Source organism: Marinilactibacillus piezotolerans (assembly GCF_900114235.1).
GTDB classification, from domain to species: domain Bacteria; phylum Bacillota; class Bacilli; order Lactobacillales; family Carnobacteriaceae_A; genus Marinilactibacillus; species Marinilactibacillus piezotolerans.
Genome location: NZ_FOSJ01000017.1, coordinates 1 through 49,068 on the forward strand (window position 1 = coordinate 1; position 49,068 = coordinate 49,068).

The following is a 49,068-nucleotide window of genomic DNA, read 5'->3' on the forward strand; positions in this document are numbered from 1 at the left end:
CGATTCTTCACAGCGATCGTGGTTCTCAATATACCTCTAAACAGTACCGTCAAATCACGACAGAAGCTGGAATTACACGTAGTATGTCTAGAGTGGGGAAATGTATTGATAACGCACCAATGGAAAGCTTTTTTGGGCACTACAAATGCGAATCGTATCATTTGAAGGAGTACACTCTATATCAAGAACTCATTAAAGATATTGATGAATACATGGAATTTTATAATTTCGAACGTTTACAAGAAACAAAAAACAACCTAACACCGATGGAATTTCGGTATCAGGTTGCCATATAGATTTTTTATTATTTTATTGTCTACTTGACAAGGGTCAGTTCAAACTATCTTTTGATCAGGCTCTTTCTTATTTTAAAATACTTTTGTAATTTCAACTTCCATTGAACCACCAGGAGTTTCAATAGATACTTTTTCTCCAACTTTTTTTCCTAAAAGTGCTTGAGCTATTGGAGATTCATTTGAAATCTTACCAGAAAAAGGATCTGCTTCAGCTTTTCCTACGATTGTATATTCTTCATCAATACCATCTGGTAATTCTTTAAATGTTACTGAACGACCAAGTGAGACTTCATCTGCTTTTGCTTTAGAATTATCAATAATTTCAGCATTTTGCAGCATGTTTTCTACAGTGCTGATACGCCCTTCAATAAATGCTTGTTCATCTTTTGCAGATTCATATTCAGAATTCTCAGATAAATCCCCGAATCCTCGAGCAATTTTAATTCGTTCTACAACTTCTTTTCTTTTTACTGATTTCAATTCGTTTAATTCGTTCTCCAATTTTTCTTTACCTTCTAAAGTCATTGGATATACTTTTTCTGTCATCAAATGCTTCACCTCATATATTAAAATAATATTCAAACAAAAAATCTTGTATCTGAGCGTAACCTTTTATTGTAGCTTTCGATTCAAACTCTGAGTTTGTAATCTCAATGGAAACAAGATACCACGAACTTAACATCTTGTAAAGCGTTTTGTTAGTATATTTTAAACATAGATTGTTTATTATAGAGATCGTTTTTTAAAGATTGTATCAATTTTTGTGGTCATCAAGTCTATCGCTACCTGATTCCTGCCACCTTCTGGAATAATAATGTCCGCGTACTTTTTGGTAGGTTCAATAAATTGTGTATGCATCGGTTTAACAACTCCCAAGTATTGCTCAATAACATGATCTAATGTACGAGCACGCTCTTCAATATCTCTTTTAATCCGACGAATTATTCTAATGTCATCATCTGTATCGACATATACTTTAATATCCATCATTTCACGGAGCCTCGGATCTTCTAAAATAAGTATTCCCTCTAAAATAATGACTTCTTTAGGTTCTTGAACAATAACTTCATTGCTTCGAGTATGTTTTGTATAATCATATACAGGCTTTTCGATCGTTTCATAATTGAGCAGCTTAAACAAATGCTTAATCAGTAAATCTGTATCGAAAGCAAACGGGTGATCATAATTCGTATTTAATCGTTCTTCAAAGTCTAAATGGTCCTGGTTTTTATAATAAGAGTCTTGTTCCAACATCATAATAGATCTCCCAGGGAAATGATTATAAATCGCCTGACTAACACTTGTTTTCCCGCTACCTGACCCTCCCGTAACGCCTATTACAATTGGTTTTGTCTTCTTTTCCATGTCAATTTTCCTTTCAGTTGAACGCCCATTGATCACTAAAGGGGCGTTTTGTTCTTAATAAAAGCACTGAGCCGAATAGACTCAATGCTTTTAATTTAATTCAGCTTTTAATTCTAAATGCTGTTCGTATGTTTCCGAAAAATAGACTTTTTGTGTAGATAATTCAGCTATAAAGTACATATAATCTGTTTCAGCAGGATAGACACTCGCATAAATAGAATCTTCAGACGAACTATTTACCGGTCCTGGTCCAAGTCCTGTATGCTTATAAAGATTATATGGAGAATCAACTTCTAAATCATCATAAGTAATCTGCTCTTTGTGTTCCCCCAAAGCATATATTACACTGATGTCTGTTTGAAGCGGCATACCGACTGCTAGTCTATTATAGAAAACTCCAGAAATGAGCTTTCTATCTTCAGCTGTAACGCCTTCTTTTTCAATATAAGCAGCCATCGTTAAAATGTCATGGACTGATGACTCTTGCGTTTCAATCTCAGCATAATACGCTTGCATCGTTTGGTCCATTCTCGAAAGCATTTGTGTGACAAGATCTTCTAAGGTAGTATCTTCGTAAATTTCATACGTAGCCGGATATAAATATCCTTCTAGAGTATATAAAGTTTCTTCTCGTACTTGATAAGCATTATCCAGCAGCTTTGGAAATTCATCACGTTTCTCTTGAAGAAATTCTTCACTTTGTACAAGCTCAAAAAATTCATCTTGCGAATAATCAGTTTCATCCTCAATCACATTAGCAATTTGGTCTAACGTATATCCTTCGGGGATTGTTAAACTCCCGGTGGATTCTTCTGTGATCGGTGAGCCACCTTCCTTTAGACTCTGAACAATTTCATCTGCTGATAATGAAGGAGAAAAAATATAATGTCCAGCTTGAAAGCCTTCTTCGCCATTGAATCTTAGATGATAGTTGAACACAAATGCACTATTAATGACGCCTTTTTCTTCTAGAATACGTGCAATATCTGTACGGGAAGAGCCTATTGGGATTTCAACTGGTATTTCTTCTGTACTATTAGGGTCTAAAGGTTCTAAAGATGAGGTGTAGTAGTGATAGCCAGAAAAACCTAGAATGATAATCAAGGTGATCAAAATAGCTACAATACTCAGCACTATTTTACGTACAGTATGCTTTGATTCCTGGTCAGGCATATTTGATCCATTCCTTTTTTAAAGTGTTTATATCCTTTTCATTATACACAATCCACTCTAAATATTAAAGAAAAAATTTGTTATACCGCTGTAAAATCATTTTCATTGCAAAAGGTTCAATGAATTTGGTTTCTTTATAACTTAAGTATCTATCTCAATACAAAATAAAATAGTCATTAGAAATCTGAATTAGCATTTCGGATGACTATTTTATATACAAATCAGTTTATTGTTCTTCTTCCTCTTCAATAAATGTATTTAAAACTTCTTCAATCATTTCCCATTCTTCGTCTGAATCAATTGCACTTAATGTGCCTTCTAATCCACCATCATTTTCAGTATATGAAAAAGCAGAAAGTTCTACTTCTTCTCCTTCGCTTGTTCCAGCAGGATATACAAGAACATATGATTTTTCAAAGTCGTCTGAATCAAAGGTAAAAAGAATTTCATATAGTTCTTCGTTACCTTCTTCATCGATTATTGTAATATGTTCATGATCATGATTATGTTCGTGTTCGTGTTCGTGTTCGTGTGACATTTTATCATCTCCTAATTATTATTCGATTGGCGATCTAAGTAACCTTGTAAAATCATTACAGCAGCTAACTTGTCAATGACCATTTTCCTTTTTTTTCTTGATGTATTACCTTCTTCAATTAACATACGATTGGCTTGCATTGTAGTCAACCGCTCATCTTGATACTCTACTGGAAGATGAAAGGTCTCTTCTAAAAGTTTACCATAACGATACGATGCTTCTGCCCTTGGACCTATCGTACTATCCATATTCTTAGGTAATCCCACAATGAATTTTTCTATTTCGTAAGTTTTTACAAGATCCGACATTCTTTCAATTCCAAACTCTTCTTTTTCTTCATTTATTTTAATGATTTCTATTCCTTGTGCAGTCCATCCAAAGGGATCGCTGACAGCGACTCCCACAGTCCTAGATCCTACATCTAATCCCATTATACGCATTTAATTAGTTGTCACTTTCTAGATACTTCGTCATCAATTCTTCCAAAATCTCATCTCTTTCATGCCTTTTGATTAGATTTCTAGCATCGTTATGTCTAGGGATATAAGCTGGATCTCCAGACAACAGATAACCTACGATTTGATTGATAGGGTTGTATCCTTTTTCTTCAAGTGCTTTATAAACAATTCGTAATGTATCTTTCACATTATGTTCGTCGTTATTATTCACGCTAAATCGTACTGTATGATCATTTGAAGTCATAAATTCCCCTCCGTACTTCATAAGCATAATTTGACTGATGATTGTTTTTAGAGATAAAGCTTATGTGTTGTTATTTTACAAGAAAATAACCCAAAGTACAATGACCAATAACCCGATTTATCCAAACAATCAACAATTATTTACTAGATTCTTGCTTTCTAAACTTCTGTTCTGTTTTAGAAAGCAAGAATTCTTATAATAAGCAATAACTAATTTTTAATTTCAGCTGTTTGCTTTGATCCAGTTACTTACTGAATCCAATGCCTGAGACAATCCTTCAGGATTTTTTCCTCCTGCTTGTGCCATATCCGGACGGCCACCACCACCACCACCTACTAATGGTGCGATTGACTTGATTAAATCTCCGGCTTTAAGACCTTTATTGACTGCATTATTGCTCATTGAAACAATTAAATTTACTTTGTTCTGATTTTTCAAACCTAATACTAAGATATCAGAATAGTTTTCTTGCTTCCATTTATCAGCTAATTGTCGTAACTGGTTCATATCTTTCACTTGAACTTCTTGAGCGATATAAGAGATATCTTCTACGTTATCTATCTGAGAGAATACGTCATCAGCTTGAACATTTGCCAGTTTAGAGCTAAGAGACTCATTTTCTTGTTTCAGGTCTTTAAATTCTTGTTGCAGTTGTCCTAATTTATTCGGTAATTCTTCTACGGACTGAGCTTTTAATTGATCACTGACATGCTGTAAAACAGATAGTTGATTTTCGATCCATTTGTAATAACCTTCGCTTGTTCTAGCAATAATTCTTCTAGTTCCAGCTCCAATACCAGATTCAGAAATAATCTTGAATAAGCCTATATCAGATGTGTTGGACACATGAGTACCTCCACAAAATTCTTTCGAATATTCTCCAATCATTACGACTCGAACTTCGTCTCCATATTTTTCACCAAACAAAGCCATTGCTCCTAATTTTTTGGCTTCTTCGATTGAAGTAACTACAGTGGTGACTGGAATAGAATCGAAAATTCTCTGATTTACAATTGTTTCCATTTGTTTAAGTTCATTGTCAGTTACTTGACCAAAATGCGTAAAGTCAAACCTTAACTGATCAGGTGTCACTAGTGAACCGGCTTGATTAGCATGATTCCCTAAGACATCTTTTAAAGCTTGATGAAGTAAATGGGTCGCTGTGTGATTTCTCTCAATCAAATTACGACCTCGACGATCAACCTCTAAAGTATAAACCTCACCTTTTTTCAATAAAGCAAGTACTTCTACTTCATGTAAAGGCTGTCCTGCGGGTGCTGCTTTGACATTTGTAACAGTCGCTACAACTTCGCCTAGTTTATTTTTAATAGCACCAGTATCTCCGATCTGCCCGCCTTTTTCAGCGTAGAATGGCGTTATATCAAATACTAAGCGAACTTTTTCACCTTTTTCAACTGATTCTTTAAACTCATCATCAGCTATTATTGTTACTAATGTTCCTTCAGTTTTAATATTACCATATCCAATAAATTCACTATCATCTTTCAATTTTGATAATAAATCGCTTTGCACAGACATTGAGCCTTCTTCATTACGAGCTGATCGAGCGCGTTCTCTTTGTTTTTTCATCTCACTTTCAAAGCCTTCTAGATCAACTGTAAGATTTTGTTCTTCTGCAACTTCTTCAGTCAATTCAATTGGAAATCCAAAAGTATCATATAATTGGAAAGCGGCTTCTCCACTGAGAATAGTTTCGCTTGCTTTTTTCATTTGTTCTGTTACTTCATTTAAACGACTAAGTCCTTCTGCCAGTGTTTCATGGAACCGTTCTTCTTCGTTTAAGATCACTTTAGTTATAAAGGGCGTTTTTTCAAGAATTTCAGGATAATGTTCCTTCATTATTTCTCCAACTACTGGAACAAGTTTAGTTAAAAACGGCTTCTCAATTCCTAATTTACGACCATGCATAATCGCACGACGCAGCAAACGACGCAGTACATATCCTCGACCTTCATTTGATGGCAACGCTCCATCTCCAATCGCGAACGATATTGCACGCACATGGTCTGCTATAACTTTAAAACTCGTTTGTTTTTCAGAACCTTTATCATAGGTAATTCCAGAAATTTCTTCTACTTTATTGATAATTGGCATGAACAAATCAGTTTCAAAATTCGTTGGTACATTTTGGATGACTGAAAGCATACGTTCAAGCCCCATGCCCGTATCAATATTTTTATTAGGTAATGGATCATAAGTATCATCGGGTTTATGATTGAATTGAGAAAATACTAAATTCCATATTTCAAGCCATCTTTCATTTTCTCCTCCAGGATAATTTTCAGGATCGTCTTCAGACAGGTCGTTGAACGCAGGTCCGCGATCATAAAAGATTTCTGAATTTGGACCACATGGACCTTCTCCGATATCCCAGAAGTTTCCTTCCTCTTCTACGATATGATCTTCATCTAGTCCGACTTTTTCATGCCAGATTTTATACGCTTCTTTGTCTTCCGGATAAACTGTAACATATAACTTATCTGGATCCATTGCTATCCATTTTTCATCCGTTAGAAATTCCCATGCCCATAAAATGGCTTCTTCTTTAAAATAATCTCCAATAGAAAAATTACCAAGCATTTCAAATAAGGTATGATGTCTAGCTGTCTTACCAACATTTTCAATATCATTAGTTCTGATACTTTTTTGAGAACTAGCTAACCTTGGATTGCTTGGTTTAACTGATCCATCAAAATACTTTTTCATTGTTGCCACACCTGAATTAACCCACAACAGTGAAGGATCATCTATTGGGACAAGTGAAGCACTTTTTTCAACTTTATGATTCTTTTCTGCAAAAAAATCAAGATATAATTGTCTAAGTTCAGAGCTGTTTAACTGCTTCATTATAATATTTCCTTTCTTCTTTCATTTATATATTTCAACAAAAAAACTGAATAATCCCATTGCTCACAAGGACGTCTGTACGCGGTACCACCTTGATTGCAATGACACTATTCAGTCTGTCATTACCTCTTAAATCTTGTTAACGCCAAGAGTCGGTATGATTTCTCATACAAGTAAAATTAGGGAGCGAATGACGTGCACTACTGATCCCATTTCACCTTTACAAGGATCTCTCTAAAATAGCTGAATTCGTCATATATCCTAAAGTTCGAATAAAATGAGTATAGCTTAGTTTAAAAGCATAGTCAACCCATTATTTTGTCAATAAATCAATGGATTTAACTTAAAAGTTCGAATCTTCCGTGCTGAATTGTTTGTGTAAAGAGAAACCACGTCCTAACACTTCACTAGCACTCATTGCTACTACAAAAGCATCCGGATCAACCTCAAGTACCGTTTCTTTCAGGAGAGTAAATTCTCTTTCCTGGATGACAACCATTAACATATCTTTTTCAGTATTCCCATATCCACCACGTACACCTAAGTTTGTTACGCCTCTTTCAAGAGTGTGCAAAACCTCACGCTTAATTTCTTCAGGGCTATCTGAAATGATAAATATGTTTTTGTTCCGATTAAATCCTAATTGAACCAAATCAATTGTTCGAGAAATCAAAAATAAAGAAATCAATGAGTACATTACAGTTTCGGGATCAAATACAACCAGAGCTAAGAAAATAACAAAACCATCTACTAAAACTGTACTAATTCCAAGCTGTAAATGCGCAAATTGATATAATATTTGAACAATTATACTCGTTCCGCCCGTTGATGCTTTAGCTCGAAATACAATTCCTAATCCTAATCCTGTAAAAACACCTCCAAAAACAGCTGCTAAAAATGGATCATGCGTCAAAGGAGCTAGATCACCTAAAAACATTAGATAAAAGGGTAATAACAAACTTCCTAAAATCGTTTTATAACCTGCAGCTTTTCCTAATAGGACAAAACATAAAATTAATAATGGAATATTTACAGAATATTGAAAGATTGCAGGGTCAAAGTTATATAGATTATTGGCTATAATCGACAAGCCAGATACCCCACCAGAAACAATATCGTTCGGCAGCAAAAATACTTGGAAAGCCACTGCTGTGATTAAACAGCCGATAACAATATAAACGTAATCAACTGCATCTAATGTAAAACGCTTTGCTAATTTAAACATTTATTTCCTCCTTCAATAACCTTTGTTCGAGTCATTCTATCATTACGCTAAGCCCTTTAACAACCATGATTGCGTATTCATGAGTAAATTATCATCCATAACCGATTAATAGATACTTTTTTATATATAATAATTATCGTATACTAATATTAATTTACGAATTGGAGAATCCCTATGACCTTACCAATACATCTAGTATTTATTATAAATGAGCACTCAAGAAATGGTAAATTTTTTTCAAAAAAATTACCTGATATCATGAAATCCTATTCCTTGACTTATGAAGTACTTAAGACATCAAAGGATGATTCTTTTAAAAAATCTGCTGTTGCTTTACTAAATTCCTTAAACGACTCATCAAGGTTAATTGTAGCTGGTGGAGACGGAACTTTGAATGCAGTCATAACTGTACTTGAGTCTTTGAATTTAAGTACAACATTAGGCTACGTTCCTACTGGTTCTGGAAATGACTTTGCTCGCTCACATCAACTATCATTTGATTACAGACAAGCAATAGAACAAATTGTTCATCAAGAAGAAGCCACAATATTAGATATGCTTGTTATTAGCCAAGATAATTTAACTCTGAATGCCATTAACAGTTTTGGTATCGGTTTAGATGGTATGGTTAACTATTCATTAGAAAATTCTAAAAACAAAAAAAGACTGGGTAATTTTTCTTATTTTGTTACTATCATTTCTGCATATTTTTCGCAAAAAAGTTTTGATGTAACAATCAAGCAAAACAATCAGATAATGCACTTCCCAGAGGTTCTGCTAATCGTATGCGTAAATCATAAGTATTTTGGTGGAGGAATCCCTATCCATCCTCAAGCAGTTCCAACTGACGAGCTGGTCAATTTTGTTATTGCTGAAAAAGTTTCATTTTTTGAATTGATTACTCTTTTATTAAAAGTTCTAATCAATCAAAGTCACCTTTCTCATAAAAAGCTGCATTCTTTCAATGGACCTGCTTGTACAATTACACTTGATTCGCACCAGTACGGTCAAACTGACGGAGAATGGATAAAGGTTCATGGAAACTATAAAATCCAAACAAAAAAAAGAGCATTTTGGATTTAAATCATATTAAAAGCATAAAGTGACCAATTTTATCAAAAATTGGTCATTTTATGCTTTATAACGTATAAGGTGATAAGCCTGACATTCCAACTAGAGGATCTACTACATTATTTTCAATCATAAGCGGCGTCAAAATTTTAGTTTGCACAGTTTCAGTGTCTGAATCATTTATTTTATACTCTTCTGGTTCATCAGGTATTTCTTCTTCCACTTCTTCGATGATGCCTGTTAACTTATTATCTGTTTTTTGTTCAGTGAGTAATCTTTGTTTAAGAGTCGTTTTTCTCAACATACTTGTTGACTGTAGACTTTGTCTGTATGCATCTTCTTCACCACAGAGTATCAGAAACTGACTAGCTCTAGTAACAGCAGTATATAATAAATCTTTCTTTAACATTCTTCTATAGCCGTTAACCATAGGTAAGATTACCATATCATACTCACTTCCTTGAGCCTTATGGATCGAACAACAATAGGCTAAAGTCAATTTGTTCCATTCATTGCGCAAGTATGTTACTTCATTACCTTCAAAATCAATAACCAGATTGTCGGTCTTTGTTTCAGATTCCTTAGATGGAATAATTCCGGTAATAATACCCATATCCCCGTTAAAAACATTTCTTTCTGGATCATTGACTAGTTGAAGTACTTTGTCTCCAATTCTATAAACATTGTCTATAAATTTAACTTCTTTTTTTTCATTATGTTCATTGGGATTAAACAAGTTCTGCAAATGCTTATTTAATACATTGATTCCTGCCGGCCCTTTATACATGGGGGCTAACACTTGGACTTCTTGTGCTGTATATCCTTTAGAAATCGCTTTGGTCACGACTTGAGTAATTACATCTAAAACTTTAGATGTTGTACACGGAAAAAAGCTACGATCTTTTTTCTTATCTTTAAAATCATCTGGTAACTGATTCTCTTTTATTTTATGAGCTAATGGTATAATCGAAGAATCATTTCCTTGGCGATAAATATCTTTTAGTTCACTTTTTGGAATAACTTCACTTTCCAGAAAATCTCTCAAGACTTGTCCGGGTCCAACAGAAGGAAGCTGATCTTTGTCTCCAACCAAAATGACTTGCATATCATTAGGAATAGACTTGAAGAGCTGATACGCAAGCCAGGTATCTACCATTGACATCTCATCAACCACCAAAAGCTTCCCTTTTAAGTTTCGATCTGAATCATCAAGGCTTTCTTCATCATCCATCGCAGTTAATCCTAATAGGCGATGGATCGTAGAAGCAGGTAGTCCTGTTGTTTCTTTCATTCTTTTAGCTGCTCTTCCTGTTGGGGCTGCTAAAAGAATAGGAAATGCCTCATCTTTGTAATCAGAAGGATCTAATGAAAGATCATTTAATTCAGCAAATAGATTAACAATCCCATTCAATACTGTCGTTTTCCCTGTGCCCGGTCCACCTGTCAGTAAGAACACTGGAGAATGTAATGCTCTGTCAATCGCCGATTTTTGAGAATCTCCATATTCGATTCCCATCGCTTTTTCTAAATGACTCAGTTTCTTTTCGATTTTTTTTGAAGAAATTTCAATTTTATCTGAATAACTAAGTAATCGTTCGACTGCTGTAGAAATTCCCCACTCAGAAGCAAACAGTGAGGGGATATAAAAACGGTCTTCATCTTGGATAATCTCTTGCTGTCGAACTAATTCAATTACATTATCCGCTACTGATTCCGGTTCAATAATAAAGGGTCTACTTTCTTCCAGCACCTTTATACTTCTGGTGAGTAGCGGCTTACTTAAAGTAAACGTATCTCCCTCGCTAATGGTCAGTTCCTGAATTGAATAAAGAATGCTTGCTTGTATTCTTTTTGGGGAATCAGGTTTTATACCAATTTCATCAGCTATAATATCCGCACGGTTAAACCCTATCCCTTCAATTTCTTTAATTAATTGATAAGGATTCTCTTGAATGATCGATAATGTCTTGCCTTCAAATTTCTGATAAACTTTATAGGCTAACTGATTGCCTAATCCGAACTTGTTCAAGGCTAGAATTACTCGCTGCATCCCCTGTTCTTTTTCGAGAACATCCATTATCATCTGTTTCTTTGTCTGATTTAACCCAGCTACTTTATCTAAATGATTCGGATCATCTAGTATCAAATCCAATACCCCTTCGCCCAGAGTACTGACAATGCTTTCAGCAGTTTTCTTACCGATACCTTTGAATCGGCTGCTGGATAAGTAAGAAACTACCGCCTGAGCGCTGGAAGGCTGTTTTTTTGCATAACGATCTGCTAGAAACTGTAAACCGTATTTGGGATGATCAGTCAATTTACCATAAAATTGATAAGTTTCTCCTTCGGTTATCTGCCCGAAATTTCCTGTGATCACAATTTGTGTTCCATCGTAAGTAGTATTAGTTTCTGACAAATCAACTAGCATGACTTTATAGAAATTAGAAGGATTAGAAAAATAGATCGCTGACACTTCTCCAACTATATACTTCTCTTGGTTTTCTTCTAATTGAAGTGTTTCGTTTTCCATATTTTTCCGCCATCCTTTCGCTCTGTCTATTTTAACGAAGTCTACGTGGTTTTTCTAGTCTTTATATTTAAAATAAATTTAGAGTACCTATGTAAAAAAGAGACAAATGAACGATCATTCGTCTCTTTCTCTTGTTAGAGTTTATTAAACGTATTGTAGTTCTTTTTCTTTGCTGTAAGCAGCATCGATTGTTCCGCCGCCAATACATTCATCTCCATCATACAATACAATTGCTTGCCCTGGAGTGATTGCACGAGCCGGTTCATCGAATTCGATTTGTGCTGTATTACTTTCTTTATCTAAATGAACTGTAACACCCACATCGGTTTGTCTATATCTGAATTTGGCTGTACAGTGGAAAGTAGCTGGTTTTTCTGAATGATTTGTAAATGAAAAATCACTTGCATTTAAATGAGTTGCATATAATACAGGATTTTCATATCCTTGTCCTACATATAATTCATTTTTAGCAAGATCTTTCCCGATCACGAACCATGGTTCATTAGATGTACCATTACCACCGATTCCCAAGCCTTTTCTTTGACCGATCGTATAATACATAAGACCGTCATGCTGCCCCATTACTTCACCATCTAAAGTCAACATTTTACCTGGTTGAGCAGGCAGATAATTCATCAAGAATGTTTTAAAGTCTTTTTCGCCGATAAAACAAATTCCTGTCGAATCTTTTTTCTTAGCTGTCGCAAGATCTGCTTCTTCAGCGATTCTCCGCACTTCTTTTTTATCCATTTCTCCAAGCGGAAACAATACTTTTGATAATTGTTCTTGAGATAATTGATTTAAAAAGTAAGTTTGATCTTTATTATTATCAATCCCTCTAAGCATATGAGTAACTCCTTTTTCATCTCGAGTTACGCGAGCATAATGACCTGTTGCAACATATTCTGCCCCTAGTTCCATTGCATAATCAAGGAAAGCTTTAAATTTGATTTCTTTATTACACATTACATCAGGATTTGGTGTTCTTCCTTTTTTGTATTCATCCAAGAAATAGGTAAATACTTTATCCCAATATTCTTTTTCAAAATTGATAGAATAATATGGAATACCAATTTTATTTGCCACTAACGCAACATCTTTATAATCTTCCGTTGCTGTACAAACGCCAAATTCATCCGTATCATCCCAGTTTTTCATGAAAACTCCAATTACATCATAACCTTGTTCTTTTAAAAGCAAGGCTGTTACTGAAGAATCCACTCCTCCGCTCATTCCGACAACGACTCTAGTTTTCGAGTTGTCAGTCATAAAATCACCATCATTTCAGTTTAGATTCTGAACTATACACGAATTGAAGGTTCGTAAGTTTCAGTCTGTTCCATTATACTTACTTAAAGAAAGAAATCAAGTTGTATTAAGGTCTTTTAATACAACTTGATCCCATTATAGTCTTTTTATGCTCTTTCTAAAACATTTTCTTCTAAAAATGTATTGAATATTCCTTCTACCATTATCCTTGCTTGTTCCTGATTCTCATCTTTATAAATATCAATCTTTTTCAGTCCATTGTTGGAAACCGTTACGATTTTCAATTCACTTAAATCTTTGGAAATTGTAATTTTCAGCTTTGGCGCTGCTTTATCAGTGACAAGCCTACTTAGTGTTCTTTCATAAGCAAAGGATCCATTTTTATTTTCTAAAAACCCATGATCCTTTAATGTATATCGTTTTGCTTCTGAGCTAACTTTATATTTATCTTTACTCCCTAACAATCCATCCATCGGCTTTGTAGCCATAATAAAATTCCTCCTTTTTTGGTTTCATTTCAATTTAAGCTAATTACTTTAAACGTTTAATAATGTTTGAAAGTTCAATAACAACATTTTCGATGTCTTCTTCAGTTGTACCCAGTCCTAAACTGATCCGAACTGTTTCGCTTATAGCTGGATGATCTACTCCAAACATTGCACTCAAGACATGACTAGGATCCACGTTACCAGCTGTACAAGCTGAACCTGTGGAAACTGCAATTCCTGCCAAGTCTAAATGAATCAACAATCTTTCTGCATCGATTCCCTTCAAATGTAAACTAACTATATGCGGCAGTGATGAGTCATAGGATCCATTAATTTCTAAGTCTACTCCTGCTTGCTTAAGGTTGTTAACAAGTTTTTCTTTAAGCTTACGATAATAGGCATTACGCTGTTTTTTATCTTTCATCATCAATTCAACAGCTTTTTGAAAGCCAATAATTGCGGGGATATTTTCTGTTCCAGCTCTTCTTTTTGTTTCTTGTTCTCCGCCTAGTATTAGGCTGGGTAACTTAATATTTTCTCTGCAATATAAAAAACCGATCCCTTTTGGTCCACCTATTTTATGAGCTGATACTGATAAAAGATCAATATTCATTTCGTCAACATCAATATCTTGAGATCCATAAGATTGTACAGCATCAGTATGAAAAACAACTGCGGGATTGCTGTTTTTTAATATAGAACCAATTTCTGCTATGGGCATAATAGATCCTACTTCATTATTTCCAGACATAATGGATACTAAGATCGTATCATTTCTTAAAGCTGCTTTTACTTGTTCTGCGCTAACAAATCCATCTTTATCTGCTGGCAAGTAAGTCACATCAAAACCCTTTGATTCAAGGTATTTCATAGGTTTTAATACCGCTTCATGCTCGATATTCGTTGTAATAATATGTTTTCCTAAAGATTCATATTTTTCTGCCGTTTTTAAAATGGCTGTATTATCACTTTCAGAACCACCACTGGTAATGATGATTTCATTTGATTTTGCGTGAATACTCCTTGCAAAAATAGCTCTTGCTTCATCCAAGTATCCTCTGCTTTTTCTTCCAAATTGATGGATACTAGAAGCATTTCCAAAAGTAGTCTGCATTGCTTCGCTCATAACTTCTATTACTTCTGGGTACATGGGACTTGTAGCTGCATAATCTAAATATATTGTACTTTCCATCTCTCCACATTCTTTCTATATTCTTCCTGGTTTCGATTTAATACAATTCTGGAAATAGCATTTCTAAAATGTCTCTGGTCAATCTTCTACCTTTTCCTTCGGTGACAAAAGCATGCATATGCATAGCAGGATTGAAATTTGCTTCAATTACAGTATAACCTGGATCCTCTGGAGTACTTGGTTTAGTGTAATCAGGAATAATCAGATCGATTCCTGTAACTTTCACTCCCAGTGGTACTGCCATTCTTGATGCAAGTTCTTTATAACTTGAATGCATTTTATCTGTATAATCTATTGAGTCTCCACCAGTTGAAATGTTTGAATTCTCTCTAAGGTAAACGATTTCTCCTGATTCAGGTACACTGTCGAATGTATATCCTTGTTCTTTTAAAGTCAATGCTTCAACATTACCAAATTTTATCTTTTCAAGAGGCGCTCTATGGTTTGTTCCTCTAAGCGGATCCATATTTTTTTGTTCAATCAGCTCTCTAACCGTCTGTCTGCCGTCTCCTTTTACGTTTGCCGGAACTCTATGCAGCACAGCTTTCACTTTTCCATCTAATATGAAAAAGCGATATTCCGTTCCAGTTGCAAATTTTTCAACTAGTATGGCTGTATCTTCTTTGAAAGCAATTTCCAGTGCTTCTTTAAAATCTTCTTCTTGAGGAGAGTTCTTAAATATCGAAATACCTAATCCATAGTTTGTTGATTTTGGTTTTACCACGACTGAACGATTCTTAAACTTATAATACGCTGCTGTTGCTTCTTCTAAAGATTGGAACTCTTCACCATCTGGAACATTAAAACCTTTACTCTTTAATATTTTTTTCGTTACCGTCTTATTTTCCATGATCCAGTGAGAAATATAGGTATCTTTGGCGGTCATGTTAGCATTTTTTACATATTCTTCATGACTTTTATACTGCAATTTCAAGAATTGATCATTTTCATCCAATACTTCTACTGTTATTCCTTTTTGAAGAGCATCAAACAGGAGTAACTGTGAAGACATCTCCATTCCTTCAAATCCATTTAGTAAATACGGTTTTCCCTTTGCTTCTTGCTTATACTGAGTACCAAGTTTTCGTCCTACTTTTAAATACTGATCGACTGAATCAATCTGTTGGGTCAATCGGGCTGCTAGTGTTTGAGATGGATCTTCTAAGGCCGCAATAGCCTGGTCAATGACTTCAAAGTATTCAGATTCGACTTTTAATTCACTAGCTATTGCCTGCATCTCTTGTAAAAGTTCCATTCCTTCTTGATAATAAGCTGATTTAGCAAATGGATCTTCTGAAGCTGTCTGTTCGTTTTTTTCTGTACCTTCTTTGATAGCTTCTTTTGCTTTTGAATCTTCTATCCAAATCATTAAAATAGAAAACAGATGAATGAAGCGAGCTTGTTCATTTGTAATTCCAAGCTTACTATAAGGATTTAAATCGAACAGACGAAATTCAACGTATTCAATTCCCGTATGATTTAACTGATCGATTTTTTTAGCGTTTCCTCTCAAACGTGCAGCACCATAAAACTCTCGCTCTTCACTTAATGTACCTTCAGCTACTAATTGTTCAATATCATTGACGTAGTGTGCAACCTCATCATATCTTACAATCACATCAGTTGAATTATGATATCCCATCGAGCTATTTCGCACGCTTCTAACTGGTTTTGTTAATGGTATCTCTTCTTTTGCTTGTTCAAAAAAAGAGTGATGTGCAAATGGCGCAGCACCATATAAATAAGTCAATATCCATTGATATCTCAAAAAATTTCTTGTTAATTTTAAATGCAGTTCATTTTTCACTTCTTTAATTGAGTCATGTTCTCTCTGATGCTCAAATATGCTTTTAACAAATTGTTCTGAAAAAGAAAAATTATAATGTATCCCACTGATCAGCTGCTTTTTCTTTCCATATTTTTCGGCAAGTTTTTCTCTATACTCAACTTCCTTCTGATCACGAACTCTTATGATTGGAATCTGTTCTGTTTCCGGAAGACAAGCTGGCATACTGAATGGCCAGATATATTCATCTGATTCAACGGACCGCTGTACAACATCATTCAATGCATTTAGCCATTTAAATGTTTCTTTTAAAGATTGCTCGGGGGGAGTAACCAATTCTAATTGAGCTTCACTAAAATCTGTTTGAATATACGGATGATAAGAACGATCCCCTAACAATTCTGGATGGTCCGTTAGAGCAAGCTTTTGATTGTCGTCTACACGTATACCTTCTTTTTCAATTCCGAAGGTACCTTCTAAAACTAATTTTTCAAGTTTATTTGTCTTGATTATATCTTTAATATTCATCATTATTCAAACCTCATCTTTGCTTTCTTGGAGCTGATTCAACTTACATATTATCACAAAGTCTCTCATTGAGACAGTATAAGATTACAGATATCTCTATAACGACATACAAACTTATGTTCAAATAAATAGAGATTCATTTAATACCGTGTTATACTAAAGATAAGATTAACAGAAAGGAGTCCTTGATTTGAGTCAACCCCTTGCATATCGAATGCGGCCAACTTCTATTGATACGCTTGTTGGTCAGGAGCATCTTGTTGGTGAAGGAAAAATTATCTGGCGAATGGTTGAAGCTAAAAGATTATCTTCAATGATTCTTTATGGCCCCCCTGGAATCGGGAAAACTAGTATAGCTAGTGCAATCGCCGGGTCAACTAAGTACGCTTTTCGTATGCTTAATGCTGCGACAGATACAAAAAAGGACTTACAAATTGTAGCTGAAGAAGCTAAAATGAGCGGAACAGTTATCTTACTTTTAGATGAAGTTCATCGTTTAGATAAACCAAAGCAAGATTTTCTTTTACCGCATCTTGAAAATGGTCGAATCATCATGATTGGAGCAACTACTGAAAATCCTTATATATCGATTCATCCAGCAATCAGAAGCCGCTCCCAAATATTCGAATTGTATCCTTTAACAGAATCTCAAATACAATCGGCACTACTTCGTGCAATCGATGATACAGAAAAAGGATTAGGACACTTAAAACTAAAAGTTGAAGAGCAAGCTTTGAAACATTTATCCAGAGGTACAAACGGTGACTTGAGAAGTGCTTTAAATGCACTGGAATTAGCAGCTGAATCAACCAAGCCTATTGCAGATAAAATGATTCATATTACACTTCCAGTCATTGAAGAATGTTTACAGCGAAAAGTTCTAACGCATGATAAAGATGGTGATGCGCATTACGATGTAATCTCTGCTTTCCAGAAATCTATTCGAGGTAGTGACGTGCATGGAGCTCTTCATTACCTAGCTCGATTACTTGAAGCAGGCGAGTTACAGATTGTCTGTAGGCGTTTAATGGTGACCGCATATGAAGATATAGGTCTAGCGAATCCTGCCGGGTCAGCTCGAGCTGTAACAGCTGTACAAGCCGCTGAGAAGCTCGGTTTGCCCGAAGCTCGTATTCCGTTAGCAAACGCAGTAATTGAATTATCACTCTCGCAAAAGTCAAACTCAGCCATAATTGCCGTAGATAAAGCTTTAAGTGATGTGCGTAATGGTAAAAGTGGTCAAGTACCTAATCACCTTAAAGATTCTCACTATAAAGGTGCAAAAGATCTTGATCGTGGAGTTTCTTATAAGTATCCTCATAATTTTCCCGGGTCATGGGTCAGTCAACAGTATCTACCAGACACACTAAAATCTGAAACTTATTATTTACCGAATCCTTCTAGTAAATTCGAAGAAGCATTAGCAAAACAGTATGAGAAATTTAATCTTTAAATAAAAAAACGTTTGCTACTAGTAAATATTGTTTAAATAGTCTCATAAAGCTAAGTCTCCTAATTGACAAATTCTATTTACCATGCTATTATAAGGATAAGATTTCTGAGGTGTACGCGGTGTCGACTAACTGTGTTGACCGAACATTTTTATTTTTGAATCGGGATTCTAAAAGGAAAATTTATGACATGCCTTATCACTTGGACGTCAGATGTTTTTCTGGTGAAGCCCACCTGCTATTGTGCGGGTTCAACCAAATACGACAATCAACCGGCACCATCGGATTTCTTGTACTTAGATGTTCAAACCACCCTGCTTTCGTAGGGTGGTTTTCTATTTTTTTATTTATATTTATTCCTTATTAGTGTATATTACTAAAGAATTTCTAGTATAATAACAGTAAGAAAACTATTTAAAGGAGTGGAAATTATGTTACAAGAATACAAAAGAATTTTAGTCGCAGTAGATGGCTCCCAAGAAGCGGAGAAGGCTTTTCGAAAAGCTGTTGAAGTAGCTAAACGTAATAATGCATCACTTGTACTTGCTCATGTTATTGACACTCGTGCTTATCAGTCATTTTCTACATTTGATGGCTCGCTCGCTGACAACGCCCGGGAAGAAGCAAAAAATATTTTAGAAGAATATAAGGAATACGCTAAAAAAGAAGGATTATCTGAAGTTGAAGTAGTCTTAGAGTTTGGGTCTCCGAAAGTTATCATAGCTAAACAGATACCTGAATCAGAAAATATTGATTTAATTATGTTGGGAGCTACCGGTTTAAATGCAGTCGAAAGAATATTTGTAGGTTCTGTTTCTGAATACGTCATCCGCCATGCAAGATGTGATGTCATGGTTGTTAGAACAGATTTAAAAAATGAAACAATTAAATAAATAAAAAAAACATTCTCCAAGATTCTGGAGAATGTTTTTTTACGTTCAAATAGCTTATTTAAGTTTTTCTACATCACGAGCAATCATTACTTCTTCATCAGTTGGAACTAATAATACTTTGACTTTAGAATCTTCTTTAGAGATAAAGCGTTCTTTTCCACGTACATTATTCTTCTCAGGATCAAGTTCCGCTCCCAAGAACGTTAGACCGTTTATAATATTTTCACGTGTTTCTACACCATTTTCGCCGATTCCAGCTGTGAAAACTATTGCATCCACACCATTCATAGTAGCTGCATATGAACCAATATATTTTCTTACGCGATCTTCAAAGATACGTAATGCTAAAGCTGCATCTTCATTGGTAGCTTCAGCGTCTTCTAAATCACGCATATCACTAGAAATTCCAGAAAGACCTTTCAGACCTGACTCATTGTTTAGAATATAAACCATATCATTTATATTTTCTATTCCTTCTTTTTCCATCAAGAATGGAAGTAAAGAAGCATCAATATCTCCAGATCGAGTCCCCATTGTTACACCTGCTAATGGTGTGAATCCCATTGAAGTGTCAATTGATTTTCCACCTTCAACAGCTGTAACAGATGCACCATTTCCTAAGTGACACGTAATGATTTTTAAATCTTCAATTGGTTTTCCCAACATATCAGCAGCTCTTTCAGCTACATATTTATGACTAGTCCCATGAGCACCATATTTACGTGCATTATGTTTTGTATAATACTCTTTAGGGATGCTGTACATATAATTTACTTTAGGCATTGTCTGATGGAATGAAGTATCAAAGACAGCTACACTTGTAATGTCTGGCAAAATTTTACGGAATGCTTTTATTCCTGTTGCATTGGCAGGGTTGTGTAATGGTGCAAACTCAGATAAGTCTTCAATTTGCTTAATAACTTCATCATTGACTAGTGCTGAATCATCAAATATCTCTCCACCTGCAACTACGCGATGTCCTACTCCGGTAATCTCATCAAAACTTTCAATGATATTTAGTTCAGTAAGTTGTTTTAATAACATTTCAACTGCTAATTCATGATCATTAATATCCAGTACATCTTCATATTTTTTACCTTCACCATATTTGATTGTGAAAATCGAATCGTTTAATCCAATACGTTCTACGATACCAGAAGCTAGTACTTTTTCTTCAGGCATTTCAAATAATTTCCATTTCAAGCTAGAGCTTCCAGCATTTATTGCGATTGTTTTAGTCATCCAAGTCTCTCCTCTTTGTTTTTAAAATAATTCTTTAAACTGGGTTTGTTTCCATTGATTAATTTCTTTTAGAAATTCCTGCATTGCTGCAATATTTTTGAAATCCGGTGTGGTAGCTAGTAAAACTTCTTTGGCTTGGGTTGTATTTTCACCTTTTTTTTGTACAATCAAGATTGATTTTCTTGATTGTTCTGTTTTGAATATTTCTTTTGGAAGAGTGATCATTCCTTGGAAATGACCAGCTTTTTGAATATAGGTTAATAATGACTTAGCCTCTTCAGTTTCAAAAATATTCGCTGGAACAAGATAAAATCCAAAACCGCCATCTTTAAGATACCTCATTCCTTGTTCAATCATTAAATGATGAGTGTAAGAATGTCCAGAATCAAATGATGTTTCATAGCCGCTGGCTTGTTCGTCAAGGGGATAATAGCCTACAGGCAAATCAGATACGATGCTATCTGCTGGATCAATCAGTAAATTGCTCAAGGCATCTTGATGAGTTAAGTTAACGGTCAAATTTTGTAAAGCAGCACTTACAGCTGCCAGCGATAATAATAAATCATCATTATCAATACCTGATAATTGAATTAATCTATTATCTTTTTTTAAAAAATAATAGATTGTATAAAGCAGGTTCCCTGTTCCTGCAGATAAATCTAATAAATGGTACGTTGTTGTTTTAGGGGGCGCAATGGTCTCAACTATGTATGCCATAAGTGAACCGATTGAATCAGGTGTCATTTGATGGTTTGGTTGTACATAGTCTTCCCGCATTCCTTTTAAAATAGAAAGTTGAATCCCTTGTCTTACTTCGCTAGGAGATATTTCAGAAAGGTCAAGCTGTTCATATATACTTTTCAGTTGAATTTGGGTTTCTCTTGAAGGTTTTCCTTCCATTACCCGAACAGTCTTATTATCTAACAAATTTTCTCCTGTTTCAATCAGTGCTTCCAGGTAGGAAGTTTGTAATTCCTCTTTTAAAACCTGAGAAGATTGATCAAGTGTTTGGTAGACAGTTTCAATTTGATCTGTCGACACCTTTTGCCCACCTTTCTATATCACTCTGCGTCTATATTCAAAAATAACTGATTGTGTATTGGAATCGAGAAAATAGTTTCTACACAATCTGCCTATTTTAAAAAAACACATCGTTTATAAGCTGAAATATTAATCTCTTTAACATACTTATTCTAACTGATTATCATGGTTTTCTCAAGGAATTTAGAAATTCAGAAATATGAAAAAAAGAATCAAGACGGCTTTTATAAAAAATCCGCTTGATTCTTAAAATAATTTCTAATTGTTTTATATCAAATTTGCTAATGAAGATAAAATAATCCTTTATCTTACCATCTTAGTTAGCAACTGGATAAACAGAAACTTGTTTTTTATTTTTACCTTTACGTTCGAAGCGAACAACACCATCCACTTTTGCAAATAAAGTGTCATCTCCGCCTTTTCCAACGTTTTCTCCAGGATAGATTTTAGTACCGCGTTGACGATATAAAATTGAACCACCTGAAACAACTTGGCCATCACCACGTTTAGCGCCTAAACGCTTAGATTGTGAATCACGTCCGTTAGTAGTAGATCCGCCACCTTTTTTATGAGCGAATAACTGTAGATTCATTTTCAACATTAGAATGCACCTCCATTATTATAATTTTTTTGTTTGATTTTTATATAATCAGGGGACTCTTCCTGTACACTTTTGAGTGATAACAATAAACTTTCCAATAAAATCTGTGCAGTATGTGACTGCTTTTCTGACTGACCATCTGGAAGTTTCATAGAGAGATACCCTCCCTCTTCTTCATCGATGATAATAGAAGGCGACAGTCCTGCTATTTCTATTATACTATTTATTGTACCAATACTAAGCGCTGAAACTGCAGCACATACAACATCCTGTCCATAAGGTCCAGACTCTGCATGTCCCGAAATCTCAATAGAAATGATTTCATTATTCTTCAAACGGTCAAACTGCGCTTGAATCATGTAAATCCTTCTTCCACTTATTTAGTTTTGATCGAATTGATCATAACTTTAGTGTATGGTTGACGATGTCCTTGTTTAGAATGAGAGTCTTTTCTACGACGATACTTATACGTAACTACTTTTTTAGCACGTCCTTGTTTTTCAATCGTAGCTTCTACTGAAGCTCCCTCAACTGTTGGAGTTCCAACTACTGCGTTGTCTCCTCCAACAAACAATACTTCTTCAAAAGTAATAGAATCTCCAGCTTCTCCGATTAATTTCTCAACGTAGACGGCTTTCCCTTCTTCTACTTTAATTTGTTTACCACCAGTTTTGATGATTGCATACATGTTTGTTGCACCTCCTTATTTAGTAAAGCATTTCTATATGCTTTCTATTGCACTTAGACTCGCCGTTATGAGTGACTTATTCAGTGCTTCAAAACTCAAAAACGAGCGGTTGTAGCTGTGGTGCCTCACAAATACAACATTAGTATTCTACCAGAACGAATGTGCAACGTCAATCATTATTTGTTGAATAACTTTTGCCAGAAAGATTTTTTTTCTTCTTTCAGAGTCATTAACGGTACTGTTTCTCCAAGAATTCTTCTTGCTATGTTTCTATAACCTTGTGATGAAATATTATCTGGATCTAATGCGACTGGATTACCTTTATTAGATGAGCGAACTACTTCATCATCTTCAAAAACAATACCTAGTAGTTCTACGGATAAATGTCTAGTGATTTCATCGATATCCATGACTTCACCTTTTTGCATCATGCGTTTTCTAATTCTATTGATAACCAGTTTCGGCGAGCCGATCTTAGTCTGTTCAACTAAACCTATAATTCTATCAGCATCTCTGATGGCGGATATTTCAGGTGTTGTGATCAGAATTGCATCATCTGCTGCTGCAATCGAATTTTTAAATCCTTGTTCTATACCAGCTGGGCAATCAATCAGAACATAATCATAGTCTTTGCTTAATTCATCAACCAATTCAATCATCTGCTCTTCGTTTATTACATTCTTATCAGCGTTTTGAGCAGCTGGCAGTAAGAATAATTGATCATTAAATCTTTTATCTTTAATAATTGCCTGATGTAATTTTGCACGACCTTCTATCACGTCTACGATGTCATAAATGATTCTATTTTCTAGTCCTAAGATAACATCCAAGTTCCTTAAACCAATATCCATATCTACTAAACAGATTTTTTTCCCTTGCAGAGCCAATGCTGTTCCAATATTAGCGGTTGAGGTTGTTTTTCCTACTCCGCCTTTCCCTGAAGTTATGACGATGGCTTTACCCATTAATTAATCCTCCTGTAACATTTCCTAATTCCGGTCTCAAATTTTTAATATCACTTAATGGTGATATCCTCAAAATATGTAAATCATCTAGATAAACAACCTCAACTGCAGAAGAACCCTCGCTCACTTTTGCATCTGGCTGTTCAATCACATGAACATGATCTACTATTCGTACTTGGGCATCATAAGAGAAATTCGCTACGACTACTGACTCTTTTTTTCCTTTTGCTCCAGCATGTGCAGTTCCTCTTAGATCACCTAAAATAAAGATGCTTCCTGTTGCTTTAACAATACCACCAGGATGTACGCTGCCTACAAGCAGCAAGTCTCCTTCAGCTTCAATAATCTGCCCACTACGGACTGTGCTGATCTGTAACTTGGGGCTGACTTCGTTATGCCACTTCAATGCACTGTCTATAGTCACTACTTCAGCTTCGATATTTTTTACTTTAAGATGAGATTTTTCTTCAATCAATGTGATTGTTGCATTTTTTTCTTTATCTGTAAATAATTTGTTTCCAGTTTTTATAGTCAATTCGAGAGGTTTATCCGCCGTTGCTTCTTTCTTTAATGGTTCAATCAGCTTAGATATTTCATCTAAGACTGTTTGAAAAGCAGCAGCTTGATCTACCAATAATTGAAATCCATCTTTTGTCCCTTTTAATGTTACAATCTTTTGCAAGCTCTTCACCTCTTTGTTAAAGACTGGAATATGATTACTCTTATTAGTGCAGTCAATTTACAATTGAATTTTTTATTTTTTAAAACTGATCTCATCTTTTTGAACAACACTTTGTGTTATTTTATCAATAGGATAACCGATTATCAATGTAGCCAGTCCATTAAATAAAAGAGTAGCTCCTAGTCTTTCAAGCAAAAATTCTTGAGTAGACATTGATGTAATATTAATTGCCCGGTATACACCAAAAACAAAGAATTCTAGTATGGTTACAACTATAATACTCAAGAGTAAATAGATAATCAAATTAGGCTGAAAAAAATTTCTGAATTGCAGAAGTACATAAACGATCACAGTAAAAATGGCCATATAAATCCCTAAGTATCCAGTGTAATAGCTGTCATAAACAAATCCCATCAATAAAGAAAGAATTATAATATGGCGAAAACTCAAATAAAAAACTAATATCAATAGTACTAACAAGGTTAAGTGCGGGATGATCATCCCGATATTAGTATCAAATGCGCCTTTTAGTTGAGCAGCAAATACACCATCTAATATTAGAGCAATTAAAAGCATGAGTAGCGGGTAGAGGATTTTTTTCCATTGACTCATCACTCTTCCCCGCTTTCAGCTGAACGATCAATTACTGTTACATATCGAATATGTTCAAAGTCAGTTGCTGGTTTTAGATATACTTGTTGCGCAAGTCCGTGATCATCCATTGTAACCTCATCAACTGTTCCGATCACAAGAGACCTAGGAATTGAACCGCCTAATCCAGAAGTAATCACTTGTTCACCTTCCGAAATTTCAGCAGTTGATGTAATTTGGGTCATGATCAATCTATTTGTATCAGTATCATATCCCGTAATTAATCCATTGATCACTTCTTCCGATAGAATTTCTGCCGAAACCTGATTAGAAGATCCCTCAAGGTTAGTTAATAAAACTACTTTAGAGCTAGTAGGATCAGTTTCGCTGATTCTACCAATCAAACCATTTCCAGACATAACAGACATTCCCTTTTCAAGACCGTCCTGTTCACCTCTGTCAATGATAACCTGATCAACCCAAGAATCTGGATTTCTTGAAATAACTGTACCAGAGATAGTTTGAAAATCGGTAAGTGAATCTTTCAACTCTAATTCTTCTTGCATTCTTTCATTTTCATCTCGTAAGACAGCTACTTCAGCTTGTGTTTCATAGATACTGTCAATTTCTTTTTTCAATCGTTGATTTTCTTCAAAAGTATCTTGTAATTTATTGATTGAACCAAATACGTCACTAACTGCATTGACAGGTTTAGAAAAAACTCTACCTGTTACAGCTGTGATATCATTTGTAAATTGCTGAATAAAAGTCACTGAACCAGACTGGCTAAGTGATAAAGACAACAAAGAAACAAAAAGAATCACACTAACTAAAAGGACAATCATTTTTTTATTTGTAAAAAACTGATTCAATAGTCACACCTCTAATATTATAGCTCTGGTTATTCTACCATAATTTAAAGCAAAATCGTAGTGTATTCTAACCGAATACTAAAGCTTTACATAGCCTCTGTAGCGTCTGTTATCAATAAATAAGCGGGAAAGATAACCTCCCCGCCTCTTTATATTATTGAATTTATTAATTATCTACTTTGTTTACGGTAAAGATCCAAATGATTTAATGCTTCTCCAGTACCAATGGCAACACAGTTTAATGGATCATTTGCTACAAAAACAGGAACTTCCGTTTGTTCAGCAATAACTTCACTTAAATGTTTCAGCATTGCTCCTCCACCTGTTAAAACAATTCCTCTATCGATAACATCGGCTGAGATTTCAGGAGATGTATCTTCCAATGTCCCTTTAACAGCTATAACAATACTATCAACAACTTCTTGAATAGCTTCAGCAATATCTACTGCTGAGATTTCTATCGTTTTTGGCAGACCCGTCAATAGATCACGGCCTCTAATATCTGTTGAGCCTAATTCGCGAGCTGCTTCTATTGAAGCACATCCTAATTCCATTTTTACGGATTCAGCTGTTCTATCACCAATTAATAAATTGTATTTATTCCGGATATAATGGATGATTGAAATATCCATTTGGTCTCCAGCCATTTTAATTGTACGGCTGCTGACAATACCACCCAAGGAAATTGTTGCTACATCAGTAGTACCTCCACCAATATCCACTACCATACTACCTGTAGGATCATTAACTGGCAGACCTGCACCAATTGCTGCTGCAAAAGGTTCTTCGATTAGAAAAGCTTCTTTAGCTCCAGCCATTTTTGTTGCATCAATAATTGCTCTTTTTTCAACTTCTGTACCTCCGCCCGGTACACATACCACAACACTTGGTTTTGAAGCTCTTTTGCCGATTCCTTTACTAATAAAATACTCCATCATAGCAATTGTTGTATCATAGTCAGCTATGACACCGTCTTTCATAGGACGAATGGCAACAATACTGCCAGGAGTACGTCCAATCATTTTCTGAGCATCTAATCCGACTGCAACTACTTCACCAGTAGTATTGTCTTTTGCAACCACAGACGGTTCACCTAGTGCTATTCCTTTTCCTTCAACATATACATTTGTGTTAGCTGTGCCTAAATCTATTCCGATTCCTTTATTGTTAAACCAACGCACTTGTTCGTTCCCCTCTCAAAATAAAACATTAAGATCTTTGTTTAACAGTCAGTTATTTTAAATTGCAAAGATTCATTGCTTCATTGTACCTTTTTATCAAAAATTTTTCACTATTAGTTTATGACTTTAATTCTTTTTTTATATATTTGACATTAAACTGATAGAAGATAATGAATTTGTTGTTTTATTCTAACATAGGATACATTGAGTAATCTATAAATATGTATAATGAATTAAAATTTCGAACCTTAATTATTTTAACATTATTAAATATATTTAATAACATTAAAAAACCGAGAGAACGAATATCGCTCTCTCGGCTGAAAATTTTTAAGTTTAATTAAGCTTTTTCTACGTTAGCAGCTTGAGGTCCGCGTGCGCCTTCTTCAATATCAAAAGTTACAGCTTGTCCTTCTTCTAATGATTTGAATCCTTCTTCGTTAATAGCTGAGAAATGTACGAATACATCGTCTGCGCCTTCACGTTCGATAAATCCAAAACCTTTTTCTGCGTTAAACCATTTTACTGTACCATTTTCCATATTACTTTTTCCTCCTCGTGCCATAAGCACATTCTATTTCACATTATTGCTATAGGTAACGAATCGGAATGTTCTTACACATTACTTTTTTCTTTCCCTAACAAAATGCTAAGTAAAGTATAGCATGGGCATTTAAATAAAGCAAGCATTTGGTTGAATCTTTTTCAAAAAAAATAAACTTTTTTTTGAAATTTATAAACTTTTCTCTAACGCTTTTTCACTATAATCAATTCTTTTTTTGCTAATTGATTTTATTATGGATGCTTGCTAAATAATACCGTATTCTTTCAAGCTTACATAACTATTTTCACCAATTATAAAATGATCCAGTAGATCTATACCGATCATTTCTCCCGCTTTTTTCATTCTTTTTGTAAAAGATAAATCTGCTTCAGAAGGTTCAGGATTACCTGAGGGATGATTATGGGCAATGATAATTCGAGCAGCTGCATATTTTACAGCACCCCTATAAATTTCTCTTGGATGTGCTACCGAACTGTTCAGACTTCCTTTAAAGACAACTTCTTTTTTTATTATCTCATTTTTAGTATTTAAATAAAGTGCCATAACATGTTCTTGTTGTAAGCCTCCAAGCTCTTCTTGAAGTAACGTACCTACAAATGAACTGGATGTAACTGTCCCTTCTTTTATCTGCGAAGCTCTTGCAACTCGGTTTCCAAACTCAATCGCCGCTATCATCTCAATTGCCTTTGCGTTTCCAATTCCATCAATACTTACTAATTCTTCTACTGTCACATGTCTCAACATAAACAAATTATCAAATTCGGATAAAACTTTCATACTCAATTGAAGAACATTTTTCTCTTTTGTTCCTGTTCTTAATAAGATAGCAAGTAATTCATGATTTGCTAATGCTTTCGCTCCATATTCTGTTAAACGCTCTCTTGGTCTGGATTGTTCAGGTACATCGGTAAATTTATGTGAAGTAACCTTCATACTGACTTTCCTCCTTTTCAAATAAAAAGAGGGAGCGTTACTCGCTCCCCCTCTTACTTATTAAACTTACAAACTAGTTTTCAAAATAATTAAATTAATTTTCAATGTAATCAACTACTTTGGTTAAGTCCGGTAATATATCTGTTGCTTTTTCTTTAGCTTCTTCATTCGGACTGATTAAGTCAGGAATCATAATAACCGGTATACCAGCAGCATGTGCGGCTCTTACACCATTTAACGAGTCTTCCAATACCAGTGCCTCAGAAGGATCTGCAGTAGTTTTACTTAATGCTTTTAAAAATATTTCTGGATCTGGCTTAGAGTCTCTAACTTCATCTCCACCAACTACTCCAGTAAAATACTTTGATAACCCAGCATTATTCACCAGTTTCTCTACCATATTTCTTTCCGAACTAGAAGCAACGATCATTTCTATATTTTTGCTTTTTAAATATTTTAGTAATTTTTCCAGACCCATTTTTTTTGGTAAAGCTTTTTCCAATAAAGCTTTTTCTATATCGACTTTACTTTGCTTAATAAAACGATCGGCAAGGTGTTCATCAGCTTGTTCCAAACGAATAGCTGCAAAGAAATCTTTATCACTCGCTCCAATGAATCGTTCATAAAAAGGATAATCAAAAGGCATTCCAATTGAGTCGGCTGTGGCTTGATTAGCACGATAATACATTGATTCAGTATCAAACATCAATCCGTCCATATCGAACAAGACTGCTTTTACCTTAGGCATATTATTCTCCTTTTAGCATTTTTAATTTTTCTAACTGATCAGAAACAGAGGAATATCTCTGATGGTACTCCTGCTCTTTATTCCGTTCTTCTTCAACTACTTTTGCTGGAGCATTTTGAACAAATTTCTGGTTAGATAACTTTCCTTCAACTCGTTTAATTTCTTGAGTCCATTTATTTAATTCTTTTTCTAAACGACTGATTTCCTCATCAAAATCAACTAATCCAGCTAATGGCAAGAATATTTCTGCTCCTGTTATTACAGAAGTCTTAACTTCATCCGGTACTATAATCTCTGTATCAATGGTCAAATTCTCCGGATTACAGAACCGTTCAATGAAGCTACGATTATTTATAAGGAATTCTTTTTCTTGCTCAGACTTCGCTTTTACTAATATATCGATTTTTTTAGATAATGGACGATTAACTTCTGCCCTAATTGTTCTGACAGATCGAATTAAATCAATCAGCATATTCATATTATCAATTGCTTCCTGGTCATTAAACGCGCTCTCAGGAGTAGGATATTCAGCAGTAACTAGTGACTTTCCAACGTGTGGCATATTCTCCCAAATTTTTTCTGTAACAAAGGGCATAATCGGATGCAGCAAGCGAAGAGTCTGGTCAAGGACATGAATCAAGATACTTCTAGTTGATTTTTTTTCATCCTCTGAACCATTAAATAAAATTTCTTTGCTCATTTCAATATACCAGTCACAATAATCATCCCAAATAAATTTGTAAAGAGCACGACCCGCTTCACCAAACTCGAATTTCTCAAATAATTCGGTAACTTGTGTAATCGTTTCATTCAATCGAGCCAAGATCCATTTATCTGCAATAGATTTTTTGCCATTTAGGTCAATGTCTTCGGTTGTGAAATCATCTAAATTCATGATTACATAACGACTTGCATTCCAGATCTTGTTGATGAAGTTCCAAGCCGCATCCATTTTTTCATAACTAAACCTTACATCTTGACCAGGTGCTGATCCATTAGACAAGAACCAGCGTAAAGCATCTGTTCCGTATTGATCGATAACTTCCATAGGATCTATACCATTACCAAGAGATTTACTCATTTTTCTTCCTTGTTCATCACGAATCAAACCATGGATCAATACGTGTTTAAATGGTCGCTCATTTGTAAATTCCAGACTTTGAAAAATCATACGACTTACCCAGAAGAATATAATATCATACCCTGTAACTAAAGTACTGGTTGGGAAATAACGCTTAAAGTCTTCTGCTTCAATATCTGGCCAACCCATTGTTGAAAAAGGCCACAAAGCTGAACTGAACCATGTATCTAAAACATCATCATCTTGTGTCCAGTTTTCAATGTCTTCGGGTTCATGTTCACCCACATACACTTCTCCAGTTTCTTTATGATACCAGGCGGGAATACGGTGTCCCCACCATAACTGTCTTGATATTACCCAGTCATGAACGTTATCCATCCAGTTATTAAAAGTTTTTTCAAATCGTTCAGGAACAAAGTTAACTTTGTTCTCTGTTTTCTGATTATTGATAGCTTGCTCAGCTAATGGCTCCATCTTAACGAACCATTGAGTAGAGAGCCTTGGTTCAACTACAACTCCTGTACGTTCAGAATGTCCAACGCTATGAACCATTTCATCCACCTTGATCAGGTATCCCTGTTCTTTTAAATCACTAACGATCCGTTTTCTAGCTTCAAAACGATCCAATCCTGCATAATCACCAGCAAGGTCATTCATTGAACCATCATTGTTCATTACGTTAATCCGTTTTAAGTCATGACGATTTCCTACTTCAAAGTCATTCGGATCATGCGCTGGAGTAATTTTAACGACTCCTGTACCAAATTCCATTTCTACATACTCATCTGCGATGATTGGTAATTCTCTTCCTACTAAAGGAAGCGTCAGTGTTTTTCCAATCAGATGTTGATAACGATCATCTTCTGGATGGACAGCTACTGCTGTATCCCCTAACATTGTTTCAGGACGTGTAGTAGCAATTTCTAACGCACCAGATCCATCCGTTAATGGATATTTCATATGGTAAAATGCACCATTCACGTCTTTATGGTCTACTTCAATATCTGATAAGGCTGTTTGAGCTTTAGGATCCCAGTTTATAATATACTCACCGCGATAAATTAGACCTTTATTGTAAAGGTCTACAAATACTTTATTTACTGCCTTGTTTAATCCTTCATCCAAAGTAAATCTCTCACGGCTATAGTCTACAGATATACCTACTTTTGCCCATTGCTCTCTAATATTTTCAGCATATTCTTCTTTCCATTCCCAAACCTTTTCTAGAAATTTTTCTCTTCCCAAATCATGACGGGAAATTCCTTCTTGGGCAAGTTTTTCTTCTACTTTAGCTTGGGTTGCGATTCCGGCATGGTCCATTCCTGGTAACCATAATGCATCATACCCTTGCATTCGTTTTTGTCGGATAATGATGTCTTGTAAAGTTGTATCCCAAGCATGTCCAAGGTGTAATTTCCCTGTTACATTTGGTGGTGGAATCACAATAGAATAAGGTTCTGCTCTCTTGTCTTCACTTGGTTTAAATAAGTCTTGATCCAGCCACTTTTCATATCGTCCAGCTTCAACTTCTGCAGGCTGGTATTTCGTTGACATTTTTATTTCTTCTGTCATAAAAATCACTCCATTTCGTTTTTTTGGCTTTTATAGATTGGTTTAATGATGAATATCCGCTTTGCTATGTCTAGTACTCTACCTGTAAGCCTGTTTCGCTGTGCTCAAAGGCATAACGGATTCGTAACTCACGAATCCATCAACTCGCTTTGCTTCGAACGGACTTTCGAATCGATACTACGCTCCACTTCGTTACGCCTAGTACTTTGTCCGTAACTCGCTTTGCTTCGAACGGACAAAGCAAAAAGCATCCGTCCTATTATTACAATAGGACGAATGCTTACTCATTCGCGGTACCACCTAAATTGATTGAAGAAAATACTTCTTCAAACCACTTCATAAACGGGGGTAATGACCCGTTACCTCAAACAAAGCTACTGATACTATTCACTCTGTTAGCTCACAAGCTACTTTCTCAATCCAACTCATTAGGGATTTCCACCATACACCCATTCTCTTAAATAAAATTAGAAAGATACTCCTCTTGTTCTCAGCTAAATATTTATTTACATTCTATCAGACTACCCTTTTAAAAGAAAGGCTTTCTTTTATGTCATTTCTGCTTCTTCATGTCTAGCAGCTGCGATTGCTTCTTCATAGTTAGGGTCTTGAGACATTTCCTTGACGACTTCCCTATAAACAATTTGCCCTTCTCGATTCAAAACGAATACTGCACGAGCAGTTTTATCCATTTCTTCAACATAAAGACCATAGGCTTTAGAAAATGAACGATCATTGTCATGTAACAGGTCCATATCGATTTCTTTAGCAGAACACCAGTCTCTTTGTTCTTCTTTTGTATTTGTTGAAATAGATAAAATTCGTGTATTATTTAAAGTCCGCGCCATTTCATTAAATTTCGCCGTTTGTCTAGAACATGTACTTGTATTGATGTCTGGAAAAGTACTGATTAGTACAACTTCACCTTTATAATCTGATAAACTGATTGTTTTTTCGTTCAAATCATTTAAAGAAAAATCAGGAGCTTGTTCTCCTTTGGCAGGTACAGTTGAATTTGTTGTAAGTGGCTTACCTTTCATCATTACATCCATGTTAACACCCTCTCTCTTTCAGTTAGTATCTCCATTTTAACGTTAAGATAAGAAATTGTACAACAAAAACTACAACAGATCTTCAAAAATGTGCTTTTGTTTAGACTCCTGATTATTATTTGCTGATATCTCTTCAATCTTAATGCCTTGAATCGCCCTTTCTATTAAACCATGGATATCCATTTTTTCCTCAATTTCAAGTACATGCACTAATTTAGGTTTAGTTCTTGGTTTTGGAGGCGTAAAAATTGTACAACAATCTTCGTAAGGTAAGATTGCCAATTCAAAGGTATTTATTTTTTGAGCAACTTCAATGATATCTGTTTTGTCCATAGAAATAAGCGGTCTTAAAATTGGTGTATGTGTCACTTCATTTATCACAGACATACTTTCCATCGTCTGAGAAGCGACTTGTCCAAGTGATTCTCCATTGATAATAGCTAATCCAGACCGCTGTTCTCGCAATTGATCCGTAATACGCAACATCATTCTTCTAGTAATCGTCATAATATAACCTTGCGGAACGACTCTCTTGATCGTTTCTTGAATTTCAGTAAAGGGAACTTCTATAAAAGGAAGTGGACCAGAGAATTTGACCAGTTTTTCAGTTAGATCTTTTGCTTTTTGTAAAGCCTGCGGACTAGTATAAGGCGGGCTGTGGAAATGAACAGCCTCTACTTGTATGCCTCTTTTCATAGCATAATAGCCTGCAACTGGCGAATCAATGCCTCCGGATAACATTAACATCCCTTTACCACTCGTTCCCGTTGGTAATCCTCCAGCTCCTTTAATTGAATCTATAGATAAAAAAATCCCATCAAGTCTAACTTCTACACGAACATTAATATCTGGCTTTTTCATTTTAACTTTAATTTCTGGAATAGAGTTCATGATATATTCGCCTAACATCTGGTTAACTTCGTTTGTATCAAACATCCATTCATGATCTGCTCTTTTTGTATTTACCTTAAATGTTCGACCAGGTTCATAGTTAGATTTAACTAAAAACAATGCCGCTTCTTTAGCTTTTTCAATCGACTTTTCTACCTTTATTACTGGAGATATCGTTTGTATACCAAAAATTACTTTTAATTTATTTATAATTATATCTGCACTTTCATCATTTAATTCAATGTGCATACGGTCTCTATGAGATTTGATTTTCAAACCTCTATATTCATTAAGTGCATTTTTAACGTTATTATCTAACTGCTTAATAAATTGTTTTTTATTTTTACCTTTTGTAGATAATTCTCCATATCTTACCATAACTTCTGTAATCATATATATCCTCTATTCTATTGTATAGCTTTAAAAGAATGATAGATTTCATCAAATATTTTTATAAAGCTTTTAAGTTCTGCCAATGTATTATCTTCAGACAAACTGACTCTAATTGCTGTTTCAGCTCTACTTTTAGGAATACCCATAGCTAAAAGTGTACTTGATTCGACCTTTTTTCTGCTTGAGCATGCGCTAGTTGTCGAAACATAGACTCCCCTTTTTTCGAGAGCATGTACTGTTACTTCTCCTTTAATACCCTTAACACCAAAACAAAGTATGTGCGGGGCTCGCTGTTCGGGTGAAAATACTTCGATATTTTTTTTAGTATCTAAATACTTTTTTAATTCTAAAGTGAGCTCAGTTTGAGTTCCTGCTTGTTTTTCAGAAATTAGTTTTAAAGCTTTTGCCATTGCTACGATTCCCGGAACATTTTCAGTCCCACTTCGTAATCCAGCTTCTTGTCCGCCTCCACTTAGTAACGGAGCTAGTTTTCGACCTTTTTTTACATACACAAAACCTGTACCTTTCGGACCATGGAATTTATGTCCTGAAAAAACAGCCATATCTACTCGGCTTTGTTCTCCTAACTTTAAATCGATTTTACCAACAGTTTGAACTGCATCAACGTGAAAATGAATAGAAGGATAATCTTTCAAGGCTTCACCGATCTGTTCAATAGGTTGTACACTACCCGTTTCATTATTGACTGCCATTACAGAAACCAGCACAGTATCCTCTCTTAAAGCATGTCTAAGCTTCTCAACTGAAATAATACCTCTCGAATCTACCGGGAGATACGTCACTTCCCATCCCATATTTTCTAGTTGTTTTATTGATTCCAATACTGCTGGATGCTCTATTTCTGAGGTGATTAAATGCTTACCAAAAGCTATTTTTTCAATTGCTGTTCCTTTAACAACCCAATTGTCTCCTTCAGTTCCACCACTAGTAAAAAAAATCTCTTCAGGTTTAACATCAATTGTTTCAGCAATTAAATTTCTTGATTGTGTCAATAATCCCGTTGTCGTCTCTCCAAGTTCATGTAAACTCGATGGATTACCAAAATACATCGAATTTACTTTATTAAAAGTATCCAAAACAGACGAATCAATTTTTGTTGTGGCGCTATTATCTAAATAAATCATTTATACACTCTTTCTATTCTTTCAGTAATCTTTTTTACGTAGCATAATACCAAAAGATATATATTTTAGCAAATTAGCGAGAAGCTTCTACTCACCAAAAGAGCTAGAATGTGAATTCAAATCACAACCTAGCTCTTTTAATTATACTTCTCAACTCAAGAGAAGTTTTTCTCTTTTCTATATTGTTTTTGAACTTCTTCAAAAGCTCCTGGCTCAATTGTTTCCAGTTTTTCTCGAACCATTTTTAATGAGGTTTTATAATCAAAGTCTTCTGAAAACAAACTGCGACTATATTTGATTGTCTCCATCACTTCACTGTGCTCATTTTTATATCGGTATAATCGCTGACTGACAAGTTCGCTTAGCATCGCTTGATCTACTAGTTCATCTGTATCTTGAGCTAACTGTTCCACATCATCTTCACACATCTCATGCAATTTAAAAACTTCTGTCATATCCAGTTTAGGTTTAGCCAAGCTCTGACTTAATTGTTCTATATGGTCAGTAGTATAAAAGAAAAAGTCGAGATACTCAGATGGTAATCCTGGAAGATGCCTGCTTTCAACATATCTCTTCATTTCACGCATTGCAATTTCCATTTCTTCTAAATCTTGTTTTATTTCTAATTCGCTATTTCTATAATCACTCAAATGCTTACTGATCGTTGTCGATTTTTCATTCATCTCTTGTAATTGATCAAACATTAAGTTCAACAATTGACTAGCTTGGGAAAATGGAACACTCTCTTCTGCTAATTCTTCATTGATTTTCATATATAATTTTTCTTGTTCTGCGATTGTTTCTTGTACTTGAGTCGCTTCGCTCCTTTCATCTCTATATAAAAGATAACTCTGGGATAGTCTATCTATTTCAATAAACAACTTACGGTTCTGTTCTTTAAGATAATGAAATATTTTACGTATTTGGTTGAGCAATTCGTTGACTTCTTTTTTTGATTCTATTTCAACTTCTAACTTATCATAAATTTGTTCTATTTTTGCTTCGAGCTCTGCCAATAATTCTTCTGCTTTTTTTATTTCAAGCGAACCAATCAAACTATTTGTATTTTCTATTTTGACATGTGTTTGAGCCAGATCCTCTTTTATTGAATCATCAGGGAATATATAGCCTTCCTGCTGCAAGGATCGATACCCACTTTCCAACTCTTCAATTTGTTCTAGTATCTCATTGTCGACTTTTTTGAGAATCCCAGGTACTTCAGTCATATAATTTTCCATTGCAGTAATGGTCTCTTCAAGTTGTTTTAATAAGAGATTTGCCTCTTCATGATCTCCAGCAGCTGTCAAATGAGAAAAAGTTGAAAAATCTGTTTCCATTGTACCTAATTTATCTTCAAGCGCATCAACTGCTCTTCCGAATGAAAAACTCTTAGCTAATAGATCTTTACGGATCATATGATATCTTTTCTTGATAGATTCTATTTTTTTGAGATTTGCCTCTTCACGTTGCATTAATTCATCTAAAGCTGTATTTAAACTATTTAAAGATTGTTGGATTTCAACAATTTTTCTTTCAGCCTCTTCTTCGTGCTGACGTGCTTTTTTGAAACGGTAACGATCCGTAGCTTGTTCAGCTTCAAATAACAAGCTTTCGATTGTCGGAAATTGTTTTGTTTCAATCTGATCCCATTGTTCTTTTAGTTCCTCAGCTGTTTCTCTCGATTGTCCAGTCATACTTCTATTATTGACAGCTTGTATTTTATCCAATGGGAACTGGTTCATTACTTCAGATTTTCTTGAATCCAGCTCATCTATTGATTTGTAATGATTTTTTCTGATGATATACATTGCTATGTAAAGTGCGACGATCAACAACATTAATATAACAACAACAATTTCTAACGACATGAACTTTCCCTCCGACTAGGCTTTATATACATAAATTCCCTGCCTGCTTTTCTCTTCTTAACAGTATATCAAATATTGAGGAAATATGTTATACTTACAAGCAAATTCTCTAAAATAGGTTCAAGAAACCTATAGAAACTTATAAAAAATCAATTTTCTTTTTAAAATTTGTACTTAATGGAAAGGTGATAAAATGAGCACAGTCAAACCTAAACATATGCTGAATAAACAGCTAGATGCTTTATTAGAAGACGAAACAAATAGAGTAGCAAATTTAAGTAACGCTTCTGCGTTATTATTCGAACAATTATCTGAAATCAATTGGGCAGGGTTCTATTTATGGGAAGATTCTGAAAACGAACTTGTACTTGGGCCTTTCCAAGGAAAAGTAGCTTGTGTTAGAATCGAAAACGGATCTGGTGTATGCGGGACTGCTTTTAAAGAACAAAAGACTTATCTTGTTAAAGATGTACATGAATTTCCTGGACATATTGCTTGTGATGCGGCAAGCGAATCTGAAATTGTTGTTCCTCTTACAAAAGATGGCATACAAATTGGTGTTTTAGATATAGATGCACCGATAAAAAATCGTTTTACAGAAGAAGATCAAGAAATAATAGAAGAATTTGCAAGTGTTTTACTGAAACACCTCTAAAATACGCAACAAAACCTACTGAACATCTGGAATGGTAGTATTCAGTAGGTTTTTATTCTTGTCTATGAAAAATCAGGTTGTTCTAATTCCAGTTCTTCATTTTGGGATAAAACCACTTATTCATTTTATTTAGATTATCCAGTGATAACCATTCTTAATAATCATGTTTATCCGATAATTTTATATCTTGAAAATTATTTATCTTAACACTATAAATAATTCCAGTAACTTGTTGATGGGTTTCATAATTAATGTAATTTAAGCATTTAAAATAATTTTGACTAGGTAGTTCTTTCTTGATCATAAACGAAGTATAATACATCGTTAAGCGAATTCTTCAATTAAAGACTATTTGCTTATCCTTTTTAATAATGTCCTGATAACTTTTTTATTAATTTATTATAAGGACCTATGCTCTCCAAGTGTCTCTTAACTTTCAATTCTACCCAATCATTCTTATTTCTCACCATAGATTATTTTGTCGTTAATTTTTTATACTGTAGAACTAAATTTTACTTTCAACGATTTCTTGGCATCAATTATCAAACTTGGAAAAGTTATTGTTGAAGAATTCCTTGGATCTACTTTTACTGATCGGAAAATATTGCCATCTTCTTTATTCCAATTAATTTGATGAAATACTCCATTTTTATCATGGTACTCAAGCAGTTCACATTCAAATCCAGCTTCTGAAAACAGCTTACCTAAAGTCTCAAAATTATAGACCGTTTTATGTGAAGCTGCCGGATGATTAACTGGACCGGGACCACCTACTTGAACAACTTTTCGGTATTCTTTATTAGGAAAGTAACCATCTGGAACAGCACATCTAAAATATCCGCCAGGTTTTAAATACTTCCAACATAATTTTGCTGCCGTTACTCCTTCATCATAAGTAAAATGCTCCCAAACATGTTCTGCTAGCAACACATCAATTGTTTCAATTTTAAAGTTTTCATCCCATGATGCCTCTTCTAATACATTCAAATCCTGTTCTTGTGTGTGAATCCATCCTGGATTATTGTTATACTCTCCCGCTCCAATAACAACTCTTAATTTCTCCATGTTTCTCATTCCATTTCTCCTTTTAGTTATCCTGTAAAAAGTAATATCCTCCTTCTAACTGAGTCAGTAAATCTTCATATGTTTGCATTTGCTTCTCAATTCTTTTGCGCCACATGGCTTTTGCGGTTACTGTTGCAAACTCCTCTTCAACACCCAGAAGTTTTTCTCTGCTTTCTAATCGTTCCTTTAAGTAATTAATTTGTTCTTTTACTGTTTTATCATAAAATTTATGATAAGACAGACTTTCAAATGTTCGATAAATGTCGAATCGATCAAGGTTATCACTATCCGATATTGTTAGAGCATTGATTGATAATTCTCCTCTATCCATTCCTGGATTTCCATCTACATGACTAGCAATACCAAGTAAAATTTCTTCTTTCTGATTTTCAGTTAAGTTTAATTCATTTAAAAAATCTTCAGATATTTTTGCACTATTACGTCCATGATTTTCCCAGTCTTCTTTACTCTCAAATTCTATTGCATAACTAATATCATGTAACAATGCACCAATCACTACAACATCTTTGTCTAAATTTTCTTTTTCGGACAAATCCATAGCAATTTTTGAAACTCATAAGGTATGCTGATATCTATACTCTTTAGCATTTGGATTTTTCTTAAAATAAACACTATTATTATATGTATTCTGCAAAAATTTTAATGTTTTCTCTATGTTTTCCATTCTTTCTCTCCTAACACTTTCTCGTTATTTTTATAGTTTTTGTATTTCTATTGATCAGTTTATCATATAGATCTTTTTAATTAAATTATTAATAGTTTAATTTTAGAAAACAAAAAAGCCTGCACATTGCTGCAGGCTTTTTTGAACCAGTTAAAATTAACGGTTATAGTATTCAACGATGTATGAATCATCGATGTCCGCTGGCATTTCTTCACGTAATGGTAAACGTGTAAGTGAACCTTCCAGTTTTTCTTCATCGAAAGTGATGAAATCAGGACGACCGTATAATGATTCAACAGATTCTTTAATAATTGTTAAGTTTTTAGATTTCTCACGTACTCCAACAACTTCTCCAACTTGAACGCTGTAAGAAGGTATGTCAACGCGTTTTCCGTTAACAGTGATGTGTCCGTGGTTTACTAATTGACGTGCTTGACGACGAGTAGTTGCTAGACCTAAACGGTATACTACATTGTCTAAACGTTGTTCAAGTAAGATCATGAAGTTAACACCGTGTTTACCTTCACGAATTTTACCAGCTTTTACGAATAAGTTGAAGAATTGACGTTCATTTACTCCATACATATAACGTAACTTTTGTTTTTCTTTAAGTTGCATACCATATTCTGATAATTTAGTACGGCTAGTTGGTCCGTGTTGCCCTGGAGCATAAGGACGACGAGCTAATTCTTTACCTGTTCCTGAAAGTGAAATGCCTAAACGACGAGATTTCTTCCAAGAAGATCCTGTGAAACGTGCCATGATTGTATTCCTCCAATAATTTTTTTGGAGTAAAATAACGGGATAGAAATTCAGTATTACGTGCAGTTTCTATGAACTTTCGCCATTGCAGCCGCAGGTTACTCATTAACTTACCTTAAGAAACTGTTGACGCGGATACCATTTCTTGCTGCATTATTTTACACAAAGACTATTGTACCTCTTTATAAATATAAAGTCAATAACTAGATCAAACTAAAACCTCAAAGCAGTATCTAAAATAGATATTGCTTTGAGGTTTTTAACAAGATTTATTGTTCATAAAAATTAATTAAAATCTTAGAGTTGCTGCGATACCTGTATCGGAAGGCATACTCGCCTTATCAAGAATATATACTTTACCGTTAGTATTCAAAACATTCTGAACTAGCTGATTAACATAGGCATTAATTTCTGCACCATCTTTATACTGTCCATTTTCATCAATTGTGCCATGTACTTGATAATGATCTTCAATCAGAAGAGTATCAATTTTACCTTGGATACTAGCCATTGCTAAATCATTATACTGTGCTTCCAAGCGAAACTCCGGTGTAGTTTCATTAAATTTTTCAACTAACGATTTGTAACGGCGATTTATAATCTCAGTCACTACTTCACTAGCTTTATCTTGAATTTGTGCACTTGACAATTGTGCTGTAGATCCTTCAACTTTTGTTTCGTCCAAATGAGGATTTTTAGATATTTTTTCAAAATCAGAAATATTCTCAGGTAGCGCAAACAAGACAAGGGGCAATTCTGTTGGTTTTGTATAATTTTCATATACATATTTGTCTACTACACGAAAATAATTGTTCTGGTCAATTTGGACTTCATTACTTTTTTCGTTATGTCCATGGAACATACCTTGTCCGGCAGCTCCGTTATAATCAGCGGTGTTTAATTCCCCGCCCGTCAGTTCTTTACCTAAAGCTTTTTCTAAATCTGTCGGAGCATCTTCAGGTAATGGTATTTCCTGGAGTTGTGTTCCACGGCCATTAAATAAGGTAAATTTATCATGGTTCAGTCCTAATAAATGATAATAACTCACGTACTGAAAATTCGGTATCAACGGCAGCACATAAGCCTGGTTAGATACTACTACCTCATTGTCCACGGGTACGCTTAATCTATAAAAGTACGCATCTGTTTGTGTGACATAAAATACAACGCTGTCAGATACTCTTCTCCAAAAATCTGAATCATTACGTAAACCTTTGATTTGTTCTAAGAAAGTGTCACATGTTTTTTCATCATAAACATCACAGATTTTTTCTTTCGCTTCTTTTAATAAGTTTTGAAACTGGATCTGATTAGCTTCTGTTTCAAACGCATTAGCTTGAGCGTTCAGCGAAATGGATAAATACACCTCGTCTGATTTCATGATTTCATCTGTAGGAAATGCAAATAATTCTTTCATATTTTCACCTTCCATATTCTATTTTCTTTGCTCTTATCGCTCGTAAACCTTTCAAAGATAAGATTAAAGAATACTATAAGTTCATCATATCTAATCTTTAAGAAATTGTCTAAAGATATGCAATAAGTACGCCAGAATAAAGACTAATTAATTAAGCACTTCTATTCATCGGACCTACTGATTTCAAAAAATCTGAATATAACATACCAAAAACCAGACTGTTGGTCCATTCACCTTTATTCCAGTAATCCGCTATAAAGTATCCTTCTTTTCTCATTCCTAATCTTTCGCATAGTTTTTTTGAGGGACTGTTTCTTGAGTCGATGTTCACTTGTATTCTATGAATATCTATCTCTTCAAATAATACGTGGATCAACTCTTGTAATGCTTCGGTTGCAAAACCATTTCCTGAAACCGCACGATTGAAACTGTACCCAAGTTCAACAGTATCTCGCATATCTGTATACCAAACATATAAGTCACCAATGACTTTATCTTGGGAAACAACGGCTAAGTTCAACATTTGATCTTGCTTTAATTGATTATTGCTGATTTTTACTTTGAAAAAATCCTGAGCCGTTTCAGAAGTCCATGGATCATGGAGCAAATAACGACAAGTTTCGTTATCTTTATAAATTGCCAAAGTATCGGCAAAGTCCTTTTCTTGAAAAGTTCTTATACTTAATCTTTTTGTTTCAATAATCACTTTCTATCTCCTGACTTTTTATTTACCTGTCAAATTATTCTTCTCGTACCGATCTAATAGCTGTTTGTAAAGAGGAATTAACTGGACAATTGTTTCAAGTAAAAAAGCTTGCTGTTTTGACTGGTCATCAAGTAAAGAACTATTATTAGGAATAATCCTTCCAATTAATACTTCTCCTTTTTTCACAGTGATCATTCTTTTTATAAGTCTAGTTCCACTTTCCTCGGTAAGAGGCTCTACATTAGATTTAGTATGATCTCCAGAAATAACAAAGTCGTCCTTCAACTTTATCCAATTTTCTTTATTTTCAAGTAGACTTTCTCCCATATCTTTCTCATACAGCGGTTGATCAATTATAGAAACAAAAATAAAGACATGCTCTTCGTTAATGCCGATTTGAATATGAGGATATTTTTTATATCCCCTAGCATTACCACCTATTGCGCTCCAAGTCGATTCTGGGGGATTTGTGGTTCTTCTTCTATGCTGAGCTATATGAAAATACATTTTATGCCCAGTTTTTCCTTCGATTATACTAGCATAAATATCACCTAGATCTTGAAATATAGGCTGTATAACCTTACGAATAGCTTCCATTCTTTCTTCTAAATGATTTAATTGAAATATTTGAAAATCTTCTTTTTTGTAAGTTCTATGCACTGTTTTTCCTCCAATATTTCTTGTCTCTATAATATAACAGAGATCTTGAGATCATGATTAAATAGTACTTTTATAATGATAAATCTATTTGCTCATTAATTTCTTCAATCATCAATTGCATAGATTGTAAACCACCAGAAAGACACCATATTTCAGAATTTAAATAGATAATATGTCATTTTGGTAGGCTTTTGTTTCCTGGTTAACTGAATTTTCGCTAAGATCAGAATGATCGCCACCTACTGCAAGCGTTCTATCTCCAACAAATAACAGGTCAGGATCTTCATACAAAACATATTCATATGATATAGACTGTCCATGAATCGATGATTCGATACTAGAGCCAATCGGAGTAAAGCCAAATTTTTCATAGATCATTCCGTATCTGGAGTTTCCCCCAAAAGCTGAAAGACTCCCTTCGTTTAGTATTGTCACTAACGAAGAATAATTCACTAAAAAGTTATATCTTCTACACCCACTAATAAAGAAATCAGCAGGCTTAAGACTAAAAGTAAAAAGAACACATTTTTTCATTCTCATCTTCTTTTACTATATAGTGAATAGTCTAGCACTTTAAAGCTCTACTAATGAGAATGATTATCACTATCACAAGTTAAGTATATTCAATTTATAGTGCACAATCAACCATTCACAAACTTTTCTACAAAAAAAGAAGGCCTGACCCGCCCTCTTCAAAACACTATAAATCTTTTAAAATATTCAATACCATTTCAGCAGATTTTTTACCCGCATGCTCTATAAATTCCCCGAAAGAAACAGATGCTTTTTCATCAGAAGTATCTGACAATGCCCTTACTACTACAACAGGAACTCCAAATTGATAACAAGTCTGTGCTACAGCAGCTCCTTCCATTTCTGTAACTAAGGCTTCCGGGAAATTTCCTTTTATATCACTTATTTTGTCTGAATTAGCTATAAATGAATCACCTGTAACAATCAGACCCTTGTTGATTAGCCACTCCATCTTATCTGCCGCTTTTGAAATTTTATTAATCAGATCACTATCTGCCTTATATCTGCTTGGCATCTGTGGAACCTGTCCAAAATCATATCCAAATATCCTGGCATCTGCATCATTGTAGGATAATTCGGTAGAGACTACTAAATCCCCAACTTTTAGTTCTTTTCCAATACCACCTGCTGAACCTGTGTTGATTATAACTTCAGCATTATATTTTTCAATCAATAAAGTTGTTGCAATCGCTGCATTCACTTTTCCAATCCCTGATTTAACTAAAACAACTTCAACTTTATCGATGATTCCGTTATAGAAAGTCTGATTTGCAACAGTACTTACTGTCTTATCTTTTAATTTATCTACTAAAATATTTACTTCCTGTTCCATAGCAGCAATAATTCCAATTTTCAATGATCAAGACTCCTTTATGTTTACGGTCCATAAATTGTATAAATTAACACGATGACCAATAATAATACAACCACAATGATAGCTTGCGTTAATCTTTTCTCAACTCGTCTATATCGTTCCATTTCGTTGATTCGTTTTTTTGATGTTCTTCCTTGTTTAGACAGTTGACGTTCCTTTTTTCTATTTTCTTTTTTTATCTGTTTTTGAAGTCGTGTTTTTTCCTTAACTTCTTTTTGTTTCTGCTTTTTTAACTCTTTTCTAGATTGCATATACTCATACCTTCTATTTATATTCCTGTATTTTTTTCATCTTCCAATAAAATAATGCAAACACACTCTTAGAATCTCTTAATTGACCTTCTTCATAAGCTTTCCATGCTTCTTCAAAAGTCAATGCTAATAGTTCTATTGTTTCATCCTCATCTTTTGGTAATGGATTCTCAACTTTTATGAGCTGTGCTGCTTCATAGATTTCCAAAAATTCATCTGTAAAACCTGGAGTACTATAAAAAGACGTAACAAAAGACCAATCCTGTGCCTGAAATCCAGTTTCTTCTTCTAATTCTCTTTTAGCTGTATTCAACCCATCTTCGTCTTCAACATCTTTGAGTCCTGCTGGAATTTCGATACTAATCTTTTCGATTGCTTTACGATACTGTTTAACTAATAGTAACTTCTGATCCTCAGTAAAAGCTATGACAGCTGCGGCACCATCATGTCTGACAATTTCTCTTTTAGATTGTTGTCCATTTGGAAGAAGTACATCTTCAACAATATATTTTGTTACTTTTCCATCATAAATGAGCTCACTTTTAATTGTCTTTTCTTCAAACTCCATCTTCTCAACTCCTCTATATACTATAAGATATCATACAATAGATTACTTTCTTTTTCATTAATGAATACTGATTAATAAAAGAACAATTAAATTCTATGTGAATTCTACAGGACTCTTTTTAAAATTAAGCAATATCATCCTTAGGTCCTATGTCACTCTTTTCAGCATTTATGATAAAATAAATATACAAATCATAACGAATCTTTTGGAGGAGCCAATATGAATAAAAATCGTTTAGCAGATACGCTTATTTATCTTTTAACCTGTATTACAATAATATTTATTTTCATTATGCTCGTGGCTGTAGATTTCCCTATTATACTTGCAGCTTTATTAAGTGCAGCAGTAGGTGTATTCCTGCTTTATATTAGAGGTAGAAAACACCGTGCTCAGGATGGAAAACACAGACTTCCTAAATTATCAGCAGAAAAGCAAGCTTTTTATGAGTCAAAAGGATTAGGAAAAGAAGATATTCAATACTTTCGTCAAACTATGCAGAATGCGAAAATACAAATCAAAAAAATCGAAACTAATTTACATGCAACTGGTAAATTGAAAGCAATCGAAAACCGTAACAATACTATTCATTTAACAAAATCTTTGTTCAGAGAAATTATCAAAGAACCAAACCGTTTGCATGAAGTAGATCAGTTTTTATACGTACATTTACCTTCTTTAGCTGATCTTTCTGAAAAATATGTAGAAATCGATAATCATCAAGCTAAAAGCAAAGCGACCTATGATATGCTTGATAGATCTTCTCAGACTCTAGACAAGATGTGTCAGCAGATAGCCGAAGATTATGTCGAATTCAAGTCAGATGATATCGAAGATATGGAAGTTGAGGTTGAGCTTGCAAAAAGATCACTAGACAAGGATAATGGTTTTAATCAAGAATCAATTCAAAATGACGAAGTGTAATTTATAATATGATTTCAAAAATAATAACAAATTTTATCGAAAGGAAGTAAAGTTATATGGTTGAAAATGATACTGATAAGAATCTAGACATTACAAAGGTACAAGATAAAAAAACGAGTGAACTTGATGATCTGCTTGCAAATCCTTTTGGTGATACTATAAAAAACCCTCCAGCTCCACAGGCGGATACTAGCAATACAATTACCGGAGACGAAAAAGATGATGCTAGAAAATTGATTGATACTTTATCAGAAGAACGTCAAAAACAAGCACGTCAGTTAGCAAATCAGATTGCAGTCACAGATATTGACGCAGTCTTAAATTATGGCTCAGGTGCACAACAAAAACTAGGTGATTTTTCTCACTCAGTTTTGAATCACGTACAAAATCAAGAAACTGGACATATTGGGGAAACATTGAATGATTTAATGTTCAAACTGAAAGACAGTAACCCTGATGATTTAAGAGCAGATGATTCAAATATCTTCAAAAAAATGTTTAAGAAAATTAATCGATCTATATATGAAACTACTGCTAAATATCAAAAAATCGGTGCTCAAATAGATAAAATTGCAGTTAAACTTGATAAAGAAAAAGACCTTTTGCTCAAAGATAATGAGATGCTTGAATCGCTATATGAGAAAAACTTTGAATATTTTGAAGCACTCAATATCTATATAGCTGCTGGTGAAGTTAAGCTCGAAGAACTGCAAACCGAAATTATTCCGTCAGCAATGAAAACAGCTGAAAGTAGCACCAATCAAATGGATGTTCAACGTGTTAATGATCTTAATCAATTCCAGAATCGTTTAGAAAAAAGAGTGTATGATTTAAAAGTAGCCAGACAAATGACGATTCAACAAGCACCACAGATTCGTCTGATTCAAAATACAAACCAAGCTCTATCTGAAAAAATTCAAACTTCTGTGAATACAGCTATTCCATTATGGAAGAATCAAATCGTAGTGGCTTTAACTTTATTACGTCAAAAAGAAGCCGTGACAGCTCAAAGACAAGTATCAGAAACGACAAATGATTTACTGACTAAAAACTCAGAAATGCTAAAACAGTCTTCTATTGAAACAGCTCGTGAAAATGAACGAGGAATTATCGATATTGAAACACTTGAGAAAACACAAACTGATTTAGTTGAAACCTTAGAAGAAACTCTTTCGATCCAACAAGAAGGCCGTTCTAAGCGACAAGAAGCAGAACGTCAACTTGTCAGAATGGAAGATCGCTTGAGAGATCAACTACTTCGAATAACGGATAAATAGTCTGAAACTTCCCAAATACTTGGGAAGTTTTTTTATAAGGCGAAATATTTGAACAAAATATGACAATAGTATATAGTTATTTATAGAAACAAAATGAAGCAAAGAAAAAGGAGAGATTTTTTATGTTAGGTTTTATTTTAATGTTAATCATCGGTGGTATCGTTGGTGCAATTGGTGAAGCAATCATAGGTAAAGAAGTACCCGGTGGTATTATTGGTAATATTATTCTTGGACTAATTGGTTCAGCTTTAGGTGGATATTTATTAGGAGATTTAGGACCATCACTTGGTGGAATCGCAATTATTCCAGCAATTATTGGTGCAATTATTCTTGTATTCCTATATAGCTTAATTGCCAAAAAAGCATAATTAAATACATTTTAAAACAAAAAAGCTCTTTATGATCTGCCTTATGCAGTCATAAAGAGCTTCTTTATTTGGATAGTTAAAACTAGACTTTATCGACATTAGAAGCTTGTGGGCCTCTGTCTCCTTCAACAATATCGAATTCAACTTCTTGTCCATCATCTAAGGATTTATATCCTTCGCTATTAATCGCGCTGAAGTGAACAAATACATCTTCACTACCTTCTACTTCAATAAATCCAAAACCTTTTTCTGCGTTAAACCATTTTACATTTCCTCTTGCCATCCTGCTTTTTCCTCCTAAGTAATTCTTGCAACAGATCGTTTATTGAGTGCACCTTACCATCAGTTAACTATACAGCACATCTATTACACTTAAGAGTATACAAAATATGACTATTTTTTGCAAGGGCTTTCTATATTTTATATGATAAATAATTAACTTTAAAATCTTTTGTATACCTTATCATTTGTTATTATTGTCCCTAATAAAAATTTCTTGATAATAAAAAGAGCTGACTTTGTGTAGTGACCCCCAAATGTTAGACTTACTCGGAGTGGAGAAATCCACTCCGCTTTTTTTATATAATTGAAAAACTTCACGCTTTTTTTTGATACGCTTTTCGGTATGCTATCGGACTCATCCAATTTAATTTCTTTTTCATACGCTTTTGATTGTAATAGTCAATAAATCTTGTAATCGCTTGTTCAAGTTCTTCGTAGCTATAGAAGATTCTTCCATGGTAAATTTCTTGTTTTAATAAACTGAAGAAATTCTCCATTGGAGAATTATCCAAACAGTTTCCTTTTCGGGAGAAGCTTTGAAAAATCTTATGCTTTTT

General features: G+C 34.4%; 51 protein-coding genes, 1 other RNA gene and 2 other annotated features. Of the genes, 9 read left to right on the forward strand and 43 right to left on the reverse strand.

Annotated elements, in window-relative coordinates; translation table 11 throughout:
- Nucleotides 1-296 (forward strand): IS3 family transposase (locus BM212_RS05630; protein ID WP_177206352.1); only part of this gene is annotated, 296 nt, incomplete at its 5' end.
- A 72-nt stretch (nucleotides 297-368) separates the two neighbouring features.
- Here the strand turns inward: BM212_RS05630 and greA are convergent.
- The 8 genes from greA to BM212_RS05670 all read right to left on the reverse strand — a co-directional run bounded on the left by greA (nucleotide 369) and on the right by BM212_RS05670 (nucleotide 8,167).
- A complete protein-coding gene (gene greA / locus BM212_RS05635; protein WP_072694595.1) occupies nucleotides 369-842 on the reverse strand; it encodes a transcription elongation factor GreA in 474 nt (157 codons plus the stop codon).
- A gap of 180 nt (nucleotides 843-1,022) precedes the next feature.
- Nucleotides 1,023-1,661: a uridine kinase gene (gene udk / locus BM212_RS05640; RefSeq protein ID WP_091897086.1), complete on the reverse strand. Its 639-nt coding sequence runs from the start codon at nucleotides 1,659-1,661 to the stop codon at nucleotides 1,023-1,025.
- Between the two features lie 90 nt (nucleotides 1,662-1,751).
- Nucleotides 1,752-2,834: an endolytic transglycosylase MltG gene (mltG, locus tag BM212_RS05645; RefSeq protein WP_091897088.1), complete on the reverse strand. Its 1,083-nt coding sequence runs from the start codon at nucleotides 2,832-2,834 to the stop codon at nucleotides 1,752-1,754.
- Between the two features lie 226 nt (nucleotides 2,835-3,060).
- On the reverse strand, nucleotides 3,061-3,372 hold the full coding sequence (locus BM212_RS05650) for a DUF1292 domain-containing protein (protein ID WP_091897090.1): 312 nt from the start codon (nucleotides 3,370-3,372) through the stop codon (nucleotides 3,061-3,063).
- Between the two features lie 11 nt (nucleotides 3,373-3,383).
- Entirely contained in the window at nucleotides 3,384-3,812 is a 429-nt protein-coding gene (gene ruvX / locus BM212_RS05655) for a Holliday junction resolvase RuvX (protein WP_091897092.1), read from the reverse strand.
- Between the two features lie 4 nt (nucleotides 3,813-3,816).
- Nucleotides 3,817-4,074, reverse strand: a complete 258-nt coding sequence (locus tag BM212_RS05660) for an IreB family regulatory phosphoprotein (RefSeq protein WP_072694590.1) — start codon at nucleotides 4,072-4,074, stop codon at nucleotides 3,817-3,819.
- A 222-nt stretch (nucleotides 4,075-4,296) separates the two neighbouring features.
- Nucleotides 4,297-6,942 (reverse strand): alanine--tRNA ligase, encoded by a 2,646-nt coding sequence (gene alaS / locus BM212_RS05665; RefSeq protein WP_091897094.1) that lies wholly within the window; start codon nucleotides 6,940-6,942, stop codon nucleotides 4,297-4,299.
- A 343-nt stretch (nucleotides 6,943-7,285) separates the two neighbouring features.
- Nucleotides 7,286-8,167: a YitT family protein gene (locus BM212_RS05670; protein ID WP_072694588.1), complete on the reverse strand. Its 882-nt coding sequence runs from the start codon at nucleotides 8,165-8,167 to the stop codon at nucleotides 7,286-7,288.
- A gap of 174 nt (nucleotides 8,168-8,341) precedes the next feature.
- Between BM212_RS05670 and BM212_RS05675 the strand changes: the two genes are divergently transcribed.
- Nucleotides 8,342-9,250: a diacylglycerol/lipid kinase family protein gene (locus tag BM212_RS05675; RefSeq protein ID WP_091897096.1), complete on the forward strand. Its 909-nt coding sequence runs from the start codon at nucleotides 8,342-8,344 to the stop codon at nucleotides 9,248-9,250.
- 55 nt (nucleotides 9,251-9,305) lie between these two features.
- Here the strand turns inward: BM212_RS05675 and recD2 are convergent, their stop codons facing one another.
- From recD2 to gshAB, 5 genes are all read right to left on the reverse strand, one after another.
- On the reverse strand, nucleotides 9,306-11,768 hold the full coding sequence (gene recD2, locus BM212_RS05680) for an SF1B family DNA helicase RecD2 (RefSeq protein ID WP_091897098.1): 2,463 nt from the start codon (nucleotides 11,766-11,768) through the stop codon (nucleotides 9,306-9,308).
- 144 nt (nucleotides 11,769-11,912) lie between these two features.
- Nucleotides 11,913-13,037, reverse strand: coding sequence for a tRNA 2-thiouridine(34) synthase MnmA (gene mnmA / locus BM212_RS05685; protein ID WP_091897100.1), 1,125 nt, complete (start codon nucleotides 13,035-13,037; stop codon nucleotides 11,913-11,915).
- A 146-nt stretch (nucleotides 13,038-13,183) separates the two neighbouring features.
- Complete coding sequence (locus BM212_RS05690) at nucleotides 13,184-13,525, reverse strand: DUF1831 domain-containing protein (protein ID WP_245750939.1); 342 nt, start codon at nucleotides 13,523-13,525, stop codon at nucleotides 13,184-13,186.
- Between the two features lie 43 nt (nucleotides 13,526-13,568).
- Nucleotides 13,569-14,717 (reverse strand): cysteine desulfurase family protein, encoded by a 1,149-nt coding sequence (locus BM212_RS05695; RefSeq protein ID WP_072694583.1) that lies wholly within the window; start codon nucleotides 14,715-14,717, stop codon nucleotides 13,569-13,571.
- Between the two features lie 37 nt (nucleotides 14,718-14,754).
- A complete protein-coding gene (gshAB, locus tag BM212_RS05700) occupies nucleotides 14,755-17,034 on the reverse strand; it encodes a bifunctional glutamate--cysteine ligase GshA/glutathione synthetase GshB (protein WP_091897102.1) in 2,280 nt (759 codons plus the stop codon).
- Between the two features lie 187 nt (nucleotides 17,035-17,221).
- Between gshAB and BM212_RS05705 the strand changes: the two genes are divergently transcribed.
- The 3 genes from BM212_RS05705 to BM212_RS05715 all read left to right on the forward strand — a co-directional run bounded on the left by BM212_RS05705 (nucleotide 17,222) and on the right by BM212_RS05715 (nucleotide 19,375).
- The gene (locus BM212_RS05705) at nucleotides 17,222-18,484 is read left to right on the forward strand and encodes a replication-associated recombination protein A (RefSeq protein ID WP_072694581.1); all 1,263 of its coding nucleotides are present in this window, start codon (nucleotides 17,222-17,224) and stop codon (nucleotides 18,482-18,484) included.
- A gap of 99 nt (nucleotides 18,485-18,583) precedes the next feature.
- Nucleotides 18,584-18,774, forward strand: a non-coding RNA gene (gene ssrS, locus BM212_RS05710) — 6S RNA.
- A gap of 139 nt (nucleotides 18,775-18,913) precedes the next feature.
- A complete protein-coding gene (locus tag BM212_RS05715; protein ID WP_091897105.1) occupies nucleotides 18,914-19,375 on the forward strand; it encodes a universal stress protein in 462 nt (153 codons plus the stop codon).
- A 54-nt stretch (nucleotides 19,376-19,429) separates the two neighbouring features.
- Here the strand turns inward: BM212_RS05715 and BM212_RS05720 are convergent, their stop codons facing one another.
- The 18 genes from BM212_RS05720 to BM212_RS05805 all read right to left on the reverse strand — a co-directional run bounded on the left by BM212_RS05720 (nucleotide 19,430) and on the right by BM212_RS05805 (nucleotide 37,486).
- Nucleotides 19,430-20,617 carry an acetate/propionate family kinase gene (locus BM212_RS05720; RefSeq protein ID WP_091897108.1) on the reverse strand — a complete coding sequence of 396 codons (1,188 nt, stop codon included), beginning with the start codon at nucleotides 20,615-20,617 and terminating at the stop codon, nucleotides 19,430-19,432.
- A gap of 21 nt (nucleotides 20,618-20,638) precedes the next feature.
- A complete protein-coding gene (locus BM212_RS05725; protein ID WP_091897111.1) occupies nucleotides 20,639-21,658 on the reverse strand; it encodes a class I SAM-dependent methyltransferase in 1,020 nt (339 codons plus the stop codon).
- A gap of 316 nt (nucleotides 21,659-21,974) precedes the next feature.
- A complete protein-coding gene (gene rpmA, locus BM212_RS05730) occupies nucleotides 21,975-22,250 on the reverse strand; it encodes a 50S ribosomal protein L27 (protein WP_269466211.1) in 276 nt (91 codons plus the stop codon).
- An 8-nt stretch (nucleotides 22,251-22,258) separates the two neighbouring features.
- Complete coding sequence (locus BM212_RS05735; RefSeq protein WP_091897114.1) at nucleotides 22,259-22,618, reverse strand: ribosomal-processing cysteine protease Prp; 360 nt, start codon at nucleotides 22,616-22,618, stop codon at nucleotides 22,259-22,261.
- A 17-nt stretch (nucleotides 22,619-22,635) separates the two neighbouring features.
- Nucleotides 22,636-22,947: a 50S ribosomal protein L21 gene (gene rplU, locus BM212_RS05740; protein ID WP_091897119.1), complete on the reverse strand. Its 312-nt coding sequence runs from the start codon at nucleotides 22,945-22,947 to the stop codon at nucleotides 22,636-22,638.
- 45 nt (nucleotides 22,948-22,992) lie between these two features.
- Nucleotides 22,993-23,068, reverse strand: a sequence feature (ribosomal protein L21 leader region).
- Nucleotides 23,069-23,123: 55 nt separating this feature from the next.
- Entirely contained in the window at nucleotides 23,124-23,912 is a 789-nt protein-coding gene (minD, locus tag BM212_RS05745; protein ID WP_091897122.1) for a septum site-determining protein MinD, read from the reverse strand.
- Entirely contained in the window at nucleotides 23,905-24,594 is a 690-nt protein-coding gene (locus tag BM212_RS05750; RefSeq protein ID WP_177206354.1) for a septum site-determining protein MinC, read from the reverse strand. The genes minD and BM212_RS05750 overlap by 8 nt, the downstream gene beginning before the upstream one ends.
- 72 nt (nucleotides 24,595-24,666) lie before the next feature.
- Complete coding sequence (gene mreD, locus BM212_RS05755) at nucleotides 24,667-25,206, reverse strand: rod shape-determining protein MreD (RefSeq protein ID WP_091897129.1); 540 nt, start codon at nucleotides 25,204-25,206, stop codon at nucleotides 24,667-24,669.
- The gene (mreC, locus tag BM212_RS05760) at nucleotides 25,206-26,057 is read right to left on the reverse strand and encodes a rod shape-determining protein MreC (protein ID WP_091897132.1); all 852 of its coding nucleotides are present in this window, start codon (nucleotides 26,055-26,057) and stop codon (nucleotides 25,206-25,208) included. Before mreC ends, mreD begins: the two co-directional genes overlap by 1 nt.
- Nucleotides 26,058-26,227: 170 nt before the next feature.
- On the reverse strand, nucleotides 26,228-27,238 hold the full coding sequence (locus BM212_RS05765; RefSeq protein WP_072694570.1) for a rod shape-determining protein: 1,011 nt from the start codon (nucleotides 27,236-27,238) through the stop codon (nucleotides 26,228-26,230).
- A gap of 340 nt (nucleotides 27,239-27,578) precedes the next feature.
- Nucleotides 27,579-27,779, reverse strand: coding sequence for a cold-shock protein (locus tag BM212_RS05770; RefSeq protein ID WP_034302391.1), 201 nt, complete (start codon nucleotides 27,777-27,779; stop codon nucleotides 27,579-27,581).
- Between the two features lie 267 nt (nucleotides 27,780-28,046).
- A complete protein-coding gene (radC, locus tag BM212_RS05775) occupies nucleotides 28,047-28,736 on the reverse strand; it encodes a RadC family protein (protein ID WP_072694569.1) in 690 nt (229 codons plus the stop codon).
- Between the two features lie 94 nt (nucleotides 28,737-28,830).
- Nucleotides 28,831-29,484, reverse strand: a complete 654-nt coding sequence (locus BM212_RS05780; RefSeq protein ID WP_091897136.1) for an HAD family hydrolase — start codon at nucleotides 29,482-29,484, stop codon at nucleotides 28,831-28,833.
- 1 nt (nucleotide 29,485) lies between these two features.
- On the reverse strand, nucleotides 29,486-32,137 hold the full coding sequence (locus BM212_RS05785; protein WP_091897139.1) for a valine--tRNA ligase: 2,652 nt from the start codon (nucleotides 32,135-32,137) through the stop codon (nucleotides 29,486-29,488).
- Nucleotides 32,138-32,402: 265 nt separating this feature from the next.
- Nucleotides 32,403-32,638 (reverse strand) — a binding site (T-box leader).
- Nucleotides 32,639-32,685: 47 nt separating this feature from the next.
- Nucleotides 32,686-33,189, reverse strand: coding sequence for a thiol peroxidase (tpx, locus tag BM212_RS05790; protein ID WP_091897142.1), 504 nt, complete (start codon nucleotides 33,187-33,189; stop codon nucleotides 32,686-32,688).
- Nucleotides 33,190-33,258: 69 nt separating this feature from the next.
- Nucleotides 33,259-34,473 carry a tRNA uracil 4-sulfurtransferase ThiI gene (gene thiI / locus BM212_RS05795; protein WP_281244382.1) on the reverse strand — a complete coding sequence of 405 codons (1,215 nt, stop codon included), beginning with the start codon at nucleotides 34,471-34,473 and terminating at the stop codon, nucleotides 33,259-33,261.
- 14 nt (nucleotides 34,474-34,487) lie between these two features.
- Nucleotides 34,488-35,618, reverse strand: a complete 1,131-nt coding sequence (locus BM212_RS05800) for a cysteine desulfurase family protein (RefSeq protein WP_091897145.1) — start codon at nucleotides 35,616-35,618, stop codon at nucleotides 34,488-34,490.
- A 155-nt stretch (nucleotides 35,619-35,773) separates the two neighbouring features.
- Nucleotides 35,774-37,486, reverse strand: coding sequence for a septation ring formation regulator EzrA (locus tag BM212_RS05805; RefSeq protein ID WP_091897147.1), 1,713 nt, complete (start codon nucleotides 37,484-37,486; stop codon nucleotides 35,774-35,776).
- A gap of 193 nt (nucleotides 37,487-37,679) precedes the next feature.
- On the opposite strand from BM212_RS05805, the gene BM212_RS05810 reads away from it, so the two are divergent.
- Complete coding sequence (locus tag BM212_RS05810) at nucleotides 37,680-38,141, forward strand: GAF domain-containing protein (RefSeq protein ID WP_091897151.1); 462 nt, start codon at nucleotides 37,680-37,682, stop codon at nucleotides 38,139-38,141.
- Nucleotides 38,142-38,633: 492 nt separating this feature from the next.
- Here BM212_RS05810 and BM212_RS05815 read toward each other — a convergent pair whose 3' ends face one another.
- From BM212_RS05815 to BM212_RS05860, 10 genes are all read right to left on the reverse strand, one after another.
- The gene (locus BM212_RS05815) at nucleotides 38,634-39,215 is read right to left on the reverse strand and encodes a class I SAM-dependent methyltransferase (RefSeq protein WP_091897154.1); all 582 of its coding nucleotides are present in this window, start codon (nucleotides 39,213-39,215) and stop codon (nucleotides 38,634-38,636) included.
- Between the two features lie 13 nt (nucleotides 39,216-39,228).
- Complete coding sequence (locus tag BM212_RS05820; RefSeq protein ID WP_342714021.1) at nucleotides 39,229-39,771, reverse strand: HD domain-containing protein; 543 nt, start codon at nucleotides 39,769-39,771, stop codon at nucleotides 39,229-39,231.
- Nucleotides 39,772-40,047: 276 nt separating this feature from the next.
- Nucleotides 40,048-40,653 carry a 30S ribosomal protein S4 gene (gene rpsD / locus BM212_RS05825; RefSeq protein WP_072694560.1) on the reverse strand — a complete coding sequence of 202 codons (606 nt, stop codon included), beginning with the start codon at nucleotides 40,651-40,653 and terminating at the stop codon, nucleotides 40,048-40,050.
- A gap of 289 nt (nucleotides 40,654-40,942) precedes the next feature.
- The gene (locus BM212_RS05830; protein WP_143744914.1) at nucleotides 40,943-42,070 is read right to left on the reverse strand and encodes a baeRF6 domain-containing protein; all 1,128 of its coding nucleotides are present in this window, start codon (nucleotides 42,068-42,070) and stop codon (nucleotides 40,943-40,945) included.
- Nucleotides 42,071-42,221: 151 nt separating this feature from the next.
- Nucleotides 42,222-42,776, reverse strand: coding sequence for a GNAT family N-acetyltransferase (locus BM212_RS05835; protein WP_091897160.1), 555 nt, complete (start codon nucleotides 42,774-42,776; stop codon nucleotides 42,222-42,224).
- Between the two features lie 18 nt (nucleotides 42,777-42,794).
- Nucleotides 42,795-43,436: a YktB family protein gene (locus BM212_RS05840; protein WP_177206356.1), complete on the reverse strand. Its 642-nt coding sequence runs from the start codon at nucleotides 43,434-43,436 to the stop codon at nucleotides 42,795-42,797.
- Nucleotides 43,437-43,595: 159 nt separating this feature from the next.
- Entirely contained in the window at nucleotides 43,596-43,970 is a 375-nt protein-coding gene (locus BM212_RS05845) for a substrate-binding domain-containing protein (protein ID WP_091897167.1), read from the reverse strand.
- Between the two features lie 166 nt (nucleotides 43,971-44,136).
- Nucleotides 44,137-44,826: a 5'-methylthioadenosine/adenosylhomocysteine nucleosidase gene (locus BM212_RS05850; RefSeq protein WP_091897170.1), complete on the reverse strand. Its 690-nt coding sequence runs from the start codon at nucleotides 44,824-44,826 to the stop codon at nucleotides 44,137-44,139.
- Between the two features lie 20 nt (nucleotides 44,827-44,846).
- Complete coding sequence (locus BM212_RS05855) at nucleotides 44,847-45,095, reverse strand: hypothetical protein (RefSeq protein WP_091897173.1); 249 nt, start codon at nucleotides 45,093-45,095, stop codon at nucleotides 44,847-44,849.
- Nucleotides 45,096-45,108: 13 nt separating this feature from the next.
- Nucleotides 45,109-45,663: an NUDIX hydrolase gene (locus BM212_RS05860; protein ID WP_091897177.1), complete on the reverse strand. Its 555-nt coding sequence runs from the start codon at nucleotides 45,661-45,663 to the stop codon at nucleotides 45,109-45,111.
- Between the two features lie 219 nt (nucleotides 45,664-45,882).
- Here BM212_RS05860 and BM212_RS05865 point away from each other — a divergent pair, with 219 nt between their 5' ends.
- The 3 genes from BM212_RS05865 (at nucleotide 45,883) to BM212_RS05875 (ending at nucleotide 48,229) form a co-directional block, all read left to right on the forward strand.
- A complete protein-coding gene (locus BM212_RS05865) occupies nucleotides 45,883-46,584 on the forward strand; it encodes a 5-bromo-4-chloroindolyl phosphate hydrolysis family protein (protein WP_091897180.1) in 702 nt (233 codons plus the stop codon).
- A gap of 89 nt (nucleotides 46,585-46,673) precedes the next feature.
- A complete protein-coding gene (locus BM212_RS05870; RefSeq protein ID WP_177206358.1) occupies nucleotides 46,674-47,861 on the forward strand; it encodes a toxic anion resistance protein in 1,188 nt (395 codons plus the stop codon).
- Between the two features lie 122 nt (nucleotides 47,862-47,983).
- Nucleotides 47,984-48,229, forward strand: coding sequence for a GlsB/YeaQ/YmgE family stress response membrane protein (locus tag BM212_RS05875; protein ID WP_072694550.1), 246 nt, complete (start codon nucleotides 47,984-47,986; stop codon nucleotides 48,227-48,229).
- 82 nt (nucleotides 48,230-48,311) lie between these two features.
- Here the strand turns inward: BM212_RS05875 and BM212_RS05880 are convergent, their stop codons facing one another.
- Both BM212_RS05880 and BM212_RS05885 read right to left on the reverse strand, forming a co-directional pair.
- Nucleotides 48,312-48,512, reverse strand: a complete 201-nt coding sequence (locus BM212_RS05880; protein ID WP_072694549.1) for a cold-shock protein — start codon at nucleotides 48,510-48,512, stop codon at nucleotides 48,312-48,314.
- A gap of 313 nt (nucleotides 48,513-48,825) precedes the next feature.
- Nucleotides 48,826-49,068 (reverse strand): IS3 family transposase (locus BM212_RS05885; RefSeq protein ID WP_143744915.1); only part of this gene is annotated, 243 nt, incomplete at its 5' end.

Coding starts and splice junctions, on each gene's coding strand:
- greA (WP_072694595.1), bottom strand. CDS start 842: ATGACAGAAAAAGTATATCCAATGACTTTAGAAGGTAAAGAAAAATTG.
- udk (WP_091897086.1), bottom strand. CDS start 1,661: ATGGAAAAGAAGACAAAACCAATTGTAATAGGCGTTACGGGAGGGTCA.
- mltG (WP_091897088.1), bottom strand. CDS start 2,834: ATGCCTGACCAGGAATCAAAGCATACTGTACGTAAAATAGTGCTGAGT.
- BM212_RS05650 (WP_091897090.1), bottom strand. CDS start 3,372: ATGTCACACGAACACGAACACGAACACGAACATAATCATGATCATGAA.
- ruvX (WP_091897092.1), bottom strand. CDS start 3,812: ATGCGTATAATGGGATTAGATGTAGGATCTAGGACTGTGGGAGTCGCT.
- BM212_RS05660 (WP_072694590.1), bottom strand. CDS start 4,074: ATGACTTCAAATGATCATACAGTACGATTTAGCGTGAATAATAACGAC.
- alaS (WP_091897094.1), bottom strand. CDS start 6,942: ATGAAGCAGTTAAACAGCTCTGAACTTAGACAATTATATCTTGATTTT.
- BM212_RS05670 (WP_072694588.1), bottom strand. CDS start 8,167: ATGTTTAAATTAGCAAAGCGTTTTACATTAGATGCAGTTGATTACGTT.
- BM212_RS05675 (WP_091897096.1), top strand. CDS start 8,342: ATGACCTTACCAATACATCTAGTATTTATTATAAATGAGCACTCAAGA.
- recD2 (WP_091897098.1), bottom strand. CDS start 11,768: ATGGAAAACGAAACACTTCAATTAGAAGAAAACCAAGAGAAGTATATA.
- mnmA (WP_091897100.1), bottom strand. CDS start 13,037: ATGACTGACAACTCGAAAACTAGAGTCGTTGTCGGAATGAGCGGAGGA.
- BM212_RS05690 (WP_245750939.1), bottom strand. CDS start 13,525: ATGGCTACAAAGCCGATGGATGGATTGTTAGGGAGTAAAGATAAATAT.
- BM212_RS05695 (WP_072694583.1), bottom strand. CDS start 14,717: ATGGAAAGTACAATATATTTAGATTATGCAGCTACAAGTCCCATGTAC.
- gshAB (WP_091897102.1), bottom strand. CDS start 17,034: ATGATGAATATTAAAGATATAATCAAGACAAATAAACTTGAAAAATTA.
- BM212_RS05715 (WP_091897105.1), top strand. CDS start 18,914: ATGTTACAAGAATACAAAAGAATTTTAGTCGCAGTAGATGGCTCCCAA.
- BM212_RS05720 (WP_091897108.1), bottom strand. CDS start 20,617: ATGACTAAAACAATCGCAATAAATGCTGGAAGCTCTAGCTTGAAATGG.
- rpmA (WP_269466211.1), bottom strand. CDS start 22,250: ATGAATCTACAGTTATTCGCTCATAAAAAAGGTGGCGGATCTACTACT.
- BM212_RS05735 (WP_091897114.1), bottom strand. CDS start 22,618: ATGATTCAAGCGCAGTTTGACCGTTTGAAGAATAATGAAATCATTTCT.
- rplU (WP_091897119.1), bottom strand. CDS start 22,947: ATGTATGCAATCATCAAAACTGGTGGTAAACAAATTAAAGTAGAAGAA.
- minD (WP_091897122.1), bottom strand. CDS start 23,912: ATGGGTAAAGCCATCGTCATAACTTCAGGGAAAGGCGGAGTAGGAAAA.
- mreD (WP_091897129.1), bottom strand. CDS start 25,206: ATGAGTCAATGGAAAAAAATCCTCTACCCGCTACTCATGCTTTTAATT.
- BM212_RS05770 (WP_034302391.1), bottom strand. CDS start 27,779: ATGGAAAATGGTACAGTAAAATGGTTTAACGCAGAAAAAGGTTTTGGA.
- radC (WP_072694569.1), bottom strand. CDS start 28,736: ATGAAGGTTACTTCACATAAATTTACCGATGTACCTGAACAATCCAGA.
- BM212_RS05780 (WP_091897136.1), bottom strand. CDS start 29,484: ATGCCTAAGGTAAAAGCAGTCTTGTTCGATATGGACGGATTGATGTTT.
- BM212_RS05785 (WP_091897139.1), bottom strand. CDS start 32,137: ATGACAGAAGAAATAAAAATGTCAACGAAATACCAGCCTGCAGAAGTT.
- tpx (WP_091897142.1), bottom strand. CDS start 33,189: ATGGATGTAATGATGAAAGGTAAGCCACTTACAACAAATTCAACTGTA.
- thiI (WP_281244382.1), bottom strand. CDS start 34,473: ATGATTACAGAAGTTATGGTAAGATATGGAGAATTATCTACAAAAGGT.
- BM212_RS05800 (WP_091897145.1), bottom strand. CDS start 35,618: ATGATTTATTTAGATAATAGCGCCACAACAAAAATTGATTCGTCTGTT.
- BM212_RS05805 (WP_091897147.1), bottom strand. CDS start 37,486: ATGTCGTTAGAAATTGTTGTTGTTATATTAATGTTGTTGATCGTCGCA.
- BM212_RS05810 (WP_091897151.1), top strand. CDS start 37,680: ATGAGCACAGTCAAACCTAAACATATGCTGAATAAACAGCTAGATGCT.
- BM212_RS05815 (WP_091897154.1), bottom strand. CDS start 39,215: ATGAGAAACATGGAGAAATTAAGAGTTGTTATTGGAGCGGGAGAGTAT.
- rpsD (WP_072694560.1), bottom strand. CDS start 40,653: ATGGCACGTTTCACAGGATCTTCTTGGAAGAAATCTCGTCGTTTAGGC.
- BM212_RS05830 (WP_143744914.1), bottom strand. CDS start 42,070: ATGAAAGAATTATTTGCATTTCCTACAGATGAAATCATGAAATCAGAC.
- BM212_RS05845 (WP_091897167.1), bottom strand. CDS start 43,970: ATGAAAAAATGTGTTCTTTTTACTTTTAGTCTTAAGCCTGCTGATTTC.
- BM212_RS05855 (WP_091897173.1), bottom strand. CDS start 45,095: ATGCAATCTAGAAAAGAGTTAAAAAAGCAGAAACAAAAAGAAGTTAAG.
- BM212_RS05860 (WP_091897177.1), bottom strand. CDS start 45,663: ATGGAGTTTGAAGAAAAGACAATTAAAAGTGAGCTCATTTATGATGGA.
- BM212_RS05865 (WP_091897180.1), top strand. CDS start 45,883: ATGAATAAAAATCGTTTAGCAGATACGCTTATTTATCTTTTAACCTGT.
- BM212_RS05875 (WP_072694550.1), top strand. CDS start 47,984: ATGTTAGGTTTTATTTTAATGTTAATCATCGGTGGTATCGTTGGTGCA.
- BM212_RS05880 (WP_072694549.1), bottom strand. CDS start 48,512: ATGGCAAGAGGAAATGTAAAATGGTTTAACGCAGAAAAAGGTTTTGGA.